Source organism: Bacillus sp. HSf4 (assembly GCF_029537375.1).
In the GTDB taxonomy this organism is placed as follows: domain Bacteria; phylum Bacillota; class Bacilli; order Bacillales; family Bacillaceae; genus Bacillus; species Bacillus sonorensis_A.
In genome coordinates this window covers 107,501-162,521 of sequence record NZ_CP120679.1, presented here as the reverse complement: position 1 = coordinate 162,521, position 55,021 = coordinate 107,501, and the positions used below count along the sequence as shown (strand labels likewise).

Sequence of the window (55,021 nt, the reverse complement as noted above, 5' to 3'; positions counted from 1 at the left end):
GGCGATTCAGGAAATTTTAAATGATGACAAATTGAATGAAACACTTGTAATGGATGAAAAGACCGTCAAAGAGACCGTCGAAAAAACACTGACTTCAAAAAAGGGAACCGAGTTCTGGAAGAAAGTTTTTGAAGACCCGAAGTTCGCTGAAGGCTTTGCCAAAACGCTTGAAAATGAGCATGAAAAGGTACTCAAAAAGCTGATGAAAGACCCTGACTATCAAAAAATGCTCATGGAGGTCATGCAGGATCCGGCAATGGCCAAAAAATACGGCGAACTGGTCAAGAGCCAAGAATTTCGAACCCATCTTAAAGAAGTAATAACCGAAACTCTTACAAGTCCCCTTTATAAAAAGCAGTTTGAAGAAGAACTGAAGAAAGCGGCCGCCGAAAGCATGAAGGAAGAATTAAAGGGCGGCGAGGAAAAACAAAGCTAAACGCTTCGCCTGACCTCATCACCTGGCTTCTTCTCCGGAAGAAGCTTCTTTTTCATGCTTGCAGGCTGATGCTTTGATCGATTTTTTTGGCAATATCTAAATAGATCTCACCTGTCGGATGGTTTTGATCATACACGGATGGTGCAAAATCATCATCATCCCAATCCGGCTGCCTGAGCGGTATTTTGCCTAAAATAGGGACGCCTAGTTCTTCGGCAAGCTTTTCGCCTCCGCCTTTGCCAAAGACGTATTCCTTTTCGCCCGTCTTGGCACTTTCAAAATAAGCCATATTTTCAACGATTCCCACGATTTCATGGTCGGTCTTCAACGCCATAGCCCCTGCTCTGGCGGCGACAAATGCTGCCGTCGGATGCGGTGTCGAAACGATCACTTCCTTGCAGCTCGGTAGCATGGAATGGACGTCAAGCGCGACATCACCGGTACCTGGCGGAAGGTCTAAAATAATGTAATCGACATCTCCCCATTCCACCTCGTGAAAGAAGTTATTCAGCATTTTCCCAAGCATCGGGCCCCTCCAAATGACAGGTGCATTATCTTCAACGAAAAAGCCCATCGAGATCACTTTGACGCCAAATCTTTCGACAGGGACAACCTTCTCGCCTTCTATTGTAGGCCGCACCGTGATTCCCATCATATCAGGCACGCTGAAACCGTAAATATCGGCATCAATCAAGCCGACTTTTTTTCCGAGACGCGCAAGGGAAACAGCCAAGTTTACCGAAACCGTCGACTTGCCGACACCGCCTTTTCCGCTTGCAACGGCTAAGAAAACGGGCTGTTTATCACTGTTCAGCAATGACTTGCCTTGGCCTGGAGCGGGCTCTTGATATTTCATGACCACTTCTTCCGGCAGCTCTTCAAATCGCAGTCCCACCGTCTCTGCGCCGGCTTCCTTCAGTCTTGTAACGATCTCCTGCTGAAGCTGCATCTGTTCGGCAGATCCCGTTTTTGCGAGCGCCACTTTTACGCTGACATGCTGCTTTTCAGGCTTTATTTTAATGTCTTTGACAGCATCCAGTTCGCTGAGCGGCTTATGAAGAAAAGGCTCGTACAAATCGCCGACTATTTTATTTACATCGTCTTCTCGCATCATTGAATCTCACCCTTTGTTGTATTCGTTTACAAAATAAGTATAGCATATCTTTCCTTTCAGTGTCTTTGACGCAATGCGGAAAACGCAGGAAACCCTCCTTATTCAGGAGGGTCTCTGTCTTCTGTGAAATATCGAAGCACACCTTTATAAATGGAGGCAGCGATTTTATCCTGGTATTTCGGTTTCCCCAGCTGTTTGGCTTCCCCGGGATTTGATAAGAACCCGATTTCGACTAACGCTCCCGGCTTCTCCACATGCTGCATCAGATAAATACCGTGGATCCGCTTTGCTTTCCGGTTTGTATTCTCAAGGTTATGCCTTAGTTCATCCTGAATAAACTTGGCCACCCGTTCATTTTCTTCATACTGTCCATAGAAAAAACTCTGCGCTCCGCTCCATCTTGCTGAAGGAATGGCATTCAAATGAATGCTGATGTAAAGATCCGCTTCAGAGCTATTGATCATATCCACCCTCTTACGCAGATCCTCCGCTTTCCTTCTGCTAAGCCCCCTCGTTTCCTCCGGGGCAAGGTCATGATCATCTTCACGGGTCAGCAGCACCAACGCTCCCTGCTCCTGAAGGTAATCCCTGACTCTCAATGAAACCTCAAGCGCCACGTCTTTTTCCAGAAGGTCTCCACCGGAAGCGCCTCCGTCAGGGCCCCCATGTCCGGGATCAATATAAATGATTTTTCCGCTTAATGGCAGATTCCATGATTTCCAAGAATCATCATTGTTGAATTGGTACTGAAATAAACATAATAAAACGACAAAGCCGAGTAAAAACCCAAGCCATTTTATTTTCTTCTTCATCCCTTTCCCTCCCGCTTGTCCTTATTACAAGATATGGGACAAGGAAAGGAAATATGATTCAGTCCTGCTGCACATTCAAATAAAACTTTTTCCGATTCTCAAGATTATTTGAGGCGGAGTTTGAACCGCTTTTCCCTTTGGTTGAAGCCTTCCTTCCACCAGCTTTGGATAAAGGACTCACATGCATAATAGAGCGGTTCATTGGCAACTGCAATGTTAAAAGCTTCAGACCAGCTGACCGCATAGTCATAAAGTTCATGAAGAAGCTGCCTTTCTTCCTTTTCCGAACGAGCCATCGCTTTTTGAACAGATTCTCCGTGATAGCCGAATTTACCATATTGAGCACCCATCAAATACGCTTCAATCGCAAAATCGATGCATCCGTCATATAGGATATCCGTATGCTTTGAATAGAAATAAAAAAGAGGTGCAAAGCATTCCTCTGCCCTGGTGATCATTTTTTCCAAAGAAAGCTCACAGAGCAGCTTTTTCTCTAAATGAATCTGCTTTTTTTGTTTTACTTCAATAAATGATAATACAGTCCCCATAACACCGCCTCCTTTTTACCCTGTATTGTGCAATCAGGAGCCGCAAATCATGCTTGCCTAAAGAAGGGAAACGGAGGAAGAAGCCGAAAATATTAGGAGAGGTGAGCATGAGGTGAAAGGATTGTTTCAGTATAATTGGCAGGTTCGCGATGAATGGTTTGACTGGTGTATGCAGCAGCCGCGGGAAGAACTTGAGAAGAGGCGTTCAGGGGGTATGGGAAGCATTTTGAAAAATCTCTTTCATATTGTCGATGTTGAAGTGAGCTGGATTTACGCCATATTAGACAAACCGGATATTGCCCCTGACTTTACCGACTTTCAGACCATACAGCATATCATTCGTTTTTCTGAAGCATATCGGCCTGAAGTGGAAGATGCGGTATCCAGCTTTTGCAGCGCTTCTGAACAAAAGCTGATTAAAGCGTCATGGTCTGATGAGGCTTATACAGAGGGGGCTATTTTAAGGCATTTGATCGCTCATGAAATTCACCATACCGGACAAATATCCGTCTGGGCAAGGGAGATGAACTGTACTCCGGTATCCGCTTCATATGTGGGACGACGCATTTAAAACGGACCGTGATGAAGAACAAAAGGCTCCCAATCCAAAGGATTGAGAGCCTTCCAAACGTCCAAAATTAACGTTTTGAGAACTGAGGTGCACGGCGTGCGCCTTTAAGTCCGTATTTTTTACGTTCTTTCATACGAGCGTCACGAGTCAGAAGACCAGCGCGTTTAAGAGTTGAACGGTATTCTGGATCTGCTTCAAGCAATGCACGAGCGATACCGTGACGGATTGCTCCTGATTGACCAGATAAGCCGCCTCCATGTACGTTTACCAAAACATCATAAGTTCCAGCTGTTTCAGTCAAAGTTAATGGTTGTTTGATATCTTCGATTAGAGCTGGAGACGGGATGTGTTCGCTGATTTCACGATTATTAACGACGATACGACCTTCTCCTGGAACTAAACGCACACGCGCTACAGAACTTTTACGACGGCCAGTACCGTAATATTGAACCTGTGCCAAATTGGTAACCTCCTTTTTAATTAACCGCGAAGTTCGTAAACTTCAGGTTTTTGTGCTGCATGTGGATGCTCAGAACCACGGTATACGTTCAATTTTTTGAACATTTGACGGCCTAGAGAACCTTTTGGAAGCATGCCTTTGATAGCAAGCTCAAGCATTTTCTCAGGGTAGTTTGTACGCATTTCAAGAGCAGTTCTTGATTTTAATCCGCCTGGATGTTGAGTGTGACGGTAGTAGATTTTGTCCGTTAACTTTTTACCAGTTAACTCTATTTTTTCAGCGTTGATGATGATCACATGATCTCCAGTGTCAACGTGTGGTGTGTAAGTTGGTTTATGTTTTCCGCGAAGGATAGATGCAACTTCTGTAGAAAGACGTCCTAGCGTCTTGCCAGCAGCATCAACAACTAACCACTTGCGTTCAATAGTGCTTGCGTTAGCCATAGGTGTTGTACGCATTGAATTTCCCTCCTAAAAGATCTGTCAATTTCAATAAACTTTGATTACGTTCTATTTCACAACACAATAAGTTCCGGGGCTTATCGTGGGGTTGAAATACATACCATATGATATCTTATAACTTTCTGTACTCTCTGTCAAGAAAATGTTACACCTGGTTTAGTTGTCATAGATGACGTTCCATAAGTACAGTCCATGAGCCGGTGCGGTGCGCCCCGCGGCATCGCGATTTTGGGCGGCGATCATCTTCCCGATGTCATCGGGAGAAAATTTACCAGTTCCGACGTCAAGCAGTGTACCGGCGATAATCCTGACCATGTTATACAAAAATCCGCTTCCCACGATTCTCATTTGCAGGCCGTCATCCGTTTCAGACCATTCCAGCTCATAGATCGTTCTGACTTTGTCTTTCACATCGGTTTTGACCGCGCAAAAGCTTGTGAAATCATGGGTGCCGATCAAATAATCGGACGCTTCTTTCATTTTCTCCGTATCAAGCTCATACGGAACATGGTATGCATAGTGCCGTTTAAATACATCCGCATGTCTGCCCCTGTCGATCAGATAACGATACTCTTTTCTCTTTGCGGAAAACCTCGCATGGAACTGCTCATCGACCGCTTCCGCTTTGTTGACGGTTATATCATCGGGAAGCAGGGCATTTAATGCATAAGGCCATTTTGCTTCAGGGATGGAGAGCGTGCTGTCAAAGTGGATCGTCTGTCCGACCGCATGGACGCCGCTGTCGGTTCTGCCGGATGATACGACAGGGATGCGCTCCTTCGATTTGTGAAGGGTCTTCAACGCCTTTTCCAGCTCATCCTGAACCGTTCTTTTCCCCGGCTGAACCTGATAGCCGAAAAAAAGGTGTCCGTCATATGAAATGGTGCACTTCATTCTCATGTCTATATCACCTAAGTCCGCAAAAGGATTAGCAATACGGCAAGCACAACTAAAATCAGGATGGCGGAAGTATCCTTCCATTTCCACGTCAGCTGCCTGTATTTCGTGCGTCCTTCCCCTCCCCGGTATCCGCGTGCTTCCATTGCGGTTGCAAGCTCTTCAGCCCGCTTAAACGCACTGACAAACAGCGGAACAAGAAGGGGAACAATCGCCTTGACGCGTTCTTTGACAGAACCACTTGTAAAATCTACGCCTCTCGCCATCTGCGCCTTCATGATCTTATCCGTTTCTTCAATAAGGGTCGGTATAAATCTGAGCGAAATGGACATCATTAAAGCGAGTTCATGAACAGGCAGCTTCAGCTTTTTAAACGGACCAAGCAAATGCTCAAGCCCATCTGTTACTTCGATCGGTGTTGTCGTTAATGTTAATAGCGTTGTGATCAAAATCAAATAAATAAAACGAAGCGAAATAAAAATTCCCTGAACAAGCCCCTGCTCATATATTTTAAACAGCCCGAGATCGGCGATCACAGATCCTTCCCGTGTCATCAAAATATGAAGCAGAAACGTAAACAGCACAATCCAGATAACCGGCTTCATCCCTTTCATAAGGAAACGGGCCGGAACGCCTGAGAAAGCGGCCGCAAGCAGCGTAAACACGCCAAGAAGCGCATATGTTTCTGTATTGTTTGCAAAAAAAACGATAAAGACAAAAAGGAAAATGGTCACAAGCTTTGTGCGCGGGTCAAGACGATGAATGATCGAAGAACCGGGCACATACTTGCCGATAATAATACTGTCCATCATAGGGCATTTTCCTCCTGAAAGAGCGCTTTGATTTCAGAGGCTGCCTCTTCAATCGTCAGGATGGGCTTTTTAAAGGTAATGCCGAGCGCCTCTTCAAGCCGTTGCTGAAATTTAATCGTTTCCGGCAGGTCAAGCCCTAAACCGGCGATTTCATCTCGCTTAGAAAAGATATCGCGCGGCGATCCTTTCGCTTTTACCGTGCCTTTGTGCATCACGATCAGCTCATCTGCATAGGCGGCCGCATCCTCCATGCTGTGTGTGACGAGAATCGTCGTCAGCTTCCTTTGTTTGTGAAGGCGGTAGAACATGTCCATGATCTCTTTCCGGCCCCTCGGATCAAGGCCTGCCGTCGGTTCATCAAGAACGAGAACTTCAGGCTCCATCGCCAGAACACCAGCGATGGCCACCCGGCGCATCTGACCTCCGCTCAGCTCAAATGGAGAACGGTCTGACAGTTCTTCATCCAACCCAACAAGCTGCAGCATTTCCCTCGCCTTTTTTTCAGCGTTCTCCCGGCTCATGCCAAAATTGACGGGCCCAAAAGCAATGTCCTTTAAGATCGTCTCTTCAAACAGCTGATGCTCGGGAAACTGAAAAACAATGCCGACCTTTTTGCGCAAAGCCTTTAAATGTTTATTTTTCTTGCCTGCTTCGATCACATCTTGTCCAAGGCGAATCTGTCCTTTTGTCGGCTTTAACAGACCGTTCAGGTGCTGAAGCAGCGTCGACTTGCCCGATCCTGTGTGACCGATGACGGCGACGTAGCTTTCTTCCTTGATCACGGCATTGACATCATATATCGCCAGGCGTTCAAAAGGCGTTTTCATCTGGTATCGGTGCTCTACATCTTTGATCTCAATGTCCATAGCTCATTCACCAATCCTTCTTGTGTCAGATGATCGCCCTTCACATCAAGACCGTTTTCTTTCAGCATCTGGCTGAGCTGAAAGGAAAATGGCAAATCAAGTCCGATGTCGATGAGATCCTTGTTGAGACGAAACACATCTTCAGGCACACCTTCGGCATATTTCCTGCCCCCGTTCATGACAATGATCCGGTCGGCTTTTGCCGCCTCATTTAAATCATGCGTAATCGAAATGACCGTCACCATACCTTCGTCCTTTAACCGCCTGACCGTCTCAAGCACTTCCTCTCGCCCCATCGGGTCAAGCATTGAAGTCGCTTCATCAAGAATCATGATATCAGGACGGGCGGCAAGCACTCCCGCAATCGCAACGCGCTGCTTTTGTCCTCCTGAGAGATGGTGCGGCTCTTGATCGAGAAATTCCTGCATGTTCACTTGCTGAACAGCCCAATCTACCCTTTCCACCATGTCTTCTCTGGGAACGCCGTTGTTTTCCAAACCAAAAGCCACATCATCGCGAACGGTTGTCCCGACAAATTGATTATCGGGATTTTGAAACACCATGCCGACTTTTTTTCTGATATCCCAGACCGTTTCTTCCGTCAGTCTGATGCCGCCGACTTCAATCGATCCTTCATCAGGAAGAATCAAGCCGTTTAAAGCGCGGGCAAGCGTCGATTTCCCCGACCCGTTGTGACCGACGATCGCCAGCCACTCACCCTTTGAAACATGGAAAGATACATGATCAAGTGCAGGTCTGTCGGCGCCTTCCTGGTAGCGGAACGTGATATCCTTTGCAGCAATTAATCGTTCTTGATTCATTCGCCCGTCCGGCCTCCTCTCCTCTAAAGCTCCGCTTATCTGACTGTTCTTCGTGCAAAAATATTCCAGTATCTAAAAAAAGGGCATAGATCCAGTTAAAAACTGTCCCGCCCTTCTTTAGACACACAAAATATGTGATTAAACCAATTCGATGATAGCCATTGGTGCTCCGTCACCACGGCGAGGACCAAGCTTCATAATACGTGTGTATCCGCCTTGGCGCTCTTCATAACGAGGTGCTACATCAGAGAAAAGTTTTTGAAGTGCATCTTGGTCTTTCTCTGCGTCCGCTACCTCGTTGCGGATGTATGCAGCTGCTTGGCGGCGTGCGTGTAAATCTCCGCGCTTGCCAAGTGTAATCATTTTTTCTACAACAGAGCGAAGTTCTTTCGCGCGAGCTTCTGTTGTTTCAATTCTCTCGTTGATGATCAAGTCTGTTGTAAGATCACGCAGCATTGCTTTACGCTGTGCACTAGTGCGTCCCAGTTTTCTGTATGACATGTGGTGTCCCCTCCTTTATTGAAATACTCTATCTGAAATAAAAAACACACGAAAATCCTAGTTCACATGGAAACTAGTCAATCGTCTTTGCGAAGGCCGAGTCCAAGTTCTTCAAGTTTCGCTTTCACTTCTTCAAGTGATTTGCGACCCAGGTTGCGAACTTTCATCATATCTTCTTCGGTCTTGTTCGCAAGCTCTTGAACCGTATTGATGCCCGCACGTTTCAAGCAGTTGTAAGAACGGACGGAAAGATCAAGCTCTTCAATTGTCATTTCAAGAACTTTTTCTTTTTGATCCTCTTCTTTTTCAACCATGATTTCAGCATGCTGGGCTTCGTCGGTCAAACCGACAAAAATATTAAGGTGTTCAGTCAAAATCTTTGAACCAAGCGCAATTGCTTCTTTTGGTCCAGTGCTTCCATCTGTCCATACGTCAAGCGTAAGTTTGTCATAGTTTGTAATCTGACCCACACGAGTATTCTCAACTTGATAAGATACACGAGAAACAGGTGTAAAGATGGAATCAATCGGGATGACGCCAATCGGCTGATCGTCTCTTTTATTCGCGTCAGCTGGTGTATACCCGCGACCTCTTTGAGCGGTTAAGCGAACTCGGAAACTCGCATTTTGGCCAAGAGTCGCAATGTGAAGATCAGGATTCAAAATCTCAACATCGCTGTCGTGGGTAATATCAGCAGCTGTTACAACTCCTTCACCCTGTACATCAATCTCAAGCGTCTTCTCTTCTTCAGAGTAGATTTTCAGTGCAAGTTTTTTAATGTTTAAGATAATCGTTGTAACATCTTCAACAACGCCTTCGATCGTCGAGAATTCATGCAGTACACCATCTATCTGGATCGATGTTACAGCGGCACCAGGGAGTGAGGATAAAAGGATACGACGTAAGGAGTTACCCAAAGTTGTACCATATCCACGCTCAAGTGGCTCTACGACAAATTTACCATACTTGGCATCGTCGCTGATTTCAACCGTTTCGATTTTTGGTTTTTCAATCTCGATCATTTCATAAAACCCTCCTTCAAAACGTCGAAACCCCGGAAAGAACGGCTCTCATTCTATCCGAAATTCCCCATTGTTTAGTCCCGTATGTGCTCAGGCAACGAGTGTGCATTCGTTTTATAAATTAACTGTATCATAACCCATTATTGACAGGGACACAAAATCTATACAAACAAATTACACGCGGCGACGTTTTGGCGGACGGCATCCGTTATGAGGAACAGGTGTTACGTCTCTGATCGCTGTAACTTCAAGTCCGGCAGCTTGGAGAGCACGGATTGCAGCTTCACGGCCAGAACCCGGTCCTTTAACAGTTACTTCGAGAGTTTTCAGTCCATGTTCGATAGAACCTTTAGCAGCTGTTTCAGCAGCCATTTGTGCAGCAAATGGAGTGGATTTACGAGAACCTCTAAATCCTAGAGCTCCGGCACTTGACCAAGAAATAGCATTGCCATGAACATCTGTAATAGTAACGATCGTGTTGTTGAAAGTTGAACGAATATGAGCGATTCCAGATTCAATATTCTTTTTCACGCGGCGTTTACGCGTGTTTGATTTACGAGCAGCAGCCATAGTTTAGTTACCTCCCTTGCTTATTTTTTCTTGTTAGCTACAGTACGACGCGGACCTTTACGAGTACGCGCGTTATTTTTAGTATTTTGACCGCGAACAGGCAATCCGCGACGATGACGAATTCCGCGGTAGCTTCCGATTTCGATCAGACGTTTAATGTTAAGAGACACTTCACGGCGAAGGTCACCTTCAACTTTCAGTTTGTCGATCACGTCACGGATTTTACCAAGTTCTTCTTCAGTCAAATCACGAACGCGAGTATCTTCAGAAACACCAGCTTCTTTCAAGACTTGCTGAGCCGTTGAACGGCCGATTCCAAAGATGTATGTTAATGAAATAACAACACGTTTATCACGTGGAATATCTACACCAGCAATACGAGCCATCTCTCTCGCACCTCCTTAAAAATTATCCTTGTTTTTGTTTATGCTTTGGATTTTCACAGATCACCATTACTTTTCCTTTTCTGCGAATGACTTTGCATTTTTCACAGATCGGTTTAACTGATGGTCTCACTTTCATGTGTTTCCAACCTCCTTCAATTTCCGGAGTGCTTTATTTGTAACGGTACGTAATTCTACCACGAGTTAAGTCATATGGAGATAATTCTACCGTAACTTTGTCTCCAGGTAAAATGCGAATGAAGTGCATGCGGATTTTACCAGATACGTGAGCCAAAACCGTGTGGCCATTCTCAAGTTCAACTTTGAACATTGCGTTTGGCAGCGTTTCGACTACAGTACCTTCCACTTCAATTACATCGTCTTTCGCCATTCAAGTGTTCTCCCTTCTTCAAATCAGTAACTTGCTCTCTGACAAATTTCAAAAGAGAAAATCTCAATTTTCCGTTTGTCACACGCCCAGTTTCATTTATACTGTTCTGAACTTCCGGAGATACGCAATCATAAAAGGTTAAATGATTGATATTCTTTTTCTTAGGAGAATGAAATTTACGCTTTTCTCCGTCTGCTATCAGCACATGATGATGATCGAATATATCAATGACAACCGCGTATTGGTCCATTTCGCGTCCTTGCGTAATGCGTACGAACTGTCCAATTTCAGGTGTTTTCCGATTCATCTCATTTCACCTAGGCTTTTGTCAGTATATCAAAACCTGTCTCCGTAATCGCGATCGTGTGTTCAAAGTGAGCACACTTCTTCCCGTCCACAGTTACAACCGTCCAGTTATCAGCTAATGTCTTAACATAACGGGTACCAGCGTTGACCATCGGCTCAATGGCCAGGACCATGCCAGGCTTTAAGCGCGGGCCTTTGTTCGGCGGACCATAGTGAGGAATTTGCGGATCCTCATGCAGGTTCTGACCGACCCCGTGTCCTACATATTCCCTGACAACTGAAAATTGCTCATTTTCGACATACGTTTGTATTGCGTGGGAAATATTCGACAACCGTTCTCCCGGTTTTGCTTCCTGCAAGCCTCTATATAAAGACTCCTCTGTCACATCCAGCAGCTTTTGATCCTCAGCGCTGATCGTTCCCACCGGATAAGTCCAGGCAGAGTCGCCATGATAACCGTTTAACTTCGCACCGATGTCGATGCTGATGATGTCTCCGTCACGAAGCACCCTTTTACCCGGTATACCGTGAACGAGTTCTTCATTGACTGAAACGCAAATGCTCCCGCGAAAACCATTATACCCTTTAAAAGATGGGATTGCACCTTGCTTTGTAATAAAACGTTCGGCAATTTGATCCAATTCTTTTGTCGAGATGCCGGGTTTGATGTGTTTTTTTAGCTCCTGGTGAGTTAAAGCAACAATCCGGCCTGCTTCCCGCATAATTTCGATTTCCCGGGGCGTTTTACAAATAATCATTTGCCATGGCCCCCGAGAAGCTCCCTTATATCACCGTAAACTTCATTGATGTTCTTTTGACCGTCAATGTTTACAAGATATCCTTTATCCGCATAAAAATCGAGTAAAGGCTGAGTTTGCTTCAGGTTGACCTCAAGTCGTGTGGAAACTGTAGCTTCATTATCATCTTCACGCTGATAGAGCTCTCCTCCACACTTATCGCATACATTTTCTTTTGCAGGCGGATTAAAGACTAAATGATAAGTTGCACCGCAATTTTTGCAGATTCTGCGTCCCGTCAGACGTTCCATCAATGCATCTTTATCGACTTGAATGTTGATGACATGATCGATAGACTTGCCAAGTCCTTTAAGAATTTCCTCAAGTGCTTCAGCTTGAGCGACTGTTCTCGGAAATCCGTCCAGAAGAAAACCTCGGTCACAATCATTCTTGCCAAGTCTTTCCCTGACAATACCAATTGTCACTTCATCCGGAACAAGCTCGCCTTTATCAATGTATGATTTGGCTTCCAGCCCCAGATCAGTTTCTTCTTTCATCGCAGCGCGGAACATGTCTCCTGTTGAGATATGAGGTATCCCAAAATCGTCAACAATCCGTTCAGCCTGTGTTCCTTTACCGGCTCCAGGCAGTCCCATTAAGACTAAGTTCATTTCGGATTCCCCGTCCTCTCTATTTTAGAGGAATGGGCGCATCCCATTTCCTCTAGTGCTTCATAAATCCACGATAGTTTCGTTTCACCAGCTGGCTTTCAAGCTGCTTCATCGTTTCCAGTGCAACACCGATCACAATCAGCAAACTTGTTCCGCCAATTTGTGCAGAAGAAGGCAGCCCGGCAATATTAACGAACAAGACAGGAAGAATGGCAATCACGGCCAAGAATATGGAGCCGACAAATGTCAGCCGGTACAAGATGCTCGTAATTCTATCCTGAGTCATTTTTCCTGGACGAACTCCCGGAATATAGCCGCCTTGTTTTTTAAGATTATCGGCCATTTGTTCAGGGTTAACCTGGACAAATGCATAGAAATAGGTAAAGGCAATAATCAGTGCTGCATAGATCGCCATTCCAACCGGATGCGTGTAATCAAACGTTTTTTGGATCCAGTTCGTCACATCGTTGGTACCAAAGAATGAAGCCACGGTCCGAGGTGTAATGATAAACGAAACAGCAAAGATAACCGGAATAACACCCGCCGGGTTAACCTTCAGCGGCAAGTGTGTTGACTGACCGCCAGGAACCGGTGAACGGCCTGAACCTTTCGCATATTGAATTGAGATTTTTCTTACTGCCTGTTGGATAAAAATCACGCCAACGACAATCGCCACAATCGCAACCAATATGATGACAACCTTTAAGATTTGCAAGAACAACTGATCTCCAGCGTCTGTAAACTGCTGAGCGTAGATCTGATTGACCGTCTGCGGAATACCGGCAACGATACCGGCGAAGATGATAATCGATATTCCATTACCAACTCCATGGGACGTAATTTGTTCTCCCAGCCACATTAAAAAAGCAGTTCCGGCAGTCAGCACAATCGCAATGGTCAAATAAGTACCGAATCCCGGGTCACTAATCAACGCGCCGCCCGCCATATTATTAAATCCGTAAGACATAGCCAGCGCTTGAATGAACCCAAGAATAATTGTGAAGTACCTTGTGAACTGAGCTAATTTTCGGCGACCAACTTCTCCCTGCTTAGACCACTCGGTAAACTTCGGCACAACATCCATCTGCAAAAGCTGGATGATGATCGAAGCTGTGATGTAAGGCATGATCCCCATCGCAAGAATGGAGAAGTTGAATAATGCACCGCCGCCAAATGTGTTAAGGATCCCAAATACGCTCATTTGGTCCTGTGCATTCAAAACTTCTGTGTTTACATGCGGCACAGGAATGAACGAACCGAGACGAAAGACGATAAGCATTAAAAGAGTGAAGATAATCTTATTCCGAATATCCTTCACACGCATAAAATTGGAGATTGTCTTAAACAAGTTAGATCACCTCAGCTGTACCGCCAGCAGCCTCAATTGCTTGTTTAGCAGAAGCGGAGAATTTATTGGCTTTAACAGTTAATTTCTTTTCTAATTTACCGTCGCCAAGAATTTTCACTCCAGATTTCAACTTGCTAATTACACCTGTTTCCAAAAGAAGTTCAGGAGTAACTTCCGTCCCTTCTGCAAAGCTGTTGAGTTTGTCTAGGTTGACTACAGCGAAGTCCTTGCGGTTGATGTTTGTAAAACCGCGTTTCGGAAGACGTTGGAATAAAGGCATTTGTCCACCCTCGAATCCAGGACGTACACCGCCGCCGGAACGAGCGTTTTGACCTTTATGACCTTTACCAGCTGTTTTACCGTTTCCAGAACCAATACCACGACCTACGCGGTTGCGCGTTTTGCGTGAACCTTCTGCGGGCTTTAATTCATGAAGTTTCATTAGGACACCTCCTTAGCTTATCGTTTATTTTTATTGTTCTTTAACAGAAACTAAATGAGATACTTTGTTAATCATGCCGCGGATCGCAGCGTTGTCTTCATGAACGACTGTTTGGTTTGTTTTCTTTAAACCAAGCGTTCTGACAGTAATGCGCTGATCTTCCGGGCGACCGATTACACTGCGTTTGAGGGTAATTTCTAATTTAGCCATTAATGTTCCCTCCTTATCCTAACAGTTCTTCTACAGATTTTCCACGAAGCTTCGCAACTTCCTCGGCGCGTTTCAGCTCGCTTAAACCTTGGACTGTTGCACGAATCATGTTGATCGGTGTGTTAGAACCTAGAGACTTAGAAAGGATATCAGCTATACCGGCAAGCTCAAGTACCGCACGTACTGGGCCTCCAGCGATGACTCCCGTACCTTCAGAAGCAGGTTTTAACAAGATGTTTCCTGCACCGAAACGTCCGATGATTTCGTGTGGAATTGTAGTTCCAACCATTGGTACTTCGATCAAATTCTTTTTCGCATCTTCTACAGCTTTGCGGATCGCTTCCGGCACTTCCTGTGCTTTACCAGTTCCGAATCCTACGTGACCGTTTTTGTCACCGACAACGACTAGAGCTGCGAAACGGAAACGACGACCACCTTTAACAACTTTCGCTACGCGGTTAACGGTAACTAAGCGTTCTTCTAACTCTAATTTGCTTGGGTCAATACGACGCATATTCATATGTCCCTCCTTCTTTTATTAAAATTCTAATCCAGCCTCGCGTGCAGCATCAGCCAAAGCTTTTACACGTCCATGATAGAGGTAACCGCCACGGTCGAACACGACGTTTGTGATACCTTTTTCAGAAGCGCGTTTTGCAACAAGCTCTCCAACTTTTGCAGCCGCAGACGTATCGCCGCCGTTTTCGGCGTTGAAGTCTTTATCAAGAGTAGATGCACTCACAAGTGTAACACCGTTCACGTCATCGATCACTTGTGCGTAGATATGTTTGTTTGAACGGAAAACATTTAGACGAGGTCTTTCAGGCGTTCCTGAAAGCTTCGAACGAACACGAGCGTGTCTTTTAAGACGTGCAGCATTCTTGCTTGTTTTCGTAATCATCTGGGTCACTCCTTTCTCACTTTAAGCGGGTTTACTTAGCAGATTTACCTTCTTTACGACGAACCATTTCTCCTTCATAGCGAATCCCTTTACCTTTGTAAGGCTCTGGAGAGCGTACAGCGCGAATGTTGGCAGCAGTAGCACCAACGCGTTCTTTATCCGTACCTTTAACGACTATTTTTGTTTGAGATGGAACTTCGATTTCAATTCCGTTTTCAGGAACGATCTCTACTGGATGAGAGTATCCAACGTTTAAAACAAGTTTGTTTCCGGATTTAGAAGCACGGTAACCGACACCGACTAATTCCAAACCTCTTTCAAACCCTTTAGATACACCTTCAACCATGTTTCCGATGATGCTGCGAGTTGTACCATGCAGCGCGCGATGTTCTTTATTTTCAGAAGGACGTTCTACAGTCAGTACATTGTCCTCAATTTTAATCTTCATATCAGGATGAAACGTACGAGTTAATTCTCCTTTTGGTCCTTTCACGGTTACAGTGTTGTCGTTCATTGTAACTGTAACACCTGAAGGAATCTCAAGTAGCTTCTTACCTACACGAGACATACCAAACACCTCCATTCATGTTAAACTTCTTACCAAACGTATGCTAATACTTCTCCGCCGGCTTGCTTAGCGCGAGCTTCTTTATCAGTTAACACACCTTGTGATGTAGAAAGAATTGCGATTCCAAGTCCGTTCAGTACGCGAGGCACTTCGTTTGACTTAGCGTAAACGCGCAGACCAGGTTTGCTGATTCTTTTAAGGCCAGTGATGACACGTTCGTTGTTTTGTCCGTATTTCAAGAAAACACGGATGATGCCTTGTTTGTTATCTTCAATGAATTCTACGTCACGGATGAAACCTTCTCGTTTCAAGATTTCAGCGATCTCTCTTTTCAACTTAGAAGCAGGGATTTCAAGCTTCTCATGACGTACCATGTTTGCATTACGAATACGAGTCAGCATATCTGCAATCGGATCTGTCATAACCATTATTTAATAACCTCCTTCCCATTAACGGGGATTACCAGCTGGCTTTTTTAACGCCAGGAATTTGTCCTTTATATGCAAGTTCACGGAAACAAATACGGCAAAGTTTAAATTTACGAATGACTGAGTGTGGACGTCCGCAGCGTTCGCAGCGAGTGTACTCTTGTACTTTAAACTTCGGTGTGCGTTTTTGTTTCGCAATCATTGACTTTTTAGCCACGATTTCGCCTCCCTTTCATTGATTATTTCTGGAATGGCATACCTAATTGAGTTAACAGTTCACGAGCTTCTTCATCCGTGTTGGCAGTCGTTACAATAACGATATCCATACCGCGAACCTTAGTAACCTTATCATAGTCAATTTCAGGGAAGATCAGCTGTTCTTTAATTCCAAGTGTGTAGTTTCCACGGCCGTCGAAAGACTTTTTGGAAATCCCGCGGAAGTCACGTACACGCGGTAAAGAAACAGAAATCAGTTTATCAAGGAAATCGTACATGCGCTCTCCGCGAAGAGTTACTTTCGCACCGATCGGCATTCCCTCACGAAGACGGAATCCAGCAATAGATTTCTTCGCACGAGTAACGACAGGTTTCTGACCAGCGATAAACGTTAGTTCTTCAACTGCGCTATCGATTGCTTTAGCGTTTTGAACAGCGTCACCAACACCCATGTTGATTACGATTTTTTCGATTTTAGGCACTTGCATCACAGAGTTGTAGTTAAACTTGTTCATTAATGCAGGTGTAATTTCTTTATTGTACTTTTCTTTAAGGCGGTTCATGAGATAGACCTCCCTTCCTTTATTACTAGTTATCTAGAACTTGCCCAGATTTTTTTGCAACACGAACTTTTTTGCCATTTTCTACTTTGTATCCTACGCGAGTCACTTCACCTGTTTTAGGATCGAGCGGCATTACGTTTGACACATGAATTGGCGCCTCTTGGTTTAAGATTCCGCCTTGAGGGTTTGCTTGTGTCGGCTTAGCGTGCTTCTTCACCATGTTGACACCTTCAACAAGTACGCGGTCCTTTTTAGGGAATGCTGCAAGGATCACTCCTTGTTTCCCTTTGTCTTTACCAGAGATAACCATTACTTTATCGCCTTTTTTAACATGCATCCTGATCGCACCTCCTTCAAGTCCGGCATTGATATCATTAAAGTACTTCTGGAGCTAAAGAAACAATTTTCATAAAGTTGTTGTCACGAAGTTCACGTGCAACAGGTCCGAAGATACGAGTTCCGCGCGGGCTTTTGTCGTCACGGATGATAACACATGCATTCTCGTCGAATTTGATGTAAGATCCGTCATTTCTGCGTGCTCCGCTCTTAGAACGAACGATAACAGCTTTAACGACATCACCTTTTTTGACAACGCCTCCTGGTGTTGCTTGTTTAACCGTGCAAACAATGACATCACCAATGTTAGCCGTTTTGCGTCCGGAACCGCCAAGAACTTTGATCGTAAGAACTTCACGCGCGCCAGAGTTATCAGCTACTTTTAAACGAGTCTCTTGTTGAATCATTATTTGTTACCTCCCTTCGGAAAAAGGATTTCCGAACTTTATTAGATAATAACAGCTTCTTCGACAACTTCAACTAGACGAAAACGTTTAGTCGCAGATAATGGACGAGTTTCCATGATCTTTACGATGTCACCGATTTTAGCCTGATTATTTTCATCATGTGCTTTGAATTTTTTAGAGTACTTTACGCGTTTACCGTAGAGTGAGTGTTTTTTGTAAGTTTCTACAACAACAGTAATGGTTTTATCCATTTTGTCAGAAACAACACGTCCTTGGTAGACTTTGCGCTGATTGCGTTCGCTCATGTTTTAGAGAACCTCCCTCCGGAATTATTTGTTGGCAGCAATTTCTCTTTCCCGAATCACAGTTTTCATGCGCGCGATTGACTTGCGCACTTCACGAATGCGAGCAGTATTTTCAAGTTGTCCTGTCGCTAATTGAAAGCGAAGATTGAAAAGTTCTTCTTTAAGAGACTTTACTTTTTGTTCAATTTCAGCAGTGGTAAGGTCACGAATTTCATTAGCTTTCATTTGATTCACCACCAATTTCTTCACGTTTTACGAACTTCGTTTTAATTGGCAATTTGTGAGATGCAAGACGAAGAGCTTCACGAGCGACTTCCTCAGACACACCAGAAATTTCAAATAAAACTTTGCCCGGTTTTACAACAGCTACCCATCCTTCAGGAGCACCTTTACCGGAACCCATCCGAACCTCTAGAGGCTTAGCTGTATAAGGCTTAGAAGGGAAAATTTTGATCCAAACTTTACCGCCACGTTTCATGTAACGAGTCATCGCAATACGTGCTGCTTCGATTTGGCGGTTTGTGATCCAAGAAGCTTCTTGAGCCTGGATACCGTATTCACCGAAATGCACTTCAGTGCCGCCTTTCGCACGGCCGCGCATTTTTCCGCGATGCTCTCTGCGATATTTAACGCGTTTTGGCATTAACATATTATTTTCCTCCTTCCTCAGTTTTCTTCTTAGTAGGAAGAACCTCTCCACGATAGATCCAGACTTTTACACCGAGCTTACCGTAAGTTGTGTCAGCTTCAGATGTAGCATAGTCGATGTCAGCACGCAATGTGTGCAATGGAACAGTTCCTTCACTGTAATATTCAGAGCGAGCGATATCAGCGCCGCCAAGACGACCGGAAACCATTGTTTTAATTCCTTGTGCACCAGCGCGCATTGTGCGTTGGATTTGTTGCTTTTGCGCACGACGGAAAGAAATACGGTTTTCCAATTGACGAGCAATGTTATCTGCAACTAGCTGAGCATCAAGATCAGCTCTTTTGATTTCAAGAATGTTAATGTGTACACGCTTGCCAGTAAGGCTGTTAAGGGCTTTGCGAAGCGCTTCGACTTCAGAACCGCCTTTACCGATAACCATACCAGGCTTAGCTGTGTGGATCGTAATATTGACACGGTTTGCCGCACGCTCGATTTCCACTTTAGAAACTGAAGCGTCAGACAGGCGTTGATTAATAAATTCACGGATTTTTAGATCTTCGTGAAGGAAGTCTGCGTAATCTTTGCCAGCGAACCACTTAGATTCCCAATCACGTATAACCCCAATACGAAGACCGACTGGATTTACCTTTTGACCCACGAGTTATCCCTCCTTCTTTTCTGATACAACGATAGTAATGTGGCTCGTACGTTTGTTGATTTGGCTTGCACGTCCCATAGCGCGCGGACGGAATCTTTTCAACGTAGGGCCTTCGTTCACGTAAGCTTGAGTAACAACCAGGCTGTTTGCATCCATTTCATAGTTGTGCTCAGCGTTAGCGATAGCAGATTTTAAAACTTTTTCAATAATCGGGGAAGCAGCTTTTGGCGTGTGGTTTAAGATTGATACTGCTTCACCTACTTGCTTGCCTCGAATCAGGTCCATTACTAGACGTGCCTTACGAGGAGCAATACGGACTGTTCTTGCGACAGCTTTAGCTTGTTGCATTTAAAAGCCTCCTCTCATTAGCGTCTTGTTTTTTTGTCATCACTAGCATGACCTTTGTAAGTACGAGTAGGTGCAAACTCACCCAACTTGTGACCTACCATATCTTCAGAGATGTAAACAGGCACATGTTTGCGTCCATCATAGACTGCGATTGTGTGACCGATGAATTGCGGGAAAATAGTTGAACGGCGAGACCAAGTTTTCACAACTTGTTTCTTATCCGTTTCATTTAATTTCTCGATTTTTGTCATTAGATGATCATCGACAAATGGTCCTTTTTTTAAGCTGCGAGCCATTTTGGAACCTCCCTTCGTGATTGCGCTACGGTCCGATAAGAACCGTAGACAACCCCGTTATTTATTTTTACGACGACGTACGATGAATTTATCTGACTTGTTCTTTTTCTTGCGAGTTTTGAATCCAAGAGTTGGTTTACCCCATGGAGACATAGGTGATTTACGTCCGATAGGTGCGCGTCCTTCACCACCGCCGTGTGGGTGATCGTTAGGGTTCATAACAGAACCGCGAACTGTAGGGCGAACGCCTTTCCAGCGAGAACGTCCTGCTTTACCGATGTTGATCAGTTCGTGCTGCTCGTTACCCACTTGACCGATTGTCGCGCGGCAAGCAGAAAGAATCATGCGAACTTCACCGGAGTTCAGACGTACAAGAACGTATTTACCTTCTTTACCAAGAACTTGAGCAGATGTACCAGCTGACCGTACCAGCTGTCCGCCTTTTCCTGGTTTCAATTCAATATTGTGCACAACTGTACCAACTGGGATGTTGATCAGTGGAAGTGCGTTACCTACTTTAATGTCAGCTTCTGAACCTGACATGATTTCAGTGCCTACTTCAAGCCCCTTAGGAGCCAAAATGTAGCGTTTTTCTCCGTCTACATAGTTAATTAGAGCAATGTTTGCTGAACGGTTTGGATCGTATTCAACTGTAGCAACGCGTCCAGGTATACCATCTTTATCGCGTTTGAAGTCGATAATACGATATTGGCGTTTATGTCCGCCGCCTTGATGACGTACAGTCAATTTCCCTTGGTTGTTACGTCCGCCTTTTTTATGAAGCGGGGCAAGCAAGGATTTTTCCGGCTGATCTGTCGTGATTTCAGCGAAATCAGAAGTCGTCATGCCGCGACGTCCGTTAGAGGTCGGTTTGTACTTTTTAATCGCCATTTTGAATTTCCCTCCTTCTTTTTACAAATGATTAAGCTTCAAAAATTTCGATTTCTTTGCTGTCTGCAGTAAGCTTGACAATGGCTTTTCTGCGTTTGTTCGTCATACCAGAGTAGCGGCCGACACGTTTGAATTTCCCTTTGTAGTTCATTATGTTGACTTTCTCAACTTTCACTCCAAAGATTTCTTCAACTGCATCTTTCACTTCTGTTTTATTAGCTCTTACGTCTACTTCAAACGTATATTTTTTTTCAGCCATTAAATCAGCAGAACGTTCAGTAATGACGGGGCGCTTAAGAACATCACGAGGATCTTTCATTATGCAAGCACCTCCTCTACTTTTTCAACCGCTGCTTTCGTCATCACAAGCTTCTCGTGACCGACAACATCAAGTACGTTGATTCCGTTAGCTTCAACGACTGTAACTCCAGGAAGGTTACGGGCAGAAAGTGCAACCGTTTCATTTACATCTGCAGTTACGATTAAAGCTTTTTTCTCAACAGAAAGGCCTGTAAGAACAGCAGCCATTTCTTTTGTTTTAACCGCATCAAGAGTAAGATCTTCAAGAACGATCAAGTTGTTGTCCTGCACTTTAGAAGACAATGCTGATTTGATTGCCAAGCGGCGAACTTTTTTCGGTAATTTATAAGCATAGCTGCGTGGTGTAGGACCGAATACGATACCACCTCCGCGCCATTGCGGTGAACGGATAGATCCCTGACGAGCACGGCCAGTGCCTTTTTGACGCCAAGGTTTACGACCTCCGCCACTAACTTCAGAACGATTTTTTACTTTGTGAGTTCCTTGACGCAAGGAAGCTCTTTGCATAAGAATAGCGTCGAATACTACGCTCTCATTTGGCTCGATCCCAAATACAGAGTCGTTTAATTCGATATCACCAGCAGTAGAACCGTTTTGGTTATATAATGCTACTTTTGGCATGATCAATTTCCTCCTTTCCTAAAGAGTTATTTAGATTTAACTGCACTTTTAATAGTGACTAGAGATTTTTTGGCGCCAGGAACGTTACCTTTAACTAAAAGAAGGTTGCGTTCTGCATCAACTTTTACGATTTCAAGGTTTTGAACAGTGATCTGCTCTCCGCCCATACGTCCAGGCAACAGTTTTCCTTTGAATACACGGTTAGGGTCTACCGGTCCCATTGAACCAGGACGACGATGGTAGCGGGAACCGTGAGACATAGGTCCACGAGATTGTCCGTGGCGTTTGATCGCACCTTGGAAACCTTTACCTTTTGATGTTCCTGTTACATCTACGATTTCTCCGTTAGAGAAAATATCAACTTTGACTTCCTGACCAACTTCATACGCATCCATATCCACTCCGCGTAGTTCTTTAACGAAGCGCTTAGGTGCAGTTTCCGCTTTTGCGACGTGGCCTTTTTCCGGCTTGTTGGCAAGCTTATCGCGCTTGTCGTCAAAACCGATCTGAATCGCTTCGTAGCCGTCGTTTTCAGCTGTTTTCTTTTGAAGTACAACGTTAGCTGCAGCTTCGATAACAGTTACCGGAATAAGATCACCGTTTTCTGCGAAAACTTGCGTCATACCAATTTTTCTTCCTAAGATTCCTTTGGTCATTCGTCACACCTCCTATAAAGATCATTCTATATTTTAGATTAAAGTTTAATTTCGATATCGACACCAGATGGTAGATCTAATCGCATTAGAGCATCGACAGTTTGCGGTGTTGGGTTCACAATGTCGATTAAACGTTTATGTGTACGCATTTCAAATTGCTCACGAGAATCTTTGTATTTGTGCACCGCACGAAGGATTGTGTAAACTGATTTCTCAGTTGGCAATGGAATCGGACCAGATACGCTGGCACCGGAACGTTTTGCCGTTTCAACAATCTTCTCAGCAGATTGATCAAGGATTCTATGATCATACGCTTTTAAACGAATACGAATTTTTTGTTTTGCCATTATTTTCCCTCCTTTTCGCCTACTTACGTTAGACAATTCTCCGTGAGAAAAACCTGCATCACCTTGCCATGGCAAAGCGGCCGGGTGTGTCAGCAACCTCTCACTTCATCGCAGTCAAAGACCAACATGCACTATTATACAAAATTTATAGGCATGTTGCAAGGCAATATTAAATATTAACCGTGTTTGCACACTTTTTTTATTATACAGATTCAGACTGTGTTAATCAAGGATATGAAGCCGGAAAATAAATCCCTCTACCAAACATGCGATAAATAAAAAAACGAGATCCATCCGGATCCCGTTTTTTTATTTTTAAGTATTATTCGGTGATAGAAGTTACAACACCAGAACCTACTGTACGTCCACCTTCACGGATAGAGAAGCGAGTTCCGTCTTCGATCGCGATTGTTGAAATCAATTCAACAGTCATTTCGATGTTGTCTCCAGGCATAACCATTTCTACGCCTTCTGGAAGCTGAATGATACCCGTTACGTCAGTTGTACGGAAGTAGAACTGAGGACGGTAGTTAGAGAAGAATGGAGTGTGACGTCCACCCTCTTCTTTAGAAAGAACGTAAACTTCAGCTTTAAATTTTTTGTGCGGAGTGATAGTACCTGGTTGAGCAAGTACTTGACCACGTTGGATTTCTTCACGAGATACACCGCGAAGAAGTGCACCGATGTTGTCTCCAGCTTCAGCATAGTCAAGAAGCTTACGGAACATTTCAACACCTGTAACAGTTGTTTTCTTGTTTTCTTCTTGAAGACCGATGATTTCAACTTCGTCACCGACTTTAACTTGACCGCGCTCTACGCGTCCAGTAGCAACTGTTCCACGACCAGTGATTGAGAATACGTCCTCAACAGGCATCATGAATGGTTTGTCAGTATCGCGCTCTGGAGTTGGGATGTACTCGTCAACCGCATCCATCAGTTCGAAGATTTTAGCTTCGTAATCAGCATCACCTTCAAGAGCTTTAAGAGCAGAACCTTTGATAACTGGTACATCATCACCAGGGAATTCGTACTCAGAAAGAAGGTCACGAACTTCCATTTCAACTAGTTCAAGAAGCTCTTCATCGTCTACCATGTCGCATTTGTTCAAGAATACTACGATGTAAGGCACGCCAACGTTACGAGAAAGAAGGATGTGCTCACGAGTTTGCGGCATTGGGCCGTCAGCAGCAGATACAACAAGGATCGCTCCGTCCATTTGCGCAGCACCTGTGATCATGTTTTTAACATAGTCAGCGTGTCCTGGGCAGTCAACGTGTGCATAGTGACGAGTATCAGTTTCATACTCAACGTGTGCAGTAGAGATTGTGATTCCACGCTCGCGCTCTTCTGGAGCACCATCGATTTGGTCGTATGCCATAGCAGTACCTTTACCAGATTTCTTATGAAGTACTGTAGTGATAGCAGCTGTTAATGTAGTTTTACCATGGTCAACGTGTCCAATTGTACCAATGTTGGCATGTGATTTGGAACGGTCGAATTTTTCTTTAGCCATTCTGAAAATCCTCCTTAAAAAGGTTATTTTATTGATATAGAGTGATAGAAAGTGAAAGCTGTGTTTCACTTTCTCATCTTACAATAGTAGTTATACTTTAATGAAGCGGCAAAATCAATTATTCGCCTTTATTTTTTTTGATGATCTCATCACTGATGCTCTTAGGCACTTCTTCATAGTGATCAAAGTGCATTGTGAACGTACCGCGGCCTTGCGTGTTTGAACGAAGCGCAGTTGCGTATCCAAACATTTCAGAAAGCGGAACCATTGCGCGAACAACTTGAGCGTTTCCGCGGCCTTCCATACCTTCTACGCGTCCACGGCGTGATGTGATGTCACCCATGATGTCTCCCATGTATTCTTCAGGGATAACGACTTCAACTTTCGCAATCGGCTCAAGAAGAACCGGGCTACATTTGCTTGCAGCGTTTTTAAGCGCCATAGAAGCGGCGATTTTAAACGCCATTTCGTTTGAGTCAACATCATGGTAAGAACCATCATACAATTTAGCTTTGATGTCGATAACCGGGTAGCCTGCGATTACACCGTTTTGCAGCGCATCTTCAAGTCCCGCTTGAACAGCCGGAATGTATTCACGTGGAACGACACCACCGACGATTGCGTTTTCGAATTCAAAGCCTTTTCCTTCTTCGTTTGGAGAGAATTCGATCCAAACGTGTCCGAATTGTCCGCGTCCACCAGATTGACGTACGAATTTACCTTCAACTTGCGCGCTCGCACGGAATGTTTCACGATACGCAACTTGAGGAGCACCTACGTTGGCTTCAACTTTAAATTCGCGTTTCATACGGTCAACGATGATATCAAGGTGAAGCTCACCCATACCGCCGATGATCGTTTGACCAGTTTCCGCATCGGTATGCGCGCGGAAAGTTGGATCTTCTTCAGCCAGTTTAGACAGCGCTGTAGACATTTTGTCTTGGTCGGCTTTTGACTTAGGCTCGATTGCAACGTGGATAACCGGCTCAGGGAATTCCATTGATTCCAGGATAACCAGGCTTTTCTCGTCGCAAAGCGTGTCACCAGTCGTCGTATCTTTCAGACCTACAGCTGCTGCGATATCTCCTGCGTATACAGTAGAGATTTCTTCACGGCTGTTGGCGTGCATTTGCAGGATACGTCCGACACGCTCACGTTTGCCTTTTGTTGAGTTTCTTACGTATGAACCGGAATCAAGCGTTCCTGAGTACACACGGAAGAATGTCAGTTTACCGACATAAGGGTCGGTCATAACTTTAAATGCCAACGCTGAGAAAGGTGCATCGTCAGAAGACTCACGAGTAACCTCTTCGTCAGTATCAGGCACAATACCTTTGATCGCTTCAACATCAGTTGGAGCTGGAAGGTAGTCAAGAACTGCATCAAGCACTAATTGAACACCTTTGTTTTTGAAAGCTGAACCACAAAGAACCGGGTAGAACTCAACGTTACAAGTTCCTTTACGGATTGCTGCTTTCAGCTCGTCAATTGTGATTTCTTCGCCTTCCAAGTACTTCATCATAAGCTCTTCATCAAGCTCAGCAACAGCTTCAATTAAGCTGGCGCGAAGCTCTTCAGCTTTATCTTTGTACTCAGCAGGGATTTCACGCGCTTCAGAGCGTGTTCCAAGATCATCTTCGTAGTAATACGCAACGTTTTCTACAAGATCGATGATCCCTTCAAAGTTGTCTTCGGCGCCAATCGGTAATTGGATCGCGTGAGCGTTTGCCTCAAGACGGTCTCTAAGAGTTCCTACAGAGTAAAGGAAATCCGCACCGGTTTTGTCCATTTTGTTGACAAATACGATACGAGGTACTCCGTAAGTTGTTGCCTGACGCCAAACTGTTTCAGTTTGCGGCTCAACGCCTGATTGAGCGTCAAGAACGGCAACGGCACCATCAAGTACGCGCAGGGAACGTTCAACCTCTACAGTGAAGTCTACGTGTCCTGGTGTATCGATGATGTTAACGCGGTGGCCTTTCCATTGTGCGGTTGTCGCAGCAGATGTAATCGTGATACCGCGTTCTTGTTCCTGCTCCATCCAGTCCATTTGGGAAGCCCCTTCATGAGTTTCACCAATTTTATGAATACGGCCTGTATAGAACAAGATACGTTCAGTTGTTGTCGTCTTACCGGCATCGATGTGAGCCATGATCCCGATATTACGAGTTTTTTCTAAGGAGAACTCTCTTGCCATTGGGTCTTTTCTCCTTCCTTCTTAGGGAATAATATTTTGTCGTTAAAGATTACCAGCGATAGTGAGCAAACGCTTTGTTCGCTTCAGCCATCTTATGAGTATCTTCACGTTTCTTAACAGCAGCACCAGTGTTGTTGGCTGCATCTAAAATTTCGTTGGCTAAACGCTCTTCCATCGTTTTTTCTCCGCGAAGACGAGCGTAGTTTACCAACCAGCGAAGTCCAAGAGTCGTACGACGTTCAGGACGAACCTCTACAGGCACTTGGTAGTTCGCACCACCTACACGGCGTGCTTTTACTTCAAGTACAGGCATGATGTTTTTCAATGCTTGTTCGAAAACCTCCATTGCATCGTTGCCGGTACGTTCTTTAATGATATCGAATGACTTGTATAGGATTGTTTGAGCTTTACCTTTTTTACCGTCGATCATCATTTTGTTGATCAAACGAGTAACCAGCTTAGAATTGTAAATCGGATCAGGTAAAACGTCTCTTTTTGCTACAGGACCTTTACGTGGCATCTGATTATCCTCCCTTCTCTTGTTACGGGTTTGAATAAGCGAGGAATTTCGCGGCTATGCCCGTAGAGGCGGCATCCGCTTTTCGGGCGGAAGCACAATGCCCTTAACAGCATTGCCAGAACTCCTTGCTTTTAAAAACCCTTTTATTTGTATTTAAACTGCATTATTTTTTCTTAGGACGTTTTGTACCGTATTTAGAACGGCCTTGTGCACGGTTTTCAACTCCGGCAGTATCAAGTGCGCCACGCACGATGTGGTAGCGTACCCCCGGTAAGTCTTTAACACGTCCGCCGCGGATTAATACGACACTGTGCTCTTGCAGGTTGTGTCCGATACCAGGAATGTAGGCAGTAACCTCGATTCCGTTTGTCAAACGAACACGGGCATATTTACGAAGCGCTGAGTTCGGCTTCTTCGGTGTCATTGTACCAACACGAGTACATACCCCGCGTTTTTGTGGTGAAGACACGTTAGTGTGCTCTTTCTTAAAGCTGTTGTATCCTTTGTTAAGTGCAGGAGACTTGGAAGTTTCAACTTTGTTCACACGTCCCTTGCGTACTAACTGATTAATTGTAGGCATGTTGTATTTCCTCCCTTCATCATGTTTTATAACCCACATACCCAGGTGGTTCATTTAAAAGCAAAAAACAATGCCTTTGCATAAAAGCAAAAACAACGAGTACGTTATTGAATAATGGCAACAGCTGCCGCACCGACTTCAATTCCGCAAGCTTTGCCGAGCTTTTTCATGGACTCAGCCAATGAGACGGGAACACCCTGTTCATTCGCCAGGTGAATAACACCTGCTGTCAGATGGGGATCTGCGTCTTTCGCAACGACAACTTCCTTCACAGAATTTCGTTTGAGTGCTTTAACTGTCTGCTTCGTACCGATGATGATTGATTGAGCCTGTGATACTTTATCATAAGACATAAGACATCCTCCAAAGTAACAGGTTTAAATTGAGCACCTTGGTTATATTATCATCCTGAAAGAAGGATGTCAACATAGTATGACAATTTTTAGTGACATCCTTCTTTAGGATATTTTAAATCTATTCTGCCGGAACCATTTCATCGGAAGATTGAACTTGCAATACCGGCTTCACTTTACGGTAGTTGAGCATACCTGTTCCCGCCGGGACAAGCTTACCGATGATGACATTCTCTTTCAGGCCGAGAAGTTCATCCCGTTTTCCTTTGATTGCTGCATCTGTCAGGACGCGTGTTGTTTCCTGGAATGACGCGGCAGACAAGAAGGAATCCGTTTCAAGAGACGCTTTTGTGATACCGAGCAGCACCGGACGGCCTGTTGCAGGTCGTTTTCCTTCAAGCAGCACCTTTTTGTTCGCTTGTGTAAACTGGTGAATATCGAGAAGTGTGCCAGGCAGTACATCTGTATCACCGGCATCGATAACACGCACTTTGCGAAGCATCTGGCGGACCATAACTTCAACGTGCTTATCTCCGATTTCAACCCCCTGCATACGGTAAACCTTCTGCACTTCGTGAAGCAGATATTCCTGAACCGTCGTAATGTCGGTTACTTTCAGAAGCTCTTTCGGATCGACCGAACCTTCCGTCAGAACCTGACCGCGGGAGATTTTCTCTCCTTCAGTTACTTTCAGACGGGCGTTGTACGGCGCCGTATAAGAACGGCTTTCAACTTCACCCTGAACGACGATTTCCTGCTGTTTATCGCGAACTTCATTGATTTCAGCTACGACACCGTCAATTTCAGAGATCGTCGCCTGACCTTTAGGGTTACGCGCTTCAAATAATTCCTGAATACGCGGCAAACCTTGTGTAATATCGTCTCCGGCAACACCGCCCGTATGGAAGGTACGCATTGTTAGCTGTGTACCAGGCTCACCGATGGATTGGGCAGCGATGATTCCGACTGCTTCACCGACTTCAACATCGGTTCCTGTCGCCAGGTTGCGGCCATAGCATCGTTTACATACCCCGTGTGACGTATTACATGTAAAGGCGGAACGAATCCATACTTCTTCGATGCCGGCTTCGACGATTTCAAGCGCTTTGTCCTCGTCGATCAGCTCGTTTTCGTTCACGATCACTTCGCCGGTTTCCGGATGTTTAACAGGCTTTCTTGCAAAGCGGCCAATGAGACGTTCTTCAAGACGCTCGATCACTTCTGTGCCTTCTGTGATGGCTTTTGCAAGAATACCGCGGTCAGTGCCGCAATCTGTCTCACGAATGATGACATCTTGGGCAACGTCTACAAGACGTCTTGTCAAGTAGCCTGAGTCGGCTGTCTTCAGCGCTGTATCGGCAAGACCTTTACGCGCACCGTGTGTGGAGATAAAGTACTCCAGAACCGTTAAACCTTCGCGGAAACTTGACTTGATCGGAAGCTCGATAATCCGTCCGGCCGGGTTGGCCATCAGACCCCGCATACCCGCAAGCTGCGTAAAGTTTGATGCGTTACCCCGGGCTCCGGAATCACTCATCATATAGATCGGGTTGATTTCATCCAAGGATTTCATCAGCTTGCCTTGGATCGTATCCTTAGCCGCACTCCAGATGGAAATGACGCGTTCATAACGCTCTTCTTCTGTAATCAGACCGCGTCTGAACTGCTTCAGAACGTTATCGACTTTTCCTTGTGCTTCCTCAAGAATTTCCTGTTTGTCATCCAAGACGACGATATCGGAAACACCGACCGTGATACCGGCTTTTGTTGAATATTTAAAGCCGAGATTCTTCATGCGATCAAGCATTTTTGACGTTTCTGTAATGTGGAATCTTTTGAAGATCTCCGCAATGATTTTACCTAGGATGCCTTTTTTGAACGGCGGATTGATTTCTTGCTTTTGAATCGCCTCTTTCACATCGGCTCCGTAGTCCAGGAAGAAACGGTCAGGCGTTTTTTCTTCAATATTGCTCTTCGTCGGTTCGTTCATGTATGGGAACGAAGCCGGAAGAATTTCATTGAAGATCAGCTTTCCGACTGTTGTAATCAGCAGTTTTGAACGCTGTTCTTCTGTGAATGTTTCATTTTTCAGGGAGTTAACCGCAACGGCCACTCTCGTATGCAAATGAACATATCCGTTTTGATAAGCAAGCAGCGCTTCATCTGTATCTTTGAAAACCATACCTTCGCCGACAGCACCAGGGCGTTCAAGCGTCAGGTAGTAGTTTCCAAGAACCATATCCTGAGACGGTGTAACAACCGGTTTTCCGTCTTTAGGGTTCAAGATGTTTTGCGCAGCAAGCATCAGAATACGCGCTTCAGCTTGCGCTTCGGCTGATAATGGAACGTGAACGGCCATTTGGTCACCGTCAAAGTCAGCGTTGTATGCCGTACATACAAGCGGGTGAAGACGGATGGCGCGGCCTTCAACAAGCGTTGGTTCAAACGCTTGGATCCCCAGCCTGTGAAGCGTAGGTGCACGGTTGAGCAGAACCGGGTGTTCCTTGATGACTGATTCAAGAACATCCCATACTTCAGGCTGAACGCGCTCAATTTTACGCTTCGCACTCTTAATATTGTGGGCAAGACCTTTTTCGACAAGCTCTTTCATGACGAATGGCTTGAACAGCTCCAAAGCCATCTCTTTCGGAAGGCCGCATTGGTACATTTTCAGGTTCGGACCTACGACGATAACCGAACGGCCTGAATAGTCAACACGCTTACCGAGAAGGTTTTGACGGAAACGGCCCTGTTTACCTTTCAGCATGTGAGAAAGGGATTTGAGCGGTCTGTTTCCAGGTCCCGTAACCGGACGTCCTCTGCGTCCGTTATCGATCAGCGCGTCAACGGCTTCCTGAAGCATACGCTTTTCGTTTTGAACGATAATGCTCGGTGCTCCAAGATCCAGTAGACGTTTTAAACGATTGTTACGGTTGATGACGCGGCGGTAAAGGTCGTTAAGGTCAGAAGTCGCAAAACGTCCGCCGTCAAGCTGCACCATAGGTCTCAGCTCAGGTGGAATGACCGGAAGAACGTCAAGGATCATCCAAGACGGTTTGTTTCCGGAGTTACGGAACGCTTCCAACACTTCAAGACGCTTGATCGCACGCGTACGGCGCTGTCCTTGAGACGTTTTCAGCTCTTCTTTGAGCATATCCACTTCCTTGTCAAGATCGATATCTTGAAGGAGCTTATGAATCGCTTCAGCCCCCATGGAAGCTTGAAATTTATTGCCGTATTTATCAAGGTACGCACGGTATTCTTTTTCAGAAAGAAGCTGCTTTTTCTCAAGCGGCGTATTGGCCGGATCTGTTACGACATAAGAAGCAAAGTAAATGACTTCTTCCAATGCGCGCGGAGACATATCCAGCACAAGACCCATACGGCTTGGGATTCCTTTGAAATACCAGATGTGAGAAACCGGGGCTGCCAGCTCGATATGCCCCATTCTCTCACGACGGACTTTAGCCCGGGTTACTTCTACTCCACAACGGTCGCAGACTACGCCTTTATAACGAACCCGCTTGTACTTCCCGCAATGGCATTCCCAGTCCTTTTGAGGACCGAAAATGCGCTCGCAGAATAGACCATCTTTTTCAGGTTTCAAAGTACGATAGTTGATTGTTTCAGGCTTTTTCACTTCTCCGTAAGACCATGAACGGATTTTATCAGGTGAAGCGAGACCGATGTTCATATACTCAAAATTGTTCACATCCAGCAAGGGGCCTACCTCCCTTTTTATCTTCGGGTTATACCCTGTCACTTGCGTAAAAAATTCAGTTATTCTTTTGTGACGACGTCTCGTTCAGCATCAGCAGAAACAAAATCTTCGCCTTCATCATCGTTTGATAATGAAAGACCTTCGTTTTGTTTTGCATCTTCATCGTCTTCCAAGTCTCTCATTTCAATTTCTTCTTCATCGCTTGAAAGAATTTTAACGTCCATACCCAAGCTTTGAAGCTCTTTGATCAATACTTTGAACGACTCTGGAACGCCAGGTTCTGGAACGTTGTCTCCTTTTACGATGGCTTCATAAGTTTTCACACGGCCCACGACATCGTCGGATTTGACAGTGAGAATTTCTTGCAGCGTGTATGCCGCGCCGTAAGCTTCGAGCGCCCATACTTCCATCTCACCGAAACGCTGTCCGCCGAACTGTGCTTTACCTCCGAGAGGCTGCTGGGTAACGAGTGAATAAGGACCGGTTGAACGGGCATGCAGTTTGTCGTCAACCATGTGGGCAAGTTTGATCATATACATGATTCCCACGGAAACCCTGTTATCAAATGGCTCACCGGTACGGCCGTCGTAAAGGACGGTTTTCGCATCTCGTGACATGCCGGCTTCTTCAAGCGTTTCCCACACGTCTTCCTCGCGGGCGCCGTCGAATACCGGTGATGCAACATGCAGGCCGAGTCGGCGTGCAGCCATACCGAGGTGAAGCTCCAATACCTGCCCGATGTTCATACGCGATGGAACACCAAGCGGGTTTAACATGATATCGATCGGTGTACCGTCAGGAAGATACGGCATATCTTCTTCCGGAAGAATTTTCGAAATAACACCTTTGTTACCGTGACGTCCGGCCATTTTGTCCCCTTCAGAAATCTTACGCTTCTGAACGATGTACACGCGGACAAGCTGGTTGACGCCAGGAGGCAGTTCATCCCCGTCTTCGCGGTTGAAGACTTTAACATCAAGGATGATTCCGCCGCCGCCGTGCGGAACACGGAGTGACGTATCGCGGACTTCGCGCGCTTTTTCTCCAAAGATGGCGTGTAGCAGGCGCTCTTCTGCTGTAAGCTCTGTCACACCTTTAGGCGTAACTTTACCAACAAGAAGGTCCCCGTCTTTCACTTCGGCACCGACACGGATGATTCCGCGTTCATCGAGATTGCGGAGAGCATCCTCACCGACGTTCGGAATATCGCGGGTGATTTCTTCAGGTCCGAGTTTTGTATCCCGGGCTTCTGATTCGTATTCTTCAATATGGATAGACGTATAAACGTCGTCTTTTACAAGGCGTTCGCTCATGATGATGGCGTCCTCATAGTTGTAGCCATCCCATGTCATAAAGCCGACCATGACGTTGCGTCCAAGGGCAAGTTCACCTTTTTCCATGGATGGACCGTCAGCTAAAATTTCACCTTTTTCAACTTCGTCTCCGACGCTTACGATCGGACGCTGGTTGTAGCATGTTCCCTGGTTGGAACGGACAAACTTCAGCAAGCTGTATTTATCAAGGTTTCCTTTAACTTTTTGGCCGTCGATTTCTTCATAGCGGCGCACCCATACGTTTTTCGCTTCCACCCGTTCAACGATTCCCGGATGGCGGCAAATCACAGCTGCACCGGAGTCTTTTGCAGACACGTATTCCATTCCTGTTCCGACAACTGGTGATTCAGGCTGCATAAGCGGCACAGCCTGACGCTGCATGTTCGCTCCCATCAGGGCGCGGTTTGAGTCATCGTTTTCCAAGAAAGGAATACATGCGGTTGCTGCAGAAACAACCTGCTTAGGAGAAACGTCCATGTAATCGACGCGGTCTTTGGAAACAACAGTGTTCTCACCTCTGAAGCGGGCGACGATGCTGTCGTCTACAAATGATCCGTCGTCATTAAGGCGTGCGTTTGCCTGTGCAACAACATAGTTATCTTCTTCATCAGCCGTTAAGTAGTCGATCCTCGGCGTTACTTTTCCTGTCTCAGGATCAACACGGCGGTACGGTGTTTCGATAAATCCGAAACGGTTCACTTTCGCAAATGAAGAAAGCGAGTTGATCAAGCCGATGTTCGGACCCTCAGGCGTTTCAATCGGACACATCCGGCCGTAGTGGGAGTAGTGAACGTCACGCACTTCCATTCCGGCACGCTCACGGGTCAAACCGCCAGGTCCAAGCGCTGATAGACGACGCTTATGCGTCAGCTCAGCGAGAGGATTCGTCTGGTCCATGAATTGAGAAAGCTGTGAGCTTCCGAAAAATTCTTTAATTGAAGCGATAACCGGGCGAATATTAATCAACTGCTGCGGTGTGATCGTGTTTGTATCTTGAATAGACATTCTTTCACGAACAACACGCTCCATTCTGCTCAAACCGATGCGGAACTGGTTTTGCAGAAGCTCGCCTACTGAACGAAGACGGCGGTTGCCCAGATGGTCAATATCATCGGTATCGCCTACTCCGTGAAGCAGGTTAAAGAAATAACTGATCGAAGAAATGATATCGGAAGGAGTGATATTTTTGACGCCTTCTTCGATAAAAGCATTTCCAATCACATTGATTGTCTGCTCGCCTTCTTGATCGGTAGGGGCGTAGATTTTGATCGATTGAAGCGTCACTTCATCTTCGACTACTCCGCCATTTGGATAAAGCTTTTTAAAACCGATTCCTTCTTCTAGATACGGCAGCACTTTATCAAGTGTTCTTCTGTCCAAAATCGCACCTTTTTCAGCAATGATTTCACCTGTTTCAGGATCCACAAGCGTTTCAGCAAGCCGCTGATTGAAAAGGCGGTTTTTGATATGAAGCTTTTTATTAATTTTGTAGCGTCCTACACTCGCAAGATCATATCTTTTTGGATCGAAGAATCTTGAATCAAGCAAGCTTTTTGCGTTTTCTACCGTAGGCGGCTCTCCCGGACGGAGACGCTCATAGATTTCAAGAAGCGCTTTGTCGGTGTTTTCGGTATTATCTTTATCAAGCGTATTGCGCAAATACTCGTTTTCACCGATCAGATCGATAATCTCCTGATCAGATCCGAAGCCGAGAGCACGCAAAAGAACCGTAACCGGCAACTTACGTGTGCGATCAATGCGGACATAAACAACATCTTTCGCATCAGTCTCGTATTCTAACCATGCGCCACGGTTTGGAATGACAGTCGCAGTAAAACCTTTCTTACCGTTTTTGTCAACTTTACCACTGTAATATACACTTGGAGAACGAACGAGCTGGGATACGATAACGCGCTCCGCACCGTTGATAATGAAGGTTCCAGTATCAGTCATAATAGGGAAGTCGCCCATAAAGACGTCCTGATCCTTGACCTCGCCGGTCTCTTTGTTGATTAAGCGAACTTTGACCCGCAGCGGCGCTGAGTAAGTCACGTCTCGTTCTTTTGATTCTTCTACCGGATACTTAGGCTCACCCAAGCTGTAGTCGATAAATTCCAGAGAGAGGTTACCAGTGAAATCCTCAATTGGCGATATGTCTTGAAACATCTCTCTAAGACCCTCATCAAGAAACCACTGATAAGAAGAGGTTTGAATTTCAATGAGATTTGGTAATTCTAACACTTCGCTAATGCGTGCATAGCTTCTGCGCTGGCGGTGTCGTCCATACTGAACTAGTTGACCTGTCAACTGATTCACCCCTCAAATCATGCGTAATATATGTGTAACAAGCATTTCTCCGCAAATATGTAAGAAATACTTTTACAAGACAAAAGAAAAAAGGGTTTCTAATTTAGAAAACCACATCCAAAAACAAAATACCGATTTTATTAGTGTTCCCAAAAATGTATATTTTATACAGGCTGAGGCGTTTCTTAAAAACGGCAGCAAAATATATACATTGGCATTTTATAATGTTAACATAGCTGAAAATTCGAGTCAAACTTTTTTTGCTCTGATGATATAGTACCCTTTCTTTTTTTGAACGACTTCAACGTCCGCAAAAAGTTCTTTTAATTTATCAATGGCAGAAGGACCGCCTTGTTTTTTCTGAATGACGACCCACAAGTCGCCTGAAGGCCGCAAATGTTCAGCGCTGTTTTCAAAGATGGCGTGTACTGTTTTTTTCCCGGCACGTATAGGGGGATTTGTGATAATGGAAGCGAATTTTTTTGCAGGTTCGACGTTGGAAAACAGATCGCTTTGATATACTTCAACATTGTTGATCTGGTTGTTTAACGCGTTTTCCTTCGATAGTTCGACAGCTCTTTCATTGACATCAATCATGTGAACCGTCCGATCTTCGAAATCCGCAGCAAGCGAAAGGCCAATCGGGCCATATCCGCAGCCTACATCCAAAAAATCACCTTCTGCATCAGGTTCACGGAAAGCTTCAATCAGCAGCCTTGAACCAAAGTCCACCTCTTTTTTTGAAAAGACCCCGCTGTCGCTGATAAAAGTAAACGTCCGGTTTCTCAAACGAAATGTCCACGTTTTTCTGCTGCTTTTTGCTGAAGGTTTTTCCGAATAATAATGGTCAGTCATCACAGAACCTCCTCAGTTGGTGAACTCTCCAGATATCTTGAGACAAGATGGCTTTTCTTATGCGGAAGGGACTACAATTAATTAGCAAAGAAAAAGCCCGCTTTTAAAAGCGAGCTTTCCCCTAAAGATTAGGTGAAGATTACTTAACTTCTACAGAAGCGCCAACTTCTTCAAGTTTAGCTTTAAGCTCTTCAGCTTCTTCTTTCGCAATACCTTCTTTAAGAGGTTTTGGCGTGTTGTCAACAAGTTCTTTAGCTTCTTTCAAGCCAAGACCAGTGATTTCACGAACAACTTTGATAACTTTGATTTTTTGATCCCCTGCACCAGCAAGAACAAGATCAAATTCAGTTTTCTCTTCAGCAGCAGCGCCGCCAGCAGCTCCACCAGCTACAGCTACAGGAGCAGCAGCAGTTACGCCAAATTCTTCTTCGATTGCTTTTACTAAGTCGTTCAATTCAAGCACAGTTGCTTCTTTAACGGAAGCAATGATTTCTTCGATATTTAAAGCCATTTGTAATTCCTCCATTTGTTTTAAATTTGAAAAACGATTAAATTAAGCGCCTTGTTCTTCCTTCTGATCTGCCACAGCTTTTGCAGCAAGAGCAAGGTTGCGAACTGGAGCTTGAAGTACGCTAAGCAACATGGAAAGCAAGCCTTCGCGTGATGGAAGTTCAGCAAGAGCTTTCACTTCTTCAACAGTAGCAACATTGCCTTCGATAACGCCGGCTTTGATTTCAAGAGCTTCGTGCTTTTTAGCAAACTCGTTAAGAACTTTAGCCGGAGCGACAACATCTTCAGTGCTGAATGCAATCGCATTCGGTCCAGTTAAGAAATCGTTCAAACCACTAAGTTCAGCTTGTTCAACCGCACGGCGAGTCATTGTATTTTTGTAAACTTTGAACTCAACGTTAGCTTCGCGAAGCTGTTTACGAAGCTCTGTTACTTCAGATACGTTAAGACCGCGATAGTCAACGATGATCGTTGATTTACTTTCTTTCAGTTTAGAAGCAATCTCTTCGACAACAACTTTTTTTGTTTCAATTGCGCTGCTCATGGTTACACCTCCTGTAAGAATTCATTTGTGTAACACTTATACCGTTTGGTGATCACGTTCTTTAACGACTGGTTTCATATAAAAAGCCTCCATTCGACATGGAGGCTGTATATACAAGCATACGTAGCGTAAAGCTGTGATATATATACACCTCGGTAGGAAATTAAGCCTTGAAAGGCACCTACTGTCTACGGTATAAATGGACATATTTTATTATACAACGCTATGAATTATATCAAAGCGCGTGATAAGAGTCAATATTATTTTACGTTAAAAGTTGAAGGGTCCACTTTGATTCCAGGTCCCATTGTAGATGTAACAGATACGTTTTTCACGTATACACCTTTAGCAGCAGCAGGTTTTGCTTTCAAAATTGTGTCATACATTGTCGCGAAGTTTTCAACAAGCTTCCCTTCTTCGAATGACACTTTTCCGATTGGAACATGGATGTTTCCTGCTTTATCGACGCGGTATTCAACTTTACCCGCTTTGATTTCTTTAACTGCTTTTTCAACTTCAAATGTAACCGTTCCTGTTTTAGGGTTTGGCATCAGACCTTTTGGTCCAAGCACGCGTCCGATTTTACCGACTTCACCCATCATGTCAGGAGTTGCAACGATTACATCAAAATCAAACCAGCCTTGCTGGATTTTGTTGATGTAATCAGCATCGCCTACATAATCTGCACCAGCAGCTTCTGCTTCTTTCGCTTTTTCTCCTTTAGCGAAAACAAGGACGCGCTGTGTTTTACCTGTTCCGTTTGGAAGAACAACTGCACCGCGGATTTGCTGGTCGTTTTTACGAGGGTCAACACCTAAACGAAACGCTGCTTCAACAGTAGCGTCGAATTTAGCTGTGTTTGTTTTTTTCACAAGCTCGATCGCTTCGTTTACATCGTAAGCTTTTGTACGCTCTACAAGCTTGGCAGCTTCGACGTATTTTTTACCTTTTTTAGCCATTTTAAAATTTCCTCCTTAGTGGTTTTAGCGGAATAACCTCCCACGAATAAGGGTTGCGAACTTGTCTAATCCAAACTCGCAACCCAGCAAAGAAACAAAAGATTAATCTTCGATCACAATACCCATACTGCGGGCAGTTCCTTCAACCATACGCATAGCCGCTTCAACATCTGCCGCATTCAGGTCAGGCATTTTTGTTTCGGCGATTTCACGTACTTTATCGCGTTTAACGGTTGCGACTTTATTACGGTTAGGCTCACCAGAACCTGACTCAATTCCAGCCGCTTTTTTAAGCAATACAGCAGCAGGCGGAGTTTTTGTAATAAATGTAAATGAACGGTCTTCGTAAACCGAAATTTCTACAGGAATGATAAGACCAGCCTGGTCAGATGTACGAGCGTTAAACTCCTTACAGAATCCCATGATGTTAACACCGGCTTGACCTAATGCAGGACCAACTGGCGGAGCTGGATTCGCTTTCCCAGCAGGAATTTGCAATTTTACAACTTTAACTACTTTTTTAGCCACGAGACACACCTCCTTAAAGTCCGTGATGTGGTAATAGGGTGAACCCTCCCACTCAAGGTCTCATTCTTTATATGAATGATGAAAATATCAAGCTAGCTGCCTTGGCGTTTTTGCCAAGACGCACCTTTGTATATTACCACTTTTATATAGTGATTTCAAGCGCTTTTCCATTACAATTTGTCAACTTGAGTAAATTCGAGCTCAACAGGGGTTTCCCTTCCGAACATGTTGACAAATACTTTGACTTTGTTTTTGTCATGGTCGATTTCTTCAATCGTCCCTGTGAAATCGGCAAATGGACCATCGATGACTTTAACGGTTTCTTTCAGTTCAAAGTCAACTTCTGTTTTTCTTTCTTCAAGTCCCATCCGCTTCAGAATTTTTTCCGCTTCCCCCGGAAGCAAAGCCGTCGGTTTTGAACCGGATCCCGCTGAACCGACAAATCCTGTCACCCCCGGCGTATTCCGAACAACATACCAGGAATCGTCCGTCATGACCAGCTCTACAAGAACATAGCCAGGGAACACCTTCTTTTTGACAACCTTTTTCTTGCCGTTTTTAATATCCGTCTCTTCTTCTTCAGGCACAACGACGCGGAAGATTTTATCTTGCATTCCCATCGATTCTACCCGCTTCTCCAAGTTCGCCTTTACCTTGTTTTCATAACCGGAGTACGTGTGAACAACATACCATTTCTTTTCCATTCTCATTCAGGACCTTTCTAGTCCTTCCCTCCCCACACCTTAAAAGTTTATTGGCCGTACGGGAAACTGACGGTTCTTTTATACGAGCCTCATATTTTGAAACAATGAAAAAACCCGTTAAACGGGTTTTTTGGCAAGTGATATTTAGATCTATTATAACACGTTATGCTGATCATTATTCAACTATTAAACGAATTATTTGCGTAATACCCGAATCGATGAGTGCAAAAAAGATGGCGAAAAAGATAACGGTGGTTATAACGGTGATCGTATAGCGCGTTAACTCTTTTCCTTTAGGCCAGGTGACCTTTTTCATTTCTTTTCCGACATTCTTTAAGAATTTCATAATATAAGAAACCTCCACAACCCAAAAACAAAAGCCTATTTTGTTTCCAGATGTACTGTATGTGAATTGCAGTTATTGCAGTATTTCTTTACTTCGAGCCGTTCAGCCAAAGCTGCGGAGCTTTTCATTGTCGTATAATTACGGTTTCCGCAATTTTTACAGGCCAACGTTATTTTTTTCTTCATGTTTACACCTTTTTCTGGACTAGCATTTCCTAAGTAACATATCACAGTCCTAAAATTGCTGTCAATATGCCATAAGCATCGGCTACAAGCTGATCTCGCGGAGCTCGAGGTACTTTTCAAGCTTCCTTTTGACGCGCTGAAGCGCATTGTCGATTGATTTTACATGGCGGTTTAATTCTTCAGAGATTTCCTGATAGGATCTTCCGTCGAGATAGAGCGCAAGAACTTTTCTTTCCAAATCACTAAGCAATTCTCCCATCTTCAGCTCGATGTCATCGAATTCTTCCTGATTGATAATCAGTTCCTCAGGGTTCATCACTTTCGCTCCTGAAATCACATCGAGAAGCGTCCGGTCTGACTCTTCGTCATAAATGGGCTTGTCCAGCGACACATACGAATTGAGCGGAATATGTTTCTGACGAGTAGCTGTTTTGATAGCGGTAATAATTTGGCGGGTAATGCATAATTCTGCAAAAGCTTTGAATGAAGTCAGCTTGTCCTCTCTAAAATCACGGATAGATTTGTAGAGTCCGATCATGCCTTCCTGAACGATATCTTCCCGATCAGCCCCGATTAAAAAGTAGGATCTCGCTTTTGCCCTTACAAAATTACGGTACTTTGTAATCAAATAATCTAACGCATCACTGTCTCCGACATGAACCATTTCAATGACCTGCTCGTCTTCCAACTGGCAAAACTGTTCTTTGCTGAACTGTTCCTTGCTGAATTTTCCCTGGTTGTTTTGTAAGTTCACTCCGATCCCCCCGACCGCACGTAGATAGAAATATTATACAGTAATGGACAAAAAAGCGTCAACCTAATCCAAATCGCCCCGCCGCCATTTTTCAAAGATCTTCAGGACATCTTCTGATAAAGGAATTTTCCCGACAGGACGTTCTGAGGTGATTTTTTTCACCCTCTTTTCGATTTTTCTTTCAATCGCTTCAACTTCCCTGAGCAGCTCCCTGGCCGATTTGCGCAGTGCCCCCTGGCCAAAGATCGCCCACTGCTCCGTATAATCGGATGTGGCAACGTGGATCTGCGTCTGAATGTTGTTCAAATCTGACGCAAGCTTTTCAATCCGTTCGTCGGCCGTTTCATTTTCCCTTGTGAAAATCACCTCCACGCGGTGATTGATTCGTTTTTTCTCGATCCCTTTGACAAGATGCGCATCAAAGACAACAATGACCCGAAAACCGGTGTATGATTGATATTCCGCCATTTTTTGAATCAAAAGGTCCCTGGCTTCTTCAAAGCTGTTCGCTTTCAAATCTTTCAGCTGAGGCCATGCCCCAATCATGTTATAGCCGTCGACTAACAGGATGTCCATCCTTGTCTAATCTCCTAGAGGGCTTCGTTTCCGGTAGACTTCATACAGCAAAAGACCGGCCGCAACCGAGGCGTTCAGCGATGTGACTTTTCCCGCCATGGGCAGGCGGATGAGAAAGTCGCATTTTTCCTTGACAAGCCTTCCCATGCCTTTGCCTTCGCTGCCGATGACAAGCGCGATTGGCATGTTTCCGTCCATCGATCTGTAGTCCTGCTGTCCTGACGCATCGGTGCCGACGACCCAGATGCCCCGCTCTTTCATATCATCCAATGTCCGGGCCAAGTTCGTTACTTTCGCAACCGGAATATGTTCTATCGCACCTGTCGAGGCTTTGGCGACAGTCGTCGTAAGGCCGACGGCACGCCTTTTCGGAATGATGATGCCGTGGGCGCCGACTGCGTCAGCCGTCCGCATAATCGATCCCAGATTATGCGGGTCTTCGATTTCATCCAAAACGATGATAAACGGCTGTTCATTTCTGTCTTCGGCCTTTTGAAAAAGGTCGTCCAGCTCCGCATACTTGTAAGCCGCCACCTGAGCGACGACGCCCTGATGCTGGCCATCAACCATTTGATCAAGCTTTTTTCGCGGGACATAATGAATCGTGATGCCTTTTTTCGCTGCGAGGTCAACGACTTGCTGAGCCTGTCCCTTCACTGTGTTTTCAGCCATCCAAAGCTTGTACAGTTCACGGTCCGATTTCAACGTTTCAATTACCGCGTTTTTCCCTATGACATAATCGTGCTGCTGACTCATTTGACTTCCTCCCTGCCGTCCCGTTTTTCCAACGCTTTTTTGATGAGCTCATCAAGCCTTTCTTCCCTGTTTTCAAGGAAAAGGTACCCGATAACGGCTTCAAAAGCTGTACTGTAACGGTACGTTTGGACATCCGTGTTTTTTGGCACCGTTCCGGATTTTGCGTTCCGCCCTCTTCTCAGCACAGCCTTTTCTTCTTCGGTGAAAAAGCCCTGCTCCTCAAGGGCAAACAGCATGCTCGCCTGCGATTTTGCTGACACATAGCGGCTTGACCGCTTATGCAGATCATTGGGCTTGGTCATGCCTTGCTTTAACAGGTGATGCCTGACGTATATTTCCAAAACGGCATCACCCATATAGGCAAGCGCCAAACCATTTAATTGTTTGGCGTCTTTAATGGTTTCCAAGTTCATGTTTATGATTCTCCTCTTTTCCAGCGCGTTCCTTGAGGAGTATCCTCCAAGATGATGTTCATGCTTTTCAGCTTGTCGCGAATTTGGTCTGATGTGGCAAAGTCGCGGTTTTTGCGTGCTTCGTTCCGCTTTTCGATCAGCTCCTCGACTTCCCTGTCCAACAGCTCTTGCTCCTTGAGCGAAAAGCCGAGCACAGTGCAAATTTCATCAAACAGCTGAAGGAATGCTTGAATGACGTGTTCAGCGGTATTTTTCTCCTGCAGATAGTAGTTGGCGTGTTTGGCCAGGTCAAACAGGACGGAAATCGCATTCGCCGTGTTAAAATCGTCATCCATTGCCGTTTCAAATGCGTTTCTTTGCTCCTCGATTTTTTCAAGCCATTCGGAATCGCCCTCTGTTAAATTTGTACTGCTTTTCAGGCGGTGTTGCAAATTGCTATAAGCTGTTTTTAGACGCCCAAAAGCGTTTTTTGTGTTCTCGAGAAGTTCGACCGAATAGTTGATCGGATGTCTGTAATGAACAGACAGCATGAAAAATCGCAGCACTTGCGGATCATGCTCTTTAATAATGTCATGCACAAGCACAAAGTTGCCGAGCGATTTTGACATTTTTTCATTATCGATATTAATGTAGCCGTTATGAAGCCAATATTTCGCGAACGGCTTCCCTGTCAATGCTTCCGATTGGGCAATTTCGTTTTCATGATGCGGGAAGGCCAGATCCTGACCGCCGGCGTGAATGTCGATCGAATCGCCCAAATATTTTCTCGCCATCGCAGAGCACTCGATATGCCAGCCGGGACGGCCTTTTCCCCAAGGGCTTTCCCAGGAGATTTCGTTATCTTTAGCCGCTTTCCATAATGTAAAATCGAGCGCATCTTCTTTCTTTTCGCCCACTTGAATCCGGGCGCCTGATCTCAGCTCATCGACCGATTGGTGAGACAGCTTTCCATAGCCTTCAAACGATCTTGTTTTATAATAAACATCTCCGTCCGCCTCATAGGCATAGCCCTTATCGATCAGCGTCTGAATAAAATCGATGATTTCATCCATGTTTTCAGTGACGCGCGGATGGCAGTCAGCTTTTGTGCAGCCCAGTGAACCGACGTCTTCGAAGTATGCCTTAATAAAGCGTTCGGCGATGACCGGCACTTCCTCTCCAAGCTCATTAGCCGCTTTAATTAATTTGTCATCGACATCTGTAAAATTGGAGACATATTGGACGTCATAGCCTTTATACTCTAAATACTTTCTGACCGTATCATAAACGATAGCCGGCCTTGCGTTTCCGATATGGATGTAGTTATAGACGGTCGGACCGCACACATACATTTTGACCTTGCCTTCTTCAATAGGCACAAACGGCTCTTTTTTTCGCGTGAGTGTATTATACAGTTTAAGTGTCACAGCTCATCTTCCCTTTCTTTTCTCTGGAGCTCCTGTTTCAGCTGCCTGATTTCATTTTCCAGCTCTTTAAAGCGGTCAGCCACCGGATCGGGCAAATCCTGATGATTCAGGTCGCGCTTAATTTTCTTGCCATTTTGCACGACGACGCGCCCCGGGATGCCGACAACGGTGGAGCATTCAGGGACGTCGTGCAGGACGACGGACCCAGCGCCGATCTTTGATCCTCTCCCAATCGTAATCGAGCCCAGCACCTTTGCCCCTGTTGATATGAGAGCATCATCCTCGATTGTCGGATGCCTTTTTCCTTTTTCTTTTCCTGTCCCTCCGAGCGTTACGCCTTGAAAAACCGTGACATTGTTGCCGATCTCACAGGTTTCGCCGATTACGACCCCCATCCCGTGATCGATGAAAAACCTCCTGCCGATCTTTGCCCCCGGATGAATTTCGATTCCCGTAAAGAAGCGGGCGATTTGAGAGATGATTCTGGCGATAAAAAATCTTTTTCTTTTATATAAAGCATGTGCAATTCGGTGCGCCCATATAGCATGCAATCCTGAATATGTTAAGATGACTTCGAAATAACTTCTTGCAGCCGGATCTTGGTCAAAAACAACATCTACGTCTTCTTTCAGCATTTTAAAAAACACATGATTCCCCCCGTTTCCCCGCTTCCTTCTGTCCTTTTGTTCCGGCGATATAAAAAAAACGCCTCTGTCATCTGACAGAGACGCTTTTTGACGCGCGGTTCCACTCTGTTTAGAAAACAGGCGCAGCTGTTTTCTCAACTTTCATCCATAACGGCGGATACCGCCTTTGAATACTTGTCATCAAACGTTCTTCAAAGGTCTCAAGAGGCGCATTTCTAAAGCCTGGCGCTTAAGTCTTTTCCAGCCGATGAAGACTCTCTCTTTAAAGGCCGTGGCTTTATACTTCTCCCTGTCAGCGATTTATCTTATTGATTAATGTTATTCAGCCGTTTTAAAACGGTGTCTTTTCCTAACAGCTCAATGGACTGAGGCAGCTCAGGCCCGTGAGTTTGGCCGGTTGTCGCCACGCGGATCGGCATAAACAGCTTTTTCCCTTTATGCCCCGTTTCCTTCTGAACGGCTTTGATCGATTGCTTAATCTCATCCGCAGTAAAATCCTCAAGCTGTTCAAGCTTTTCGGAAAACACCCGCAGCACTTCCGGAACCTGTTCTTCTTCTAAAACCGTCCTTGCTTCACGATTATACTGGATTTCGTCTTTAAAGAACAACTCTGTTAACTCGACAATTTCTGCACCGAAGCTGAGCTGCTCCTGGTAGAGGGAAATCAGCTTGCGAACCCAATCCTTTTCGCTTCCGGCGAGCTCTTCGGAAACCTTGCCAGCTTTCTGCAAGTGGGGGACAGTCAGTTCAACGACCTGATCAAGGTCAAGCTTTTTCACATACTGGTTGTTGACCCATTTCAGTTTATGCGCGTCAAACACAGCCGGTGATTTTGATAAACGATTCACATCAAATATCTCAATAAACTGTTCCTTTGTAAACAGTTCTTCTTCTCCGACAGGCGACCAGCCAAGGAGCGCGATAAAGTTAAAGAGCGCTTCCGGCAAATAGCCGAGCTCCTCGTACTGTTCGATGAATTGTATGATCGATTCATCGCGTTTGCTGAGCTTTTTGCGGTTTTCATTGACGATCAGCGTCATATGTCCAAAAGTCGGGACATCCCAGCCGAACGCATTGTATATCATAATCTGCTTCGGCGTATTTGAAATATGATCCTCTCCGCGAAGCACATGCGTCATTTTCATCAGATAGTCATCGACCGCCACCGCAAAATTGTAAGTCGGCGTTCCATCTTTTTTTACGATGACAAAGTCGCCGATGCCGTCTGTTTCAAAAGAAATTTCATCTTTGACAATATCGTTAAAGGTGATGACTTCACCTTGAGGAACTTTAAAGCGGATGCTCGGCTGTCTGCCTTCAGCCTCAAGCTTTTCCTGTTCTTCTTTCGTCAAATTGCGGCATTTTCCGGAGTAGCGCGGCATTTCTCCGCGGGCCGCCTGTTCCTCCCGTTCCTTTTCAAGCTCTTCTTCCGTGCAGTAGCACTTATAAGCAAGGCCTTTTTCAAGAAGCTCCTCATAGTATGTCTTGTAAATATCATTTCTTTCGGATTGGCGGTATGGTCCATATTCGCCGCCGACATCCACACCTTCATCCCAGTCGATCCCGAGCCATTTTAAATAGTTGAGCTGGCTTTGCTCTCCGCCTTCAATATTCCGCTTTTTATCCGTGTCTTCAATGCGGATGATGAACTTCCCGCCTTGGCTCCGGGCGAACAAATAATTGAAGAGAGCCGTTCTGGCATTCCCGATATGTAAATGGCCGGTTGGACTCGGCGCATAACGAACGCGAACTTCGTTTCCCATCTGTCTACTTCCTTTCGTCTCAATGAGAGTTCAAATTTATTCTTATTCTATCATCAAATGAATCGGTCTTCAAAATGAATTATGCCTTTTGGAGCAGAACTGAAGCCTGGGCGGCAATTCCTTCAGCTCTTCCCGTAAACCCGAGCTTTTCCGTCGTTGTCGCTTTCACATTAATTTGCGAAACTTCCGCTTCCAATCCTTCGGCAATTCTGGCTCTCATGTCTTCGATGTAGGGAGCCATCTTTGGTTTTTGAGCGATGATTGTACAATCAAGGTTTCCAAGCGTATAGCCTTTTTCTTTCACAAGCTGCCATACGCGGCGAAGAAGCTTAAATGAATCGGCATCTTTGAATTCAGGATCGGTATCGGGAAAATGCTTCCCGATATCGCCTTCCCCGATGGCACCGAGGCAGGCATCGGCAATCGTATGTAAAAGTACATCAGCATCTGAATGTCCGAGAAGGCCCTTTTCATAAGGAATCGTGATTCCCCCTATAATGAGCGGCCTGCCTTCTTGAAGCTGATGAACGTCAAACCCTTGTCCAATTCTAAACATGTTCATTCCTCTTTTCCGCTTCTAATATCGCTTCGGCAATAAGCAAGTCATCCGGAGTCGTCAGCTTAATATTCCGGTAATCTCCTTGAACAATCGCGACCTTGCCGCCCGCTTCCTCGACGAGGCTGGCGTCATCGGTTCCAAGAAAGCCACTTGCTTCCGCTTCGAGATGAGCGTTCATCAGAATAGAAAGACGAAAAGCTTGTGGGGTTTGAGCGGCCCACAAGCTTGAACGTTCGATCGTTCCGTCTATCTTATCGTCTTGAACGCGTTTTATTGTATCTTTAACAGGGACGGCCAAAATTGCAGCACCTGTTTGTTCGGCTTTATTGACGAGCTGTTCGATCTGCTCCTGTTTAATGAATGGTCTTGCTCCGTCATGAACAAGGACCATCTCCCCTCTTCCGGCCGCTTTGATGCCTTGAAAAACGCTGTGCTGGCGCTCCTTTCCTCCCGGTACGACCTCGATCAGGGTTTTGAAATGGTATTGTTTCAAAAGGGCGTTGAATTCCCCGAATTCTTGCTCATTGATGACTAAAATCATTCTTTTACAGGCATCATGGTTGTCAAACACCTGTAGAGTATGAATTATAACAGGTATTCCTTTTGCCTCGATAAACAGTTTGTTTTTCCCGGCGTTCATTCGCTTGCCTTGCCCGGCAGCAAGAATGACGACTTCATAGTTCATGTTCTTTCCCCTTTTTACAGCGCCTTTTCCAGCAGTTTCGGCTTGGCGAATATCATTCTGCCGGCTGCCGTCTGCAGCACACTGGTCACAAGCACGTCGATATGTTTGCCGATATAGTTTCGCCCTTCTTCAACGACAATCATTGTGCCATCGTCTAAATAAGCCACACCTTGATTGTGTTCTTTTCCGTCTTTAATCACCTGTACTTTCATTTCTTCTCCAGGAAGAACGACTGGTTTGACGGCGTTGGCAAGGTCGTTGATGTTTAATACAGCTACCTTCTGCAGTTCGCACACCTTATTCAAGTTAAAATCGTTCGTCACGACTACACCTGAAGTCAGCTTTGCAAGTTTGACCAGTTTACTGTCAACTTCCTGGATGTCTTCAAAATCGCCCTCGTAAATTTCAACTTTGATATCCAATTCTTTTTGAATCCGATTCAAAATATCAAGCCCTCTCCGTCCTCTGTTGCGTTTCAGGACGTCGGAAGAGTCGGCGATGTGCTGAAGCTCCTCCAGTACAAACTGCGGAATCACAATAACGCCTTCCAGAAAACCGGTCTGACAAATATCAGCAATTCTCCCATCTATAATAACACTTGTATCTAAAATTTTCAGCTTTTTGTCTTCTTCAGTACGCTCTTCTTCAGCGGCACCTTTTTTCTTCCTTGTAGAAAAAAGGGTGAGCATTTCGTCTTTTTTCTTAAAGCCGACCCGAAATCCGAGGTAGCCCAGGAATGCGGCTAAAACAAGCGGAATCACCGTGCTGATCGGCTGGTACGGGATGTCTTTTAACGGAATAACGTTGACGATAAGATAAGCGAGCATAAGTCCGAAGATCAATCCTAGTGAGCCAAACAACAAATCTGATACAGGAGCTTTTATCAGGGAATCCTCAATCCATTTCACCCAATTAATCACATAATCCGCACACCAGATGCCCAGAAGAAAAAAGATGATAGCTCCCAAACAAGCGGACACATAAGGGTTTGTTATTAAAGGTATGTCCTGTACATTTAACAGTACAAACAATTCCGGTATGAGAAAAATACCGATAACGCCTCCCAAAATCGCAAAGAACGCTTGAACTATTCGTTTTAACATACCTTCACCTCCTTTTATTTTTTTGAATACAGCTGTTGTAGTGAAAATAAAATTAAAAATAATATACCCATAAATTGCATATTTTAATCGTTTTTAGGATAAATTCTCACAGCTGCCTGTCAATATAATGTTTTTCCTGAAGCCTTTTTAAACCTTTCTTTATCTTTTGGGCACGAACAGCCCCAATTCCTTCCACTTCGTCCAATTCTTTTACATCCGCTTCAATGATAAGCTTTAAATGGCCGAACGCTTCCACAACATTTTCGACAATCGGCATTGGCAGGCGGGGGATTTTATGAAGCAGCCTGTAGCCTCGCGGAAAGACGTATTCTTCCATGTTCGTTGAAGCCGAATAACCGAGAAGCTTAAGCAGAATGGAATCATCCAGCAATTCAAAACTCGACATATCCTGGAGCGTTTTGAGCAGGACAAACGGGTCTTTAATTTTTTCTTTGACATAGTCTTTTACGAACAGCGCCGCTTCCTGTTCCATGTCTGTGATCAGCTCGCTTACTTGAAGCCTGATGAGGTGCCCTTCTGTTCCGAGCTCTTTAATGTACATGTTGATTTCATTTTTAATTCGCAGCACCATTTCATAGCGGTGCATAACGGAAATGACATCTCCGAATGTGACAAGCTCTTCAAATTCCAAAGCGCTTAAAGTGGAAATTGCGTTGTCCAAAATTAATTTATACTTTTCAAGGGTCTGTATAGCCTGATTGGCTTTTGTTAAAATAAAGCCGATATCCTTAAGGATATATTTCATATTTTCCTGATAAAGCGTGATCACGTTCCGTCTTTCAGATATGGCGATGATCAGACAACCTGTCTGTTTGGCCACCCGTTCAGCCGTCCTGTGCCTCATCCCCGTCTCTGATGAAGGTATCGTCGCCTCAGGCATAAGCTGCGTATTGGCGTACAAAATCTTTTGTCCTGAGTCGCTGAGGATAATCGCACCGTCCATTTTCGCCAGCTCATACAAATGGGCCGGAGAAAAAGCGGAGTTTATATGAAATCCTCCGTCAACCACTTCTTTAACTTTATCGTTAAAACCGACAACAATTAATCCTCCTGTTTTTGCCCGAAGCACATTTTCGATTCCTTCGCGAAGAGGCGTGCCGGGGGCGACAAACTGTAATATTTCTGAAAGATCCTGTTTCGCTCCTTTTTTTTCTTTTTCCATATATCATGATCCTCCTAATGAAGCTCGAAGGGCCTCAGCAACATTTTCAACACCGACGACCTCAATTCCCTTCGGCTTGGTCCAGCCTTCCACATTGGCAGAAGGGATAATCATTCTTTTGAAACCAAGCTTTGCGGCTTCTTGAACCCTCTGTTCAATTCTTGATACTCTGCGGACCTCTCCCGTAAGGCCGACCTCGCCGATAAAGCAATCTGTCGGTTGAGGCGGAGCATCCCTGAAGCTTGACGCGATACTGATTGCAACGGCAAGGTCGATCGCGGGCTCATCCAGCTTCACTCCGCCGGCAACTTTTAAATATGCATCTTGATTTTGCAGCAGGAGACCCACTCTTTTTTCGAGAACCGCCATGAGCAGGGAGACGCGATTATGATCGATTCCGGTAGCCATTCTGCGCGGATTCCCGAAGCTGGTAGGTGAGATCAGCGCTTGAATTTCGACCAGAACCGGTCTAGTGCCTTCCATTGAGGCGACAACGCTTGACCCGGCGGCACCTGCCGAACGTTCTTCGAGAAAAATTTCCGACGGATTCAGCACCTCTGTCAAGCCTTCTTCTCTCATTTCAAAAATCCCCATCTCGTTTGTCGATCCAAACCTGTTTTTAACAGCTCTTAAAATCCGGAATGTGTGATGGCGTTCTCCTTCAAAATAAAGAACGGTGTCGACCATGTGCTCAAGCAGTCTCGGGCCGGCAATCGAGCCCTCTTTTGTGACATGGCCGACGATAAATATTGGAATCCCTTTTGTTTTGGCAATTCTCATCAGCTCAGCGGTGCATTCCCTGACCTGGGATACGCTGCCCGGGGCTGATGTAATATCGCTTTGGTAAACGGTTTGAATAGAGTCTACCACCACAAATGAAGGGTTCATCTCTTCTATAGAAGACGTAATATACTCCATATCGGTTTCAGATAAAACGTGAAGAGTTGGACTGTTGATGCCGAGGCGGTCCGCTCTCAGCTTTGTTTGTTTGACCGATTCTTCCCCTGATATGTACAGGACATTTTCCTTCAAATCAGCAAGCTGGGCAGACACCTGCAGCAGCAAAGTGGATTTTCCGATACCTGGGTCACCGCCGATTAACACGAGCGATCCCTTGACGATGCCATTTCCCAAAACGCGGTTGAACTCGCGCAATTTCGTTTGGACCCTCGGCTCTTCCGTCGTTTCAATTGATGTAATGGGGGATGGCTTTTGCACCTTTTGGATGGAATGTGAAAAGGCGGTTCTTCTGTTAGCGGCCTGCTTTTTGATCATTTCTTCGACCATGGTGTTCCATGCGCCGCATCCCGGACACTTCCCCATCCATTTGGCTGATTCATAGCCGCATGATTGACAAATAAATTTACTTTTCGTTTTAGCCATTGCTTTTTCAAAACGCTCCCTTTATAAGAAAGTGAGGCATACTGATAAATCGTATGCCTCTTTCCTTTGTCTCTATATTAGTTCGTTTTCGCTTCTGTTTTTACGACAAATTCTCCGTTATCTACATCGAGAACAATATGCTGGCCTTTTTCAATATGACCTTTCAGAAGTTCCTCAGACAGACGGTCTTCGACGTGTTTTTGGATGGCCCTTCTGAGTGGACGGGCGCCGTACTCAAGGTCGACTCCTTCTTCAGCGATTTTTTCTTTAGCCGCTTCTGTCAGCTCGATTGAAAGATCCTGTTCTTTCAGACGTTTGGTCAATTGCTCTGACATGAGGGAGACAATGTCCTTCAGATGTTTTTTCTCCAGAGAGTGGAAGACGATGATCTCATCTATCCGGTTAATAAACTCCGGTCTGAAAGCGCGTTTTAATTCGCCCATGACCTTATCTTTCATATCTTTGTAAGTCTGGGTCTCATCCTGCACGTTAAAACCGACGTATTTATTTCTTCTCAGCTCGCTGGCTCCTACGTTGGAAGTCATGATGAGAATCGTATTTCTAAAGTCTACGGTGCGGCCTTTTGAATCAGTCAGGCGTCCATCCTCGAGAACTTGAAGCAGAATGTTAAAAACGTCAGGGTGCGCTTTTTCAATCTCATCAAGCAAGACGACTGAATAAGGTTTTCTTCTTACTTTTTCCGTCAGCTGTCCGCCTTCATCATAGCCGACATATCCAGGAGGCGAACCGACTAGTCTTGATGTGGAGTGCTTCTCCATGTACTCAGACATGTCAATGCGAATCATCGCTTCTTCATCACCAAAAATAGATTCCGCAAGTGCGCGGGCAAGCTCTGTTTTACCGACACCTGTCGGACCGAGGAAAATAAATGAACCGATCGGACGTTTCGGATCTTTTAGTCCGGCCCGCGCCCGTCTGACAGCTTTGGCAACGGCAACAACCGCTTCATCCTGGCCGATTACCCGTGAATGAAGAATTTGTTCCATATTCAGGAGCTTATCTGTTTCCGTCTGGGCGATTTTTGAAACCGGCACCCCGGTCCAGCTTGATACGACCATCGCGATATCCTCAACTGTTACTTCGGAGTTTTCTTGCCCTTGCTTTTCTTTCCAAGTTTTCTTTGTTTCTTCAACCTGTTCCCTCAGGCGCTGTTCTGTATCACGCAGAGATGCTGCTTTCTCAAATTCCTGGCTTTGGACGGCGGCATCTTTTTCTTTGCGCACCTCATCAAGCTTTTGTTCAAGCTCTTTTAAATTAGGAGGCGTTGTGAAGGAACGCAGGCGAACTTTTGAACCGGCCTCATCGATTAAATCGATCGCTTTGTCAGGCAGGAACCGGTCTGAAATATAGCGGTCTGACAGCTTCACGGCTGCTTCGATCGCTTCATCGGTGATCGATACGCGATGGTGTGCCTCATAGCGGTCTCTCAGCCCTCTTAAAATCTGAATGCTTTCTTCAGGTGACGGCTGATCGACTTGAATCGGCTGAAAACGGCGTTCAAGCGCAGCGTCTTTTTCAATGTATTTTCTATATTCATCAAGGGTTGTCGCCCCGATGCATTGCAGTTCTCCCCGAGCAAGCGACGGCTTCAGGATATTGGAGGCATCGATTGCTCCTTCCGCACCTCCAGCGCCGATCAACGTATGCAATTCATCGATAAATAAGATGATATTGCCGGCCTGGCGGATTTCATCCATCACTTTTTTAAGGCGGTCTTCAAATTCCCCGCGGTATTTCGTACCTGCAACGACAGTGCCCATATCAAGCGTCATAACGCGTTTGTCGCGTAAAATTTCCGGCACTTCGTTGTTGATGATCTGCTGGGCCAAGCCTTCGGCTATCGCTGTTTTACCGACACCAGGCTCCCCGATTAACACGGGATTGTTTTTTGTTCTTCTGCTCAGCACTTCAATGACGCGCTGAATTTCTTTGCTCCGGCCGATAACGGGATCAAGGCTGTCTTCTTTGGCAATCGCCGTCAAATCGCGGGCAAGGCTGTCTAAGGTAGGTGTATTGGCATTGCTGTTCGCCCCCGACGCGGCGCCTCCGCTCTCATTGCTGCCCAAAAGCTGCAATACTTGCTGTCTCGCTTTATTTAAGCTGACCCCTAAATTGTTCAGCACTCTCGCTGCTACGCCTTCTCCTTCGCGAATTAAGCCCAAGAGGATGTGTTCGGTTCCCACGTATGAGTGCCCCAGCTTTCTTGCCTCATCCATGGCAAGTTCGGTCACTTTTTTGGCTCTTGGTGTGTAGTGGATGGATTGGGACATTTCCTGCCCGCGGCCGATCAGGCTTTCAACCTCTTTTTGAATTTTGTCGGGGCTGAGCCCCAATGCCTGAAGCGCCTTTGCGGCAATGCCCTCACCCTCACGAACAAGGCCGAGGAGAATATGTTCTGTCCCAATGTTATTATGGCCGAGACGCAGAGCTTCTTCTTGAGCAAGCGCCAATACTTTTTGTGCTCTTTCTGTAAATCTTCCAAACATCATATCGTTTCATCCTCCTGTCTATTGCCGTTGTTTTCTAATTTCAACCGCTCTCTGATAAGAGTCGCTCTTCTGACATCCCTCTCGTTTGCTCTCAGGGCGCCTCCGGAATACTGCTGGAGAAAACCGGGCTGAGTCAGGATCATCAATTCATTAAGTATGTTGCTGGAAAGGCCTTTAATGATTCCAAGGTCAATGCCGAGACGCACGTCTGAAAGACATCTTGCCGTCTCTTTCGACTCGATCATGCGGCAGTTGGAAAGCACGCCGTAGGATCTGTAGACCCGGTCTTCAAGCTCAATTTGTGATGTCTGATAAAGCGCCTTTCGTGCCGAACGTTCTTGTTCGATCAGTTGGGCTACCACGCTATTAAGATCTTCAACAATGTCATGCTCTGATTTTCCAAGGGTGATTTGGTTTGAAATCTGAAAGATATTTCCTAATGCTTCGCTGCCTTCACCGTAAATTCCTCTAACAACAAGCCCTAATTGGTTAATTGCCGGAATAATTCGGTTGATCTGCCTAGTTAACACCAAAGCGGGAAGATGCATCATCACGGATGCCCTGAGTCCCGTTCCGACATTTGTCGGGCAACTGGTCAAGTAGCCTCTTTGCTCTGAAAAAGCATAATCGACACGCTCTTCAATCCAGTCATCGACTTTGTTTGCCGCATTTAAAGCTTCTGACAGCTGAAATCCTGGGAAAAGACATTGAATACGGATATGATCTTCTTCATTTAACATGATGCTGACTTCTTCGTTTTCAGAAAGAAGGCATGCACCAAACGAAGCTTCTGTTAAATGAGGGCTGATCAAATGTTTTTCCACCAGTACCCTTTTTTCCAGCGGCTGTACCTGCTCCATTTTCACCATCTCAAATTTCCCAATGCCAGGCACTTCATATCCGGTAAATTGTTCTTCAAATAAAGCAATAATCGCCGATGCTTCTTCATTTGAAAAAAGTGTTGGAAAACGGACTTTCTCTAAATTTCGCGCAAGACGGATCCGACTGCTCAGGACGATGTCACTTTCAGGGCCTTCCTGCCGCATCCAGTTGCTTAAAGCGTTCTGAATAAAATGCTGCAGTGACATCAGTCTTCCCCCTCCTTATTGTCTGCTTTCACATTTTGTTCAAGTGACCTGATCTGATCTCTAATGGTGGCCGCTTTTTCAAACTCTTCCTGTTGAATCAATTCTGAAAGCTCTTTTTTCAATGTCTCAATTTGTCTTCGGACATGCAG

71 protein-coding genes, 1 pseudogene and 2 other annotated features (2 of these 74 cut by a window edge) are annotated in these 55,021 nt (G+C 45.2%); of the genes and pseudogenes, 2 read left to right on the top strand and 70 right to left on the bottom strand.

Going from position 1 to position 55,021, the window contains the following annotated elements:
• Positions 1-436, top strand: partial view of a spore germination lipoprotein GerD gene (gene gerD / locus P3X63_RS00945; RefSeq protein ID WP_026586039.1) — the 3' portion only. It extends 146 nt beyond the left edge of the window; only the last 436 of its 582 coding nucleotides appear in the window; the start codon falls outside the window, past its left edge; the stop codon is at positions 434-436.
• Between the two features lie 52 nt (positions 437-488).
• Here the strand turns inward: gerD and P3X63_RS00940 are convergent, their stop codons facing one another.
• From P3X63_RS00940 to P3X63_RS00930, 3 genes are all read right to left on the bottom strand, one after another.
• The gene (locus P3X63_RS00940) at positions 489-1,550 is read right to left on the bottom strand and encodes an Mrp/NBP35 family ATP-binding protein (protein ID WP_277692273.1); all 1,062 of its coding nucleotides are present in this window, start codon (positions 1,548-1,550) and stop codon (positions 489-491) included.
• 98 nt (positions 1,551-1,648) lie between these two features.
• On the bottom strand, positions 1,649-2,362 hold the full coding sequence (gene cwlD / locus P3X63_RS00935) for an N-acetylmuramoyl-L-alanine amidase CwlD (protein ID WP_026586041.1): 714 nt from the start codon (positions 2,360-2,362) through the stop codon (positions 1,649-1,651).
• A gap of 104 nt (positions 2,363-2,466) precedes the next feature.
• The gene (locus tag P3X63_RS00930; protein ID WP_026586042.1) at positions 2,467-2,910 is read right to left on the bottom strand and encodes a YbaK family protein; all 444 of its coding nucleotides are present in this window, start codon (positions 2,908-2,910) and stop codon (positions 2,467-2,469) included.
• A gap of 112 nt (positions 2,911-3,022) precedes the next feature.
• On the opposite strand from P3X63_RS00930, the gene P3X63_RS00925 reads away from it, so the two are divergent.
• Positions 3,023-3,481 carry a DinB family protein gene (locus P3X63_RS00925; RefSeq protein ID WP_077735276.1) on the top strand — a complete coding sequence of 153 codons (459 nt, stop codon included), beginning with the start codon at positions 3,023-3,025 and terminating at the stop codon, positions 3,479-3,481.
• A 67-nt stretch (positions 3,482-3,548) separates the two neighbouring features.
• On the opposite strand, the gene rpsI is transcribed toward P3X63_RS00925, so the two are convergent.
• From rpsI to mcsA, 67 genes and pseudogenes are all read right to left on the bottom strand, one after another.
• Positions 3,549-3,941: a 30S ribosomal protein S9 gene (rpsI, locus tag P3X63_RS00920; protein ID WP_026586044.1), complete on the bottom strand. Its 393-nt coding sequence runs from the start codon at positions 3,939-3,941 to the stop codon at positions 3,549-3,551.
• Between the two features lie 20 nt (positions 3,942-3,961).
• A complete protein-coding gene (gene rplM, locus P3X63_RS00915) occupies positions 3,962-4,399 on the bottom strand; it encodes a 50S ribosomal protein L13 (protein WP_026586045.1) in 438 nt (145 codons plus the stop codon).
• A 159-nt stretch (positions 4,400-4,558) separates the two neighbouring features.
• The gene (gene truA, locus P3X63_RS00910; protein WP_077735275.1) at positions 4,559-5,302 is read right to left on the bottom strand and encodes a tRNA pseudouridine(38-40) synthase TruA; all 744 of its coding nucleotides are present in this window, start codon (positions 5,300-5,302) and stop codon (positions 4,559-4,561) included.
• Between the two features lie 11 nt (positions 5,303-5,313).
• The gene (locus tag P3X63_RS00905) at positions 5,314-6,111 is read right to left on the bottom strand and encodes an energy-coupling factor transporter transmembrane component T family protein (RefSeq protein ID WP_026586047.1); all 798 of its coding nucleotides are present in this window, start codon (positions 6,109-6,111) and stop codon (positions 5,314-5,316) included.
• A complete protein-coding gene (locus P3X63_RS00900) occupies positions 6,108-6,977 on the bottom strand; it encodes an energy-coupling factor ABC transporter ATP-binding protein (RefSeq protein ID WP_026586048.1) in 870 nt (289 codons plus the stop codon). The genes P3X63_RS00905 and P3X63_RS00900 overlap by 4 nt, the downstream gene beginning before the upstream one ends.
• Complete coding sequence (locus P3X63_RS00895; protein WP_026586049.1) at positions 6,953-7,798, bottom strand: energy-coupling factor ABC transporter ATP-binding protein; 846 nt, start codon at positions 7,796-7,798, stop codon at positions 6,953-6,955. The genes P3X63_RS00900 and P3X63_RS00895 overlap by 25 nt, the downstream gene beginning before the upstream one ends.
• Before the next feature lie 138 nt (positions 7,799-7,936).
• Positions 7,937-8,299, bottom strand: coding sequence for a 50S ribosomal protein L17 (gene rplQ / locus P3X63_RS00890; RefSeq protein ID WP_020449876.1), 363 nt, complete (start codon positions 8,297-8,299; stop codon positions 7,937-7,939).
• A 77-nt stretch (positions 8,300-8,376) separates the two neighbouring features.
• Positions 8,377-9,321 carry a DNA-directed RNA polymerase subunit alpha gene (locus P3X63_RS00885; RefSeq protein ID WP_003178382.1) on the bottom strand — a complete coding sequence of 315 codons (945 nt, stop codon included), beginning with the start codon at positions 9,319-9,321 and terminating at the stop codon, positions 8,377-8,379.
• Between the two features lie 174 nt (positions 9,322-9,495).
• On the bottom strand, positions 9,496-9,891 hold the full coding sequence (rpsK, locus tag P3X63_RS00880; RefSeq protein ID WP_026586050.1) for a 30S ribosomal protein S11: 396 nt from the start codon (positions 9,889-9,891) through the stop codon (positions 9,496-9,498).
• A 20-nt stretch (positions 9,892-9,911) separates the two neighbouring features.
• Positions 9,912-10,277, bottom strand: a complete 366-nt coding sequence (gene rpsM / locus P3X63_RS00875; RefSeq protein WP_026586051.1) for a 30S ribosomal protein S13 — start codon at positions 10,275-10,277, stop codon at positions 9,912-9,914.
• A gap of 22 nt (positions 10,278-10,299) precedes the next feature.
• Complete coding sequence (gene rpmJ, locus P3X63_RS00870; protein WP_003156543.1) at positions 10,300-10,413, bottom strand: 50S ribosomal protein L36; 114 nt, start codon at positions 10,411-10,413, stop codon at positions 10,300-10,302.
• Between the two features lie 33 nt (positions 10,414-10,446).
• Positions 10,447-10,665: a translation initiation factor IF-1 gene (infA, locus tag P3X63_RS00865; protein ID WP_003178377.1), complete on the bottom strand. Its 219-nt coding sequence runs from the start codon at positions 10,663-10,665 to the stop codon at positions 10,447-10,449.
• On the bottom strand, positions 10,643-10,972 hold the full coding sequence (locus P3X63_RS00860; protein ID WP_026586052.1) for a KOW domain-containing RNA-binding protein: 330 nt from the start codon (positions 10,970-10,972) through the stop codon (positions 10,643-10,645). Before P3X63_RS00860 ends, infA begins: the two co-directional genes overlap by 23 nt.
• A gap of 10 nt (positions 10,973-10,982) precedes the next feature.
• Positions 10,983-11,729, bottom strand: coding sequence for a type I methionyl aminopeptidase (gene map, locus P3X63_RS00855; RefSeq protein WP_026586053.1), 747 nt, complete (start codon positions 11,727-11,729; stop codon positions 10,983-10,985).
• Positions 11,726-12,379 (bottom strand): adenylate kinase, encoded by a 654-nt coding sequence (locus P3X63_RS00850; RefSeq protein WP_026586054.1) that lies wholly within the window; start codon positions 12,377-12,379, stop codon positions 11,726-11,728. Before P3X63_RS00850 ends, map begins: the two co-directional genes overlap by 4 nt.
• Positions 12,380-12,431: 52 nt before the next feature.
• Positions 12,432-13,727 (bottom strand): preprotein translocase subunit SecY, encoded by a 1,296-nt coding sequence (gene secY, locus P3X63_RS00845; RefSeq protein WP_277692262.1) that lies wholly within the window; start codon positions 13,725-13,727, stop codon positions 12,432-12,434.
• Between the two features lies 1 nt (position 13,728).
• On the bottom strand, positions 13,729-14,169 hold the full coding sequence (gene rplO, locus P3X63_RS00840; protein WP_026586056.1) for a 50S ribosomal protein L15: 441 nt from the start codon (positions 14,167-14,169) through the stop codon (positions 13,729-13,731).
• Between the two features lie 30 nt (positions 14,170-14,199).
• Positions 14,200-14,379 carry a 50S ribosomal protein L30 gene (gene rpmD / locus P3X63_RS00835; RefSeq protein ID WP_006640333.1) on the bottom strand — a complete coding sequence of 60 codons (180 nt, stop codon included), beginning with the start codon at positions 14,377-14,379 and terminating at the stop codon, positions 14,200-14,202.
• Positions 14,380-14,392: 13 nt separating this feature from the next.
• Positions 14,393-14,893 (bottom strand): 30S ribosomal protein S5, encoded by a 501-nt coding sequence (rpsE, locus tag P3X63_RS00830; RefSeq protein WP_026586057.1) that lies wholly within the window; start codon positions 14,891-14,893, stop codon positions 14,393-14,395.
• Positions 14,894-14,917: 24 nt separating this feature from the next.
• Complete coding sequence (gene rplR / locus P3X63_RS00825; protein ID WP_026586058.1) at positions 14,918-15,280, bottom strand: 50S ribosomal protein L18; 363 nt, start codon at positions 15,278-15,280, stop codon at positions 14,918-14,920.
• Between the two features lie 31 nt (positions 15,281-15,311).
• Entirely contained in the window at positions 15,312-15,848 is a 537-nt protein-coding gene (rplF, locus tag P3X63_RS00820; RefSeq protein ID WP_026586059.1) for a 50S ribosomal protein L6, read from the bottom strand.
• 29 nt (positions 15,849-15,877) lie between these two features.
• Positions 15,878-16,276 carry a 30S ribosomal protein S8 gene (gene rpsH, locus P3X63_RS00815; protein ID WP_003178355.1) on the bottom strand — a complete coding sequence of 133 codons (399 nt, stop codon included), beginning with the start codon at positions 16,274-16,276 and terminating at the stop codon, positions 15,878-15,880.
• Positions 16,277-16,307: 31 nt separating this feature from the next.
• The gene (gene rpsN, locus P3X63_RS00810; RefSeq protein WP_003178353.1) at positions 16,308-16,493 is read right to left on the bottom strand and encodes a 30S ribosomal protein S14; all 186 of its coding nucleotides are present in this window, start codon (positions 16,491-16,493) and stop codon (positions 16,308-16,310) included.
• A gap of 22 nt (positions 16,494-16,515) precedes the next feature.
• The gene (gene rplE, locus P3X63_RS00805) at positions 16,516-17,055 is read right to left on the bottom strand and encodes a 50S ribosomal protein L5 (protein ID WP_026586060.1); all 540 of its coding nucleotides are present in this window, start codon (positions 17,053-17,055) and stop codon (positions 16,516-16,518) included.
• A gap of 25 nt (positions 17,056-17,080) precedes the next feature.
• Positions 17,081-17,392, bottom strand: coding sequence for a 50S ribosomal protein L24 (rplX, locus tag P3X63_RS00800; RefSeq protein ID WP_026586061.1), 312 nt, complete (start codon positions 17,390-17,392; stop codon positions 17,081-17,083).
• A 37-nt stretch (positions 17,393-17,429) separates the two neighbouring features.
• Positions 17,430-17,798, bottom strand: a complete 369-nt coding sequence (gene rplN / locus P3X63_RS00795) for a 50S ribosomal protein L14 (RefSeq protein ID WP_026586062.1) — start codon at positions 17,796-17,798, stop codon at positions 17,430-17,432.
• A gap of 41 nt (positions 17,799-17,839) precedes the next feature.
• Entirely contained in the window at positions 17,840-18,103 is a 264-nt protein-coding gene (gene rpsQ / locus P3X63_RS00790; protein ID WP_003178345.1) for a 30S ribosomal protein S17, read from the bottom strand.
• Positions 18,104-18,127: 24 nt separating this feature from the next.
• Complete coding sequence (gene rpmC, locus P3X63_RS00785; RefSeq protein ID WP_003178343.1) at positions 18,128-18,328, bottom strand: 50S ribosomal protein L29; 201 nt, start codon at positions 18,326-18,328, stop codon at positions 18,128-18,130.
• On the bottom strand, positions 18,318-18,752 hold the full coding sequence (gene rplP, locus P3X63_RS00780; protein ID WP_006640324.1) for a 50S ribosomal protein L16: 435 nt from the start codon (positions 18,750-18,752) through the stop codon (positions 18,318-18,320). The genes rpmC and rplP overlap by 11 nt, the downstream gene beginning before the upstream one ends.
• A gap of 1 nt (position 18,753) precedes the next feature.
• Entirely contained in the window at positions 18,754-19,410 is a 657-nt protein-coding gene (gene rpsC, locus P3X63_RS00775) for a 30S ribosomal protein S3 (RefSeq protein WP_026586063.1), read from the bottom strand.
• A gap of 3 nt (positions 19,411-19,413) precedes the next feature.
• On the bottom strand, positions 19,414-19,758 hold the full coding sequence (gene rplV, locus P3X63_RS00770; RefSeq protein ID WP_026586064.1) for a 50S ribosomal protein L22: 345 nt from the start codon (positions 19,756-19,758) through the stop codon (positions 19,414-19,416).
• A 17-nt stretch (positions 19,759-19,775) separates the two neighbouring features.
• Positions 19,776-20,054, bottom strand: a complete 279-nt coding sequence (gene rpsS, locus P3X63_RS00765; RefSeq protein WP_006640321.1) for a 30S ribosomal protein S19 — start codon at positions 20,052-20,054, stop codon at positions 19,776-19,778.
• A gap of 57 nt (positions 20,055-20,111) precedes the next feature.
• Positions 20,112-20,945: a 50S ribosomal protein L2 gene (gene rplB, locus P3X63_RS00760; protein WP_026586065.1), complete on the bottom strand. Its 834-nt coding sequence runs from the start codon at positions 20,943-20,945 to the stop codon at positions 20,112-20,114.
• Between the two features lie 31 nt (positions 20,946-20,976).
• Positions 20,977-21,264 carry a 50S ribosomal protein L23 gene (gene rplW / locus P3X63_RS00755; RefSeq protein WP_026586066.1) on the bottom strand — a complete coding sequence of 96 codons (288 nt, stop codon included), beginning with the start codon at positions 21,262-21,264 and terminating at the stop codon, positions 20,977-20,979.
• Positions 21,264-21,887: a 50S ribosomal protein L4 gene (rplD, locus tag P3X63_RS00750; RefSeq protein ID WP_077735273.1), complete on the bottom strand. Its 624-nt coding sequence runs from the start codon at positions 21,885-21,887 to the stop codon at positions 21,264-21,266. The genes rplW and rplD overlap by 1 nt, the downstream gene beginning before the upstream one ends.
• A gap of 26 nt (positions 21,888-21,913) precedes the next feature.
• Positions 21,914-22,543 carry a 50S ribosomal protein L3 gene (rplC, locus tag P3X63_RS00745; RefSeq protein WP_026586068.1) on the bottom strand — a complete coding sequence of 210 codons (630 nt, stop codon included), beginning with the start codon at positions 22,541-22,543 and terminating at the stop codon, positions 21,914-21,916.
• 38 nt (positions 22,544-22,581) lie between these two features.
• Entirely contained in the window at positions 22,582-22,890 is a 309-nt protein-coding gene (gene rpsJ, locus P3X63_RS00740) for a 30S ribosomal protein S10 (RefSeq protein ID WP_003156464.1), read from the bottom strand.
• 322 nt (positions 22,891-23,212) lie between these two features.
• Positions 23,213-24,403: an elongation factor Tu gene (gene tuf, locus P3X63_RS00735; protein ID WP_026586069.1), complete on the bottom strand. Its 1,191-nt coding sequence runs from the start codon at positions 24,401-24,403 to the stop codon at positions 23,213-23,215.
• A gap of 118 nt (positions 24,404-24,521) precedes the next feature.
• A complete protein-coding gene (fusA, locus tag P3X63_RS00730) occupies positions 24,522-26,600 on the bottom strand; it encodes an elongation factor G (protein WP_026586070.1) in 2,079 nt (692 codons plus the stop codon).
• Positions 26,601-26,649: 49 nt separating this feature from the next.
• Complete coding sequence (rpsG, locus tag P3X63_RS00725) at positions 26,650-27,120, bottom strand: 30S ribosomal protein S7 (protein WP_006640314.1); 471 nt, start codon at positions 27,118-27,120, stop codon at positions 26,650-26,652.
• Between the two features lie 163 nt (positions 27,121-27,283).
• Positions 27,284-27,700 (bottom strand): 30S ribosomal protein S12, encoded by a 417-nt coding sequence (gene rpsL / locus P3X63_RS00720; RefSeq protein WP_006640313.1) that lies wholly within the window; start codon positions 27,698-27,700, stop codon positions 27,284-27,286.
• Positions 27,701-27,804: 104 nt separating this feature from the next.
• On the bottom strand, positions 27,805-28,053 hold the full coding sequence (locus P3X63_RS00715) for a 50S ribosomal protein L7ae-like protein (protein ID WP_026586071.1): 249 nt from the start codon (positions 28,051-28,053) through the stop codon (positions 27,805-27,807).
• Between the two features lie 121 nt (positions 28,054-28,174).
• On the bottom strand, positions 28,175-31,774 hold the full coding sequence (gene rpoC / locus P3X63_RS00710; RefSeq protein WP_026586072.1) for a DNA-directed RNA polymerase subunit beta': 3,600 nt from the start codon (positions 31,772-31,774) through the stop codon (positions 28,175-28,177).
• Positions 31,775-31,833: 59 nt separating this feature from the next.
• Entirely contained in the window at positions 31,834-35,415 is a 3,582-nt protein-coding gene (rpoB, locus tag P3X63_RS00705) for a DNA-directed RNA polymerase subunit beta (RefSeq protein ID WP_026586073.1), read from the bottom strand.
• A 249-nt stretch (positions 35,416-35,664) separates the two neighbouring features.
• Positions 35,665-36,270, bottom strand: coding sequence for a class I SAM-dependent methyltransferase (locus tag P3X63_RS00700; RefSeq protein WP_026586074.1), 606 nt, complete (start codon positions 36,268-36,270; stop codon positions 35,665-35,667).
• A gap of 139 nt (positions 36,271-36,409) precedes the next feature.
• Positions 36,410-36,781, bottom strand: a complete 372-nt coding sequence (gene rplL / locus P3X63_RS00695) for a 50S ribosomal protein L7/L12 (protein ID WP_026586075.1) — start codon at positions 36,779-36,781, stop codon at positions 36,410-36,412.
• 42 nt (positions 36,782-36,823) lie between these two features.
• On the bottom strand, positions 36,824-37,324 hold the full coding sequence (gene rplJ / locus P3X63_RS00690) for a 50S ribosomal protein L10 (protein WP_026586076.1): 501 nt from the start codon (positions 37,322-37,324) through the stop codon (positions 36,824-36,826).
• Positions 37,325-37,394: 70 nt separating this feature from the next.
• Positions 37,395-37,536 (bottom strand) — a sequence feature (ribosomal protein L10 leader region).
• Positions 37,537-37,584: 48 nt separating this feature from the next.
• Entirely contained in the window at positions 37,585-38,283 is a 699-nt protein-coding gene (rplA, locus tag P3X63_RS00685) for a 50S ribosomal protein L1 (protein ID WP_026586077.1), read from the bottom strand.
• 102 nt (positions 38,284-38,385) lie between these two features.
• On the bottom strand, positions 38,386-38,811 hold the full coding sequence (rplK, locus tag P3X63_RS00680; protein ID WP_003178300.1) for a 50S ribosomal protein L11: 426 nt from the start codon (positions 38,809-38,811) through the stop codon (positions 38,386-38,388).
• A 170-nt stretch (positions 38,812-38,981) separates the two neighbouring features.
• Positions 38,982-39,515 carry a transcription termination/antitermination protein NusG gene (gene nusG / locus P3X63_RS00675; RefSeq protein WP_026586078.1) on the bottom strand — a complete coding sequence of 178 codons (534 nt, stop codon included), beginning with the start codon at positions 39,513-39,515 and terminating at the stop codon, positions 38,982-38,984.
• Between the two features lie 175 nt (positions 39,516-39,690).
• Complete coding sequence (gene secE, locus P3X63_RS00670) at positions 39,691-39,861, bottom strand: preprotein translocase subunit SecE (RefSeq protein WP_026586079.1); 171 nt, start codon at positions 39,859-39,861, stop codon at positions 39,691-39,693.
• Between the two features lie 35 nt (positions 39,862-39,896).
• Entirely contained in the window at positions 39,897-40,046 is a 150-nt protein-coding gene (rpmG, locus tag P3X63_RS00665; RefSeq protein WP_006640304.1) for a 50S ribosomal protein L33, read from the bottom strand.
• Between the two features lie 82 nt (positions 40,047-40,128).
• Positions 40,129-40,800, bottom strand: a complete 672-nt coding sequence (gene sigH, locus P3X63_RS00660; RefSeq protein WP_026586080.1) for an RNA polymerase sporulation sigma factor SigH — start codon at positions 40,798-40,800, stop codon at positions 40,129-40,131.
• 63 nt (positions 40,801-40,863) lie between these two features.
• Positions 40,864-41,376, bottom strand: a complete 513-nt coding sequence (rae1, locus tag P3X63_RS00655; protein ID WP_026586081.1) for a ribosome-dependent mRNA decay endonuclease Rae1/YacP — start codon at positions 41,374-41,376, stop codon at positions 40,864-40,866.
• Positions 41,377-41,382: 6 nt separating this feature from the next.
• A complete protein-coding gene (rlmB, locus tag P3X63_RS00650) occupies positions 41,383-42,132 on the bottom strand; it encodes a 23S rRNA (guanosine(2251)-2'-O)-methyltransferase RlmB (protein ID WP_077735271.1) in 750 nt (249 codons plus the stop codon).
• Positions 42,086-42,545: pseudogene (locus tag P3X63_RS00645) on the bottom strand (Mini-ribonuclease 3). The gene rlmB and the pseudogene P3X63_RS00645 overlap by 47 nt, the downstream one beginning before the upstream one ends.
• 2 nt (positions 42,546-42,547) lie before the next feature.
• On the bottom strand, positions 42,548-43,951 hold the full coding sequence (gene cysS, locus P3X63_RS00640) for a cysteine--tRNA ligase (RefSeq protein ID WP_026586084.1): 1,404 nt from the start codon (positions 43,949-43,951) through the stop codon (positions 42,548-42,550).
• A complete protein-coding gene (gene cysE / locus P3X63_RS00635) occupies positions 43,948-44,598 on the bottom strand; it encodes a serine O-acetyltransferase (RefSeq protein ID WP_026586085.1) in 651 nt (216 codons plus the stop codon). Before cysE ends, cysS begins: the two co-directional genes overlap by 4 nt.
• Before the next feature lie 73 nt (positions 44,599-44,671).
• Positions 44,672-44,903, bottom strand: a binding site (T-box leader).
• Positions 44,904-46,361, bottom strand: coding sequence for a glutamate--tRNA ligase (gene gltX / locus P3X63_RS00630; protein WP_026586086.1), 1,458 nt, complete (start codon positions 46,359-46,361; stop codon positions 44,904-44,906).
• A 79-nt stretch (positions 46,362-46,440) separates the two neighbouring features.
• On the bottom strand, positions 46,441-46,917 hold the full coding sequence (gene ispF, locus P3X63_RS00625) for a 2-C-methyl-D-erythritol 2,4-cyclodiphosphate synthase (RefSeq protein WP_026586087.1): 477 nt from the start codon (positions 46,915-46,917) through the stop codon (positions 46,441-46,443).
• Complete coding sequence (ispD, locus tag P3X63_RS00620; protein WP_026586088.1) at positions 46,910-47,605, bottom strand: 2-C-methyl-D-erythritol 4-phosphate cytidylyltransferase; 696 nt, start codon at positions 47,603-47,605, stop codon at positions 46,910-46,912. The genes ispF and ispD overlap by 8 nt, the downstream gene beginning before the upstream one ends.
• Before the next feature lie 14 nt (positions 47,606-47,619).
• Entirely contained in the window at positions 47,620-48,708 is a 1,089-nt protein-coding gene (locus P3X63_RS00615) for a PIN/TRAM domain-containing protein (protein ID WP_026586089.1), read from the bottom strand.
• Positions 48,709-48,814: 106 nt separating this feature from the next.
• On the bottom strand, positions 48,815-49,891 hold the full coding sequence (gene disA / locus P3X63_RS00610) for a DNA integrity scanning diadenylate cyclase DisA (RefSeq protein ID WP_026586090.1): 1,077 nt from the start codon (positions 49,889-49,891) through the stop codon (positions 48,815-48,817).
• Positions 49,892-49,894: 3 nt separating this feature from the next.
• Positions 49,895-51,274 (bottom strand): DNA repair protein RadA, encoded by a 1,380-nt coding sequence (radA, locus tag P3X63_RS00605; RefSeq protein ID WP_277692245.1) that lies wholly within the window; start codon positions 51,272-51,274, stop codon positions 49,895-49,897.
• A gap of 77 nt (positions 51,275-51,351) precedes the next feature.
• Positions 51,352-53,784, bottom strand: coding sequence for an ATP-dependent protease ATP-binding subunit ClpC (gene clpC / locus P3X63_RS00600; protein ID WP_026586092.1), 2,433 nt, complete (start codon positions 53,782-53,784; stop codon positions 51,352-51,354).
• The gene (mcsB, locus tag P3X63_RS00595; RefSeq protein ID WP_026586093.1) at positions 53,781-54,872 is read right to left on the bottom strand and encodes a protein-arginine kinase McsB; all 1,092 of its coding nucleotides are present in this window, start codon (positions 54,870-54,872) and stop codon (positions 53,781-53,783) included. The genes clpC and mcsB overlap by 4 nt, the downstream gene beginning before the upstream one ends.
• Positions 54,872-55,021, bottom strand: the end of a protein-coding gene (gene mcsA / locus P3X63_RS00590; RefSeq protein ID WP_026586094.1) for a protein-arginine kinase activator protein McsA. The gene runs 411 nt beyond the window's last position; only the last 150 of its 561 coding nucleotides appear in the window; its start codon lies off the right edge, out of view; it ends in the stop codon at positions 54,872-54,874. Before mcsA ends, mcsB begins: the two co-directional genes overlap by 1 nt.

Bases quoted from the DNA above. Each gene is read 5' to 3' on its own strand.
- P3X63_RS00940 (WP_277692273.1), bottom strand. From the start codon at position 1,550: ATGATGCGAGAAGACGATGTAAATAAAATAGTCGGCGATTTGTACGAG.
- cwlD (WP_026586041.1), bottom strand. From the start codon at position 2,362: ATGAAGAAGAAAATAAAATGGCTTGGGTTTTTACTCGGCTTTGTCGTT.
- P3X63_RS00930 (WP_026586042.1), bottom strand. From the start codon at position 2,910: ATGGGGACTGTATTATCATTTATTGAAGTAAAACAAAAAAAGCAGATT.
- rplM (WP_026586045.1), bottom strand. From the start codon at position 4,399: ATGCGTACAACACCTATGGCTAACGCAAGCACTATTGAACGCAAGTGG.
- truA (WP_077735275.1), bottom strand. From the start codon at position 5,302: ATGAGAATGAAGTGCACCATTTCATATGACGGACACCTTTTTTTCGGC.
- P3X63_RS00905 (WP_026586047.1), bottom strand. From the start codon at position 6,111: ATGATGGACAGTATTATTATCGGCAAGTATGTGCCCGGTTCTTCGATC.
- P3X63_RS00900 (WP_026586048.1), bottom strand. From the start codon at position 6,977: ATGGACATTGAGATCAAAGATGTAGAGCACCGATACCAGATGAAAACG.
- P3X63_RS00895 (WP_026586049.1), bottom strand. From the start codon at position 7,798: ATGAATCAAGAACGATTAATTGCTGCAAAGGATATCACGTTCCGCTAC.
- rplQ (WP_020449876.1), bottom strand. From the start codon at position 8,299: ATGTCATACAGAAAACTGGGACGCACTAGTGCACAGCGTAAAGCAATG.
- P3X63_RS00885 (WP_003178382.1), bottom strand. From the start codon at position 9,321: ATGATCGAGATTGAAAAACCAAAAATCGAAACGGTTGAAATCAGCGAC.
- rpsK (WP_026586050.1), bottom strand. From the start codon at position 9,891: ATGGCTGCTGCTCGTAAATCAAACACGCGTAAACGCCGCGTGAAAAAG.
- rpsM (WP_026586051.1), bottom strand. From the start codon at position 10,277: ATGGCTCGTATTGCTGGTGTAGATATTCCACGTGATAAACGTGTTGTT.
- rpmJ (WP_003156543.1), bottom strand. From the start codon at position 10,413: ATGAAAGTGAGACCATCAGTTAAACCGATCTGTGAAAAATGCAAAGTC.
- infA (WP_003178377.1), bottom strand. From the start codon at position 10,665: ATGGCGAAAGACGATGTAATTGAAGTGGAAGGTACTGTAGTCGAAACG.
- P3X63_RS00860 (WP_026586052.1), bottom strand. From the start codon at position 10,972: ATGAATCGGAAAACACCTGAAATTGGACAGTTCGTACGCATTACGCAA.
- map (WP_026586053.1), bottom strand. From the start codon at position 11,729: ATGATTATTTGTAAAACGCCCCGGGAAATCGAAATTATGCGGGAAGCA.
- P3X63_RS00850 (WP_026586054.1), bottom strand. From the start codon at position 12,379: ATGAACTTAGTCTTAATGGGACTGCCTGGAGCCGGTAAAGGAACACAG.
- rplO (WP_026586056.1), bottom strand. From the start codon at position 14,169: ATGAAACTTCATGAATTAAAGCCCGCAGAAGGTTCACGCAAAACGCGC.
- rpmD (WP_006640333.1), bottom strand. From the start codon at position 14,379: ATGGCTAAATTAGAAATTACCCTCAAACGCAGTGTAATCGGTCGCCCG.
- rpsE (WP_026586057.1), bottom strand. From the start codon at position 14,893: ATGCGTCGTATTGACCCAAGCAAATTAGAGTTAGAAGAACGCTTAGTT.
- rplR (WP_026586058.1), bottom strand. From the start codon at position 15,280: ATGATTACGAAAACAAGCAAGAATGCTGCACGTCTTAAAAGACACGCT.
- rplF (WP_026586059.1), bottom strand. From the start codon at position 15,848: ATGTCTCGTGTAGGTAAGAAGCTACTTGAGATTCCTTCAGGTGTTACA.
- rpsH (WP_003178355.1), bottom strand. From the start codon at position 16,276: ATGGTTATGACAGATCCGATTGCAGATATGCTGACTCGTATTCGTAAT.
- rplE (WP_026586060.1), bottom strand. From the start codon at position 17,055: ATGAACCGCCTTAAAGAAAAGTACAATAAAGAAATTACACCTGCATTA.
- rplX (WP_026586061.1), bottom strand. From the start codon at position 17,392: ATGCATGTTAAAAAAGGCGATAAAGTAATGGTTATCTCTGGTAAAGAC.
- rplN (WP_026586062.1), bottom strand. From the start codon at position 17,798: ATGATTCAACAAGAGACTCGTTTAAAAGTAGCTGATAACTCTGGCGCG.
- rpsQ (WP_003178345.1), bottom strand. From the start codon at position 18,103: ATGAGCGAACGCAATCAGCGCAAAGTCTACCAAGGACGTGTTGTTTCT.
- rpmC (WP_003178343.1), bottom strand. From the start codon at position 18,328: ATGAAAGCTAATGAAATTCGTGACCTTACCACTGCTGAAATTGAACAA.
- rplP (WP_006640324.1), bottom strand. From the start codon at position 18,752: ATGTTAATGCCAAAACGCGTTAAATATCGCAGAGAGCATCGCGGAAAA.
- rplV (WP_026586064.1), bottom strand. From the start codon at position 19,758: ATGCAACAAGCTAAAGCTGTCGCAAGAACAGTCCGTATTGCTCCTCGT.
- rpsS (WP_006640321.1), bottom strand. From the start codon at position 20,054: ATGGCTCGCAGCTTAAAAAAAGGACCATTTGTCGATGATCATCTAATG.
- rplB (WP_026586065.1), bottom strand. From the start codon at position 20,945: ATGGCGATTAAAAAGTACAAACCGACCTCTAACGGACGTCGCGGCATG.
- rplW (WP_026586066.1), bottom strand. From the start codon at position 21,264: ATGAAAGATCCTCGTGATGTTCTTAAGCGCCCCGTCATTACTGAACGT.
- rplD (WP_077735273.1), bottom strand. From the start codon at position 21,887: ATGCCAAAAGTAGCATTATATAACCAAAACGGTTCTACTGCTGGTGAT.
- rplC (WP_026586068.1), bottom strand. From the start codon at position 22,543: ATGACCAAAGGAATCTTAGGAAGAAAAATTGGTATGACGCAAGTTTTC.
- rpsJ (WP_003156464.1), bottom strand. From the start codon at position 22,890: ATGGCAAAACAAAAAATTCGTATTCGTTTAAAAGCGTATGATCATAGA.
- tuf (WP_026586069.1), bottom strand. From the start codon at position 24,403: ATGGCTAAAGAAAAATTCGACCGTTCCAAATCACATGCCAACATTGGT.
- fusA (WP_026586070.1), bottom strand. From the start codon at position 26,600: ATGGCAAGAGAGTTCTCCTTAGAAAAAACTCGTAATATCGGGATCATG.
- rpsG (WP_006640314.1), bottom strand. From the start codon at position 27,120: ATGCCACGTAAAGGTCCTGTAGCAAAAAGAGACGTTTTACCTGATCCG.
- rpsL (WP_006640313.1), bottom strand. From the start codon at position 27,700: ATGCCTACAATTAATCAGTTAGTACGCAAGGGACGTGTGAACAAAGTT.
- P3X63_RS00715 (WP_026586071.1), bottom strand. From the start codon at position 28,053: ATGTCTTATGATAAAGTATCACAGGCTCAATCAATCATCATCGGTACG.
- P3X63_RS00700 (WP_026586074.1), bottom strand. From the start codon at position 36,270: ATGACTGACCATTATTATTCGGAAAAACCTTCAGCAAAAAGCAGCAGA.
- rplL (WP_026586075.1), bottom strand. From the start codon at position 36,781: ATGGCTTTAAATATCGAAGAAATCATTGCTTCCGTTAAAGAAGCAACT.
- rplJ (WP_026586076.1), bottom strand. From the start codon at position 37,324: ATGAGCAGCGCAATTGAAACAAAAAAAGTTGTTGTCGAAGAGATTGCT.
- rplA (WP_026586077.1), bottom strand. From the start codon at position 38,283: ATGGCTAAAAAAGGTAAAAAATACGTCGAAGCTGCCAAGCTTGTAGAG.
- nusG (WP_026586078.1), bottom strand. From the start codon at position 39,515: ATGGAAAAGAAATGGTATGTTGTTCACACGTACTCCGGTTATGAAAAC.
- secE (WP_026586079.1), bottom strand. From the start codon at position 39,861: ATGAAATTCTTAAAGAATGTCGGAAAAGAAATGAAAAAGGTCACCTGG.
- rpmG (WP_006640304.1), bottom strand. From the start codon at position 40,046: ATGAAGAAAAAAATAACGTTGGCCTGTAAAAATTGCGGAAACCGTAAT.
- rae1 (WP_026586081.1), bottom strand. From the start codon at position 41,376: ATGGACATCCTGTTAGTCGACGGCTATAACATGATTGGGGCATGGCCT.
- rlmB (WP_077735271.1), bottom strand. From the start codon at position 42,132: ATGAGTCAGCAGCACGATTATGTCATAGGGAAAAACGCGGTAATTGAA.
- gltX (WP_026586086.1), bottom strand. From the start codon at position 46,361: ATGGGAAACGAAGTTCGCGTTCGTTATGCGCCGAGTCCAACCGGCCAT.
- ispF (WP_026586087.1), bottom strand. From the start codon at position 46,917: ATGTTTAGAATTGGACAAGGGTTTGACGTTCATCAGCTTCAAGAAGGC.
- ispD (WP_026586088.1), bottom strand. From the start codon at position 47,605: ATGAACTATGAAGTCGTCATTCTTGCTGCCGGGCAAGGCAAGCGAATG.
- P3X63_RS00615 (WP_026586089.1), bottom strand. From the start codon at position 48,708: ATGTTAAAACGAATAGTTCAAGCGTTCTTTGCGATTTTGGGAGGCGTT.
- disA (WP_026586090.1), bottom strand. From the start codon at position 49,891: ATGGAAAAAGAAAAAAAAGGAGCGAAACAGGATCTTTCAGAAATATTA.
- radA (WP_277692245.1), bottom strand. From the start codon at position 51,274: ATGGCTAAAACGAAAAGTAAATTTATTTGTCAATCATGCGGCTATGAA.
- clpC (WP_026586092.1), bottom strand. From the start codon at position 53,784: ATGATGTTTGGAAGATTTACAGAAAGAGCACAAAAAGTATTGGCGCTT.
- mcsB (WP_026586093.1), bottom strand. From the start codon at position 54,872: ATGTCACTGCAGCATTTTATTCAGAACGCTTTAAGCAACTGGATGCGG.